The sequence below is a fragment of the Diplocloster agilis genome (assembly GCF_019042275.1).
GTDB lineage: Bacteria > Bacillota > Clostridia > Lachnospirales > Lachnospiraceae > Diplocloster > Diplocloster agilis.
In genome coordinates, this window is sequence record NZ_JAHQCW010000003.1 from 173,014 (window position 1) to 225,393 (window position 52,380).

The 52,380-nt window shown below is 40.6% G+C and carries 49 protein-coding genes (1 of these 49 only partly in view); 21 read left to right on the forward strand and 28 right to left on the reverse strand.

The window, feature by feature from the left end:
• The 3 genes from KTH89_RS03245 to KTH89_RS03255 all read left to right on the forward strand — a co-directional run.
• A protein-coding gene (locus KTH89_RS03245; protein WP_238720602.1) for a lipopolysaccharide biosynthesis protein crosses the window boundary here: on the forward strand, positions 1–314 show its 3' end. It extends 1,144 nt beyond the left edge of the window; the window shows 314 of its 1,458 coding nt (coding positions 1,145–1,458); its start codon lies off the left edge, out of view; its stop codon occupies positions 312–314.
• Positions 315–384: 70 nt separating this feature from the next.
• Entirely contained in the window at positions 385–1,671 is a 1,287-nt protein-coding gene (locus KTH89_RS03250; protein ID WP_238720603.1) for an O-antigen ligase family protein, read from the forward strand.
• A complete protein-coding gene (locus KTH89_RS03255) occupies positions 1,655–2,665 on the forward strand; it encodes an acyltransferase family protein (RefSeq protein ID WP_238720604.1) in 1,011 nt (336 codons plus the stop codon). Before KTH89_RS03250 ends, KTH89_RS03255 begins: the two co-directional genes overlap by 17 nt.
• Positions 2,666–2,673: 8 nt before the next feature.
• Here the strand turns inward: KTH89_RS03255 and KTH89_RS03260 are convergent, their stop codons facing one another.
• From KTH89_RS03260 to KTH89_RS03320, 13 genes are all read right to left on the reverse strand, one after another.
• The gene (locus KTH89_RS03260; protein ID WP_238720605.1) at positions 2,674–3,723 is read right to left on the reverse strand and encodes a glycosyltransferase family 2 protein; all 1,050 of its coding nucleotides are present in this window, start codon (positions 3,721–3,723) and stop codon (positions 2,674–2,676) included.
• Entirely contained in the window at positions 3,710–4,429 is a 720-nt protein-coding gene (locus KTH89_RS03265; protein WP_238720606.1) for an acylneuraminate cytidylyltransferase family protein, read from the reverse strand. The genes KTH89_RS03260 and KTH89_RS03265 overlap by 14 nt, the downstream gene beginning before the upstream one ends.
• 13 nt (positions 4,430–4,442) lie before the next feature.
• Complete coding sequence (gene neuC / locus KTH89_RS03270) at positions 4,443–5,609, reverse strand: UDP-N-acetylglucosamine 2-epimerase (protein ID WP_238720607.1); 1,167 nt, start codon at positions 5,607–5,609, stop codon at positions 4,443–4,445.
• Entirely contained in the window at positions 5,606–6,604 is a 999-nt protein-coding gene (gene neuB / locus KTH89_RS03275) for an N-acetylneuraminate synthase (RefSeq protein WP_238720608.1), read from the reverse strand. Before neuB ends, neuC begins: the two co-directional genes overlap by 4 nt.
• A complete protein-coding gene (locus KTH89_RS03280; protein WP_238720609.1) occupies positions 6,604–7,893 on the reverse strand; it encodes an ATP-grasp domain-containing protein in 1,290 nt (429 codons plus the stop codon). The genes neuB and KTH89_RS03280 overlap by 1 nt, the downstream gene beginning before the upstream one ends.
• A gap of 4 nt (positions 7,894–7,897) precedes the next feature.
• Entirely contained in the window at positions 7,898–8,956 is a 1,059-nt protein-coding gene (locus KTH89_RS03285; RefSeq protein ID WP_158342982.1) for a sugar phosphate nucleotidyltransferase, read from the reverse strand.
• A 1-nt stretch (position 8,957) separates the two neighbouring features.
• Entirely contained in the window at positions 8,958–10,124 is a 1,167-nt protein-coding gene (locus KTH89_RS03290) for a LegC family aminotransferase (RefSeq protein WP_238720610.1), read from the reverse strand.
• A gap of 15 nt (positions 10,125–10,139) precedes the next feature.
• Complete coding sequence (locus tag KTH89_RS03295) at positions 10,140–11,120, reverse strand: NAD-dependent 4,6-dehydratase LegB (RefSeq protein ID WP_238720611.1); 981 nt, start codon at positions 11,118–11,120, stop codon at positions 10,140–10,142.
• A gap of 29 nt (positions 11,121–11,149) precedes the next feature.
• On the reverse strand, positions 11,150–11,863 hold the full coding sequence (locus KTH89_RS03300) for a motility associated factor glycosyltransferase family protein (protein ID WP_238720612.1): 714 nt from the start codon (positions 11,861–11,863) through the stop codon (positions 11,150–11,152).
• A gap of 85 nt (positions 11,864–11,948) precedes the next feature.
• Positions 11,949–12,920, reverse strand: a complete 972-nt coding sequence (locus KTH89_RS03305) for a hypothetical protein (protein WP_238720613.1) — start codon at positions 12,918–12,920, stop codon at positions 11,949–11,951.
• 17 nt (positions 12,921–12,937) lie between these two features.
• Complete coding sequence (locus tag KTH89_RS03310; RefSeq protein WP_238720614.1) at positions 12,938–14,371, reverse strand: flippase; 1,434 nt, start codon at positions 14,369–14,371, stop codon at positions 12,938–12,940.
• A 1,200-nt stretch (positions 14,372–15,571) separates the two neighbouring features.
• Positions 15,572–16,786: a glycosyltransferase family 4 protein gene (locus KTH89_RS03315; protein WP_158342989.1), complete on the reverse strand. Its 1,215-nt coding sequence runs from the start codon at positions 16,784–16,786 to the stop codon at positions 15,572–15,574.
• A 10-nt stretch (positions 16,787–16,796) separates the two neighbouring features.
• Positions 16,797–17,597, reverse strand: a complete 801-nt coding sequence (locus KTH89_RS03320; protein ID WP_238720615.1) for a WecB/TagA/CpsF family glycosyltransferase — start codon at positions 17,595–17,597, stop codon at positions 16,797–16,799.
• 438 nt (positions 17,598–18,035) lie between these two features.
• Here KTH89_RS03320 and KTH89_RS03325 point away from each other — a divergent pair, with 438 nt between their 5' ends.
• The 3 genes from KTH89_RS03325 (at position 18,036) to KTH89_RS03335 (ending at position 20,409) form a co-directional block, all read left to right on the forward strand.
• Positions 18,036–18,443, forward strand: coding sequence for a nucleotidyltransferase domain-containing protein (locus tag KTH89_RS03325; protein WP_238720616.1), 408 nt, complete (start codon positions 18,036–18,038; stop codon positions 18,441–18,443).
• The gene (locus tag KTH89_RS03330) at positions 18,427–18,840 is read left to right on the forward strand and encodes a HEPN domain-containing protein (RefSeq protein ID WP_238720617.1); all 414 of its coding nucleotides are present in this window, start codon (positions 18,427–18,429) and stop codon (positions 18,838–18,840) included. The genes KTH89_RS03325 and KTH89_RS03330 overlap by 17 nt, the downstream gene beginning before the upstream one ends.
• A gap of 231 nt (positions 18,841–19,071) precedes the next feature.
• A complete protein-coding gene (locus tag KTH89_RS03335; RefSeq protein ID WP_238720618.1) occupies positions 19,072–20,409 on the forward strand; it encodes an RNA-binding domain-containing protein in 1,338 nt (445 codons plus the stop codon).
• 268 nt (positions 20,410–20,677) lie between these two features.
• On the opposite strand, the gene KTH89_RS03340 is transcribed toward KTH89_RS03335, so the two are convergent.
• From KTH89_RS03340 to KTH89_RS03380, 10 genes are read right to left on the reverse strand one after another with little or no spacing between them, the layout of a single operon-like run.
• Complete coding sequence (locus KTH89_RS03340) at positions 20,678–21,598, reverse strand: hypothetical protein (RefSeq protein ID WP_238720619.1); 921 nt, start codon at positions 21,596–21,598, stop codon at positions 20,678–20,680.
• A gap of 52 nt (positions 21,599–21,650) precedes the next feature.
• Positions 21,651–23,192: an oligosaccharide flippase family protein gene (locus tag KTH89_RS03345; RefSeq protein ID WP_238720620.1), complete on the reverse strand. Its 1,542-nt coding sequence runs from the start codon at positions 23,190–23,192 to the stop codon at positions 21,651–21,653.
• A 22-nt stretch (positions 23,193–23,214) separates the two neighbouring features.
• Positions 23,215–24,408, reverse strand: a complete 1,194-nt coding sequence (locus KTH89_RS25175; RefSeq protein ID WP_408639954.1) for an O-antigen ligase family protein — start codon at positions 24,406–24,408, stop codon at positions 23,215–23,217.
• Between the two features lie 2 nt (positions 24,409–24,410).
• On the reverse strand, positions 24,411–25,205 hold the full coding sequence (locus tag KTH89_RS03350; RefSeq protein WP_238720621.1) for a glycosyltransferase family 2 protein: 795 nt from the start codon (positions 25,203–25,205) through the stop codon (positions 24,411–24,413).
• Positions 25,206–25,265: 60 nt separating this feature from the next.
• Complete coding sequence (locus KTH89_RS03355; RefSeq protein ID WP_238720622.1) at positions 25,266–26,168, reverse strand: alpha-1,2-fucosyltransferase; 903 nt, start codon at positions 26,166–26,168, stop codon at positions 25,266–25,268.
• Position 26,169: 1 nt separating this feature from the next.
• Entirely contained in the window at positions 26,170–27,423 is a 1,254-nt protein-coding gene (locus tag KTH89_RS03360; RefSeq protein WP_238720623.1) for a glycosyltransferase family 4 protein, read from the reverse strand.
• On the reverse strand, positions 27,417–28,730 hold the full coding sequence (locus KTH89_RS03365) for a nucleoside/nucleotide kinase family protein (RefSeq protein WP_238720624.1): 1,314 nt from the start codon (positions 28,728–28,730) through the stop codon (positions 27,417–27,419). The genes KTH89_RS03360 and KTH89_RS03365 overlap by 7 nt, the downstream gene beginning before the upstream one ends.
• Before the next feature lie 26 nt (positions 28,731–28,756).
• Positions 28,757–29,674 (reverse strand): protein kinase family protein, encoded by a 918-nt coding sequence (locus tag KTH89_RS03370; protein ID WP_238720625.1) that lies wholly within the window; start codon positions 29,672–29,674, stop codon positions 28,757–28,759.
• Between the two features lie 58 nt (positions 29,675–29,732).
• Positions 29,733–30,917, reverse strand: a complete 1,185-nt coding sequence (locus tag KTH89_RS03375; protein ID WP_238720626.1) for a glycosyltransferase family 4 protein — start codon at positions 30,915–30,917, stop codon at positions 29,733–29,735.
• Between the two features lie 12 nt (positions 30,918–30,929).
• Positions 30,930–31,811: a WecB/TagA/CpsF family glycosyltransferase gene (locus tag KTH89_RS03380; protein ID WP_330656649.1), complete on the reverse strand. Its 882-nt coding sequence runs from the start codon at positions 31,809–31,811 to the stop codon at positions 30,930–30,932.
• A 273-nt stretch (positions 31,812–32,084) separates the two neighbouring features.
• On the opposite strand from KTH89_RS03380, the gene KTH89_RS03385 reads away from it, so the two are divergent.
• A complete protein-coding gene (locus KTH89_RS03385) occupies positions 32,085–32,645 on the forward strand; it encodes a VanZ family protein (protein ID WP_238720627.1) in 561 nt (186 codons plus the stop codon).
• A 14-nt stretch (positions 32,646–32,659) separates the two neighbouring features.
• Here KTH89_RS03385 and KTH89_RS03390 read toward each other — a convergent pair whose 3' ends face one another.
• Positions 32,660–33,595: a tyrosine-type recombinase/integrase gene (locus KTH89_RS03390; protein ID WP_238720628.1), complete on the reverse strand. Its 936-nt coding sequence runs from the start codon at positions 33,593–33,595 to the stop codon at positions 32,660–32,662.
• 300 nt (positions 33,596–33,895) lie between these two features.
• On the opposite strand from KTH89_RS03390, the gene glmM reads away from it, so the two are divergent.
• The 5 genes from glmM to KTH89_RS03415 all read left to right on the forward strand — a co-directional run bounded on the left by glmM (position 33,896) and on the right by KTH89_RS03415 (position 39,404).
• Positions 33,896–35,248 (forward strand): phosphoglucosamine mutase, encoded by a 1,353-nt coding sequence (glmM, locus tag KTH89_RS03395; protein ID WP_238720629.1) that lies wholly within the window; start codon positions 33,896–33,898, stop codon positions 35,246–35,248.
• On the forward strand, positions 35,238–35,735 hold the full coding sequence (locus tag KTH89_RS03400; protein ID WP_238720630.1) for a VanZ family protein: 498 nt from the start codon (positions 35,238–35,240) through the stop codon (positions 35,733–35,735). Before glmM ends, KTH89_RS03400 begins: the two co-directional genes overlap by 11 nt.
• Positions 35,736–35,757: 22 nt before the next feature.
• Entirely contained in the window at positions 35,758–36,348 is a 591-nt protein-coding gene (locus tag KTH89_RS03405) for an AAA family ATPase (RefSeq protein WP_330656650.1), read from the forward strand.
• A 246-nt stretch (positions 36,349–36,594) separates the two neighbouring features.
• A complete protein-coding gene (gene trkA / locus KTH89_RS03410; RefSeq protein WP_158343012.1) occupies positions 36,595–37,953 on the forward strand; it encodes a Trk system potassium transporter TrkA in 1,359 nt (452 codons plus the stop codon).
• An 11-nt stretch (positions 37,954–37,964) separates the two neighbouring features.
• Positions 37,965–39,404 (forward strand): TrkH family potassium uptake protein, encoded by a 1,440-nt coding sequence (locus tag KTH89_RS03415; RefSeq protein ID WP_158343013.1) that lies wholly within the window; start codon positions 37,965–37,967, stop codon positions 39,402–39,404.
• Between the two features lie 6 nt (positions 39,405–39,410).
• Here the strand turns inward: KTH89_RS03415 and KTH89_RS03420 are convergent, their stop codons facing one another.
• From KTH89_RS03420 to KTH89_RS03430, 3 genes are all read right to left on the reverse strand, one after another.
• Positions 39,411–40,073 carry a thioredoxin family protein gene (locus tag KTH89_RS03420; protein WP_238720631.1) on the reverse strand — a complete coding sequence of 221 codons (663 nt, stop codon included), beginning with the start codon at positions 40,071–40,073 and terminating at the stop codon, positions 39,411–39,413.
• A 13-nt stretch (positions 40,074–40,086) separates the two neighbouring features.
• Entirely contained in the window at positions 40,087–40,650 is a 564-nt protein-coding gene (ahpC, locus tag KTH89_RS03425) for an alkyl hydroperoxide reductase subunit C (protein WP_158343015.1), read from the reverse strand.
• Between the two features lie 99 nt (positions 40,651–40,749).
• Positions 40,750–41,637, reverse strand: coding sequence for a helix-turn-helix transcriptional regulator (locus KTH89_RS03430; protein WP_238720632.1), 888 nt, complete (start codon positions 41,635–41,637; stop codon positions 40,750–40,752).
• Positions 41,638–41,981: 344 nt separating this feature from the next.
• On the opposite strand from KTH89_RS03430, the gene gmd reads away from it, so the two are divergent.
• The 8 genes from gmd (at position 41,982) to KTH89_RS03470 (ending at position 50,205) form a co-directional block, all read left to right on the forward strand.
• A complete protein-coding gene (gene gmd / locus KTH89_RS03435) occupies positions 41,982–43,055 on the forward strand; it encodes a GDP-mannose 4,6-dehydratase (RefSeq protein WP_238720633.1) in 1,074 nt (357 codons plus the stop codon).
• On the forward strand, positions 43,052–43,996 hold the full coding sequence (gene fcl, locus KTH89_RS03440; RefSeq protein WP_158343018.1) for a GDP-L-fucose synthase: 945 nt from the start codon (positions 43,052–43,054) through the stop codon (positions 43,994–43,996). The genes gmd and fcl overlap by 4 nt, the downstream gene beginning before the upstream one ends.
• A gap of 47 nt (positions 43,997–44,043) precedes the next feature.
• Positions 44,044–45,720 carry a phospho-sugar mutase gene (locus tag KTH89_RS03445; protein WP_238720634.1) on the forward strand — a complete coding sequence of 559 codons (1,677 nt, stop codon included), beginning with the start codon at positions 44,044–44,046 and terminating at the stop codon, positions 45,718–45,720.
• Between the two features lie 44 nt (positions 45,721–45,764).
• Positions 45,765–47,117 (forward strand): sugar phosphate nucleotidyltransferase, encoded by a 1,353-nt coding sequence (locus KTH89_RS03450; protein ID WP_158343020.1) that lies wholly within the window; start codon positions 45,765–45,767, stop codon positions 47,115–47,117.
• A gap of 170 nt (positions 47,118–47,287) precedes the next feature.
• Positions 47,288–48,052, forward strand: coding sequence for a DeoR/GlpR family DNA-binding transcription regulator (locus tag KTH89_RS03455; RefSeq protein ID WP_158343021.1), 765 nt, complete (start codon positions 47,288–47,290; stop codon positions 48,050–48,052).
• A 90-nt stretch (positions 48,053–48,142) separates the two neighbouring features.
• Positions 48,143–48,562 carry a DUF3795 domain-containing protein gene (locus KTH89_RS25085; RefSeq protein ID WP_238720635.1) on the forward strand — a complete coding sequence of 140 codons (420 nt, stop codon included), beginning with the start codon at positions 48,143–48,145 and terminating at the stop codon, positions 48,560–48,562.
• Positions 48,563–48,593: 31 nt separating this feature from the next.
• Positions 48,594–49,034: a GNAT family N-acetyltransferase gene (locus KTH89_RS03465; RefSeq protein WP_238720636.1), complete on the forward strand. Its 441-nt coding sequence runs from the start codon at positions 48,594–48,596 to the stop codon at positions 49,032–49,034.
• A complete protein-coding gene (locus KTH89_RS03470; RefSeq protein ID WP_238720637.1) occupies positions 49,024–50,205 on the forward strand; it encodes an SDR family NAD(P)-dependent oxidoreductase in 1,182 nt (393 codons plus the stop codon). Before KTH89_RS03465 ends, KTH89_RS03470 begins: the two co-directional genes overlap by 11 nt.
• A 96-nt stretch (positions 50,206–50,301) precedes the next feature.
• Here the strand turns inward: KTH89_RS03470 and KTH89_RS03475 are convergent, their stop codons facing one another.
• Entirely contained in the window at positions 50,302–51,192 is an 891-nt protein-coding gene (locus tag KTH89_RS03475) for a MerR family transcriptional regulator (RefSeq protein ID WP_330654771.1), read from the reverse strand.
• 228 nt (positions 51,193–51,420) lie between these two features.
• Between KTH89_RS03475 and KTH89_RS03480 the strand changes: the two genes are divergently transcribed.
• On the forward strand, positions 51,421–52,380 hold a 960-nt coding region (locus KTH89_RS03480), incomplete at its 3' end, for a helix-turn-helix domain-containing protein (RefSeq protein WP_238720638.1).

The following is a 52,380-nucleotide window of genomic DNA, read 5'->3' on the forward strand; positions in this document are numbered from 1 at the left end:
ATTACTTTATTAATCTTTATGGGTATTACGCTGCAGGATACACTACATTAGCCTGCTATATTCTTTATTCAACCGGTCATTTTCTATTTCAAAAATTCATATTTCGCAAATATGGAAATACCGGAAATAATTTGTTCGATATAAAGTTTATAATACTGTTTTCCGTACTGCTATTGCTCCTTATGGTGGGCATTACATTCCTCTATTCCTATACTTGGCCAAGATACATTATTCTCCTTACTCTTGGTATTATCCTTGTGGTTAAGCGGTCAGCAATCATGCGTTTGCTGTCTGCGATGAAGGGAAGCGAGTGATCGGTTTTAAAATAGTTTTATTGAGTGTAGGATTTGAATGATTATTGTTGAAAGTTTTAGGAGGAGAATAATGAATAGCCATGTTCGCTCTCGTTTTGTAGTTTCCGTTCGAAAAATAGATTTCTTTTATTTGATTGGTTGGTTTATATTTTTTGCACCTCCCATTTTTTATCGTATATCAGGTATGGTAACCTCATTGCTGAGATACGGGGGTTGTGCATACATAATTTTACTTCTTTTATTAAATCGTAAACGTAGTATATATAAGATAAAGCCATTATTTATGAAATGTTTTTTTGCTTTCTTCTTATGGGCTACGGCAATGGTAGTTATAAAAAGTCCAAATCAGATTGCAACATTTTTTTATGAGCAGCTTATGCCCGTTATAGGAGTATTCTTGCTGATCAATAGCAGTGTGAATGATCGGCATACCAATATAGAAAAGAAGTTGGAAGGTCTGGTGTCTTTATATTGGCTAAGCATAATTTATATAGTTGCAAATTTTATGACGATTATATTATATCCGAATGGAATATTTCGAAGCAGTGTAGGTTCCTCTGTAGAGCGAGCGAATTGGCTGCTTGGGTCAAAAAATAATCAAAGCACATATATTATACTTTCCGTACTTATTATTCTTTTGTTTATGAAAAAGAAAATAATGAATCGTTTCTTGCAGGAACTTCTGATAATTGTTGGTACGGTATCTATTTTTAGCACAGGCGAAAATAGGGTGGAATTTATGAGCGGTTCTTCCAGCGGTATGATTGCAATTTCTTTTTTGGTTGTTATATCAATATTTTTGTTACTAAATAAAGACATCCCGTTTACGAATTTGAAATTCAAATGGATATATCTCATGATATTGACTGTCTATTTTCTTATTATCACGGGAACTACTATGCCTTCTATAAAAGCATTTATAGAAAATGTGTTGCATAAAAGTATGACATACAATAGCAGAACCTTAATATGGCAGCAAGCATTGCATTATATTGCCAGACGGCCTTTTACCGGATATGGCGAGATACAAATTTGGTTATCCGTTCGTTTATCAAGTTGGTTGAATGGTACAACTAATATTTATAATTTAATTTTGAAGCAATTGTTTGATTTTGGTATGATTGGTTTGCTCTTATTCTCAGCTTCCTATATTACTCTGCCGAAATATGACGACCATAAATATCATCTTGTAATTATTGGAATTATTGCTTTCTTCATTTTAGGGCTGATGAATGAAATTGATTGGAACTATCTTGTGGTTTTTCCTTTTTTAATTAATAAGGTGTTCTGCAGCCATAATAGCTATAAACCGCCAACAAGCGCAGAGGAGGCAATTGGAAATGGTTACCGGGAGTAGGAATAAATCGATTGACTTTTACAAAGGAATGTTAATGTTTGGTGTGATCTGGGGACACACGATCACTGCTTTGCGTGCTGGAATGGGAGAAAGCGTGTGGTTATTGACCTTTTTTCGAACATATGATATGCCATTTTTTATGCTGCTAAGTGGATTCTTTCTTGCCCGCAGTATGGAAAAGAGAAAGTGGACACAAGAATTTATACATAAGTTTCGTCATCTTGTTATCCCCGTAATTTTGTGGGAACTCCTGATCAATATTTGGGGACCTCTATTTGATTCGGTTCGTAATTTGTTTTCGTTATGGTTTTTGTGGTCCGCAATTGGATGTTCCTTTATCATGATTATCCTTTGCGGAATTGTTAAAAGCAAACGTTGGCAAATTATAATATCCATCTTCCTTATTATCACATTTCACATGACAGATATAATACCATTCAATATGGGATATATGTTTCCTTTTTTTGTGATTGGTTATTATACTAAGGATTTGTCCAGATTGATAAAGGGCAGAACCCGTAGTGTTTTATGGATAGGCGCTATGGTATGTTTCGTTATATTGCAATGTTTCTGGTCCGGTCAGTTTAACGTATGGAATGCGGGGACATCTTTGTTTAGCGGAATTGATAATATAGAATTCATTATCTTAATGCGGGGGTTAATTGGCATTACCGGTTGTATAACAATGAAGGTGGTATTTGATGCCGGTTATCTGTATCTTGATACAAAAAGTAAAGCGCTTACTGAATTTTGGGTCAAGGTTGGGCAAAATACTATGCCATTATATATTCTGCAGTCTGTTATCATTGAGAACTTTCTTGGGAAATTTGTTTCGTTGCTGTGTATGAATATAGGATCTAATCCTTTGGTTGTAAATATAAAATTGTTAGGTATATTTTTGGCTCCTTGCGTGGCTTTAGTTGCAATTGTATTAGAATTATACATAATAGCTTTAATAAGGAGGATTCCTCGGATTAGTGAGTGGCTATTGTAGCTTATTGCTTAAAAGGTATACAAGTTAGGGGTCTTGTGTTTATCCAGAGATTGAATAAAATGTTGAATAATACGCTTATAAATTAAATACCCAAATACCGAACAATCAAATAAGCCTTGTTCCCATCGCTTTTCATGACTAAACCTTACAATATAATATTGATTTTTTCGATAATTAGGATACATTTTAAGAAAGAGGCGCCTTAACTTTAACATTTCCCAATAACCTCGCCATCCGGCATTTTGAACAAGCCATTCTATTCCACCCCGATAGCTACATCGTATAATGTAAAATTCTGTTTCTTCTTTATAATCTGTCATAGTCTCCATGGATGACCATTTATGTAACTCATCCATAATAGTATTGCGGTCTTCACAGGACTTTAAATTTGTCGTTCGAGTGGTCGAGCCAGATGAATCCTGACAATAGTAATATAATCCTTTCCGTATCGTTTGATAAGAGGCTAGGAGTGTATTAACCTTAAGCACAAACAAATGGTCTTCATAATATATACCTTCCGGGAAGTATATGTCATTGTCTTTTATAAACGAGGAGCGAAAGAGCTTCGTACAAACCGTAGAATTACTTTTTGCAATAACTTCTTTTTTTCCGCTAATATCCAAGGTTCCATTTGCGGAAATATCTTTCATACGATCTATGGGTAATAATTGTGATTGTTTAACAGTGATAAAATCGCATTCTACAACATCGGCTTTTTCTCCATTAAAAATAGCCTTTTTGTATAAAAGTTCATACATATTTGGCTCAACAAAGTCGTCCGAGTCGACGAAGGCGATGTACTCTCCCTGGGACATGTGTATTCCTATATTACGTGCTCCCCCCTGATGAAGATTCTTGGGTGAATAATAACTGCGAATCCGATTACGGTAGCGTTTTGTAAGATCGGTAATCGTTTTTCCGATATCTGTCGTGCTGCAATCATCGATAAGAATGATTTCTATTTCTTCTAAAGTCTGATTGACTATAGAAGTTACACATCGAATCAGTAGATTTGGATCTGTGTTGTAGATAGGAACAATTATACTAACTTTTATCATCCGTATTCCTCTCAAGGGCGTTTATAAGTAAAGATGCCAATTCAAAATCCAGTAAATGGTCAATATCAACGGATGAAACTTCATCCATGATATAAGGTATTGTTCGCTGAGGCTGAAAAGTTTTCTGATCTAAAAATATTTCTGTTTTGATAAAATAAAGGGCCCCATTGGGCATATATACTTTATTAAAATTCTGACGCATTTGTTCTGTTGAATCCGGTTCTTTAATATAGGGTTCTATAAATCCTTCTTCGTTAATAAGTCTAAGCCATTGAGGGGGATGGGGTGCTTCCTTTACTGAAATCACCGCTTCTGCCTGTTTCTCACAGGATTGATACAGCTCAATTGCGTCATCGATATGTTTTTCTGTTCGAAGTGGAGATGTACACTGCAGAAGTAGTACAAAGTCAGGAAGACAAAACTGATTCTCCTGATAATGACGAAGCGCATGCAGCGTAACATCTATACTTGTTGCTTGATCGGATGCCAATGGACTCGGCCTTTGTATGCATTTTGCTTTGAAACTTGCTGCAACACTCAGAATCTCTTTGTCATCGGACGAAACGTATACTTCATTTATATACTTGGATTTTTTAGCTGCCTCTATTGTCCACCCGATTAACGGTTTTCCGCATAGATTTTTGACATTTTTTCGTGGAAGTCCTTTAGATCCCCCACGCGCAGGTATAAGACATAAAATATTCACGCGTTCCTCCAATTCAGAAGTCTATATCATAGAATTCCTTTTTTAGATTGATCTTATCCGCCAGTAGCTTCTCCTCTAAAATTTTAAGGATTTTATTCGTGGTATTCCCATCGCCGTACGGATTTTTGACAGATTCCAAGGTTTTTCTAAAATCGGATGACCGGGCAAAATTTATAGCACGTATAATTTCTTCGGCGTTTGGTTCACAGTTTATTATGCTTTTTGCCATTATTCGCCCTCGCTGGCGGTCTCCTATATTAATCGTAGGCACTTTAAAAGATGGAACTTCTACTAGTCCACTGGATGAATTACCAATAACCATATTACTGTATTTTATCGCGCTTAAGTATCTAAGCATTCCCAATGAATCAAATATTTTTACATTTTTATGGTTTAGAGAATAATCTTCAAACAGCTGATTAATAATCCGGCCGCCGGCATCCGCATTAGCTTTTGTTATAATAAATTTTATATTCGGAAAACTCTCTATTGCTTTTAATATGGACTGGACCTGTACTCCGGCCTGGAATCCCTCCAGTGTTACCGGATGAAAGGTAATAAGCGCATACTCCGGGCCAAGCGAAAAATGCAGAGAATCTTCAAGCTCCGCCTTCGACAACAACGGTGTATGCAGCGCATTTTCGATACCCACAGCTCCAACATTAAAAACCCTGGAAGGATTTTCCCCTAATTGTATAATGCGATGCCTGTGTTCCTCGGTACTTGCAAGATGAAGAAAACTCATCTTTGTGATAGCATGTCTGATAGCCTCATCTACAGCGCCTTGTGTAGTCTCGCCCCCATATAGATGTATAATAGGTATTCGGGCGTTCATAGCCGCACAACAGACTGCAAGAGTTTCATATCGATCTCCCAATACCATTAGATAATCGGGTACTACATCAGCAAAATAGTCCGCAAAGCTTATCATAGCAAGTCCCATATTTTTTGATATGGCAGAAGAAGTGTCCGAGCTTAACAGGATCTCTATTTTTCTGTCTATCCGTATTCCATCGTTCTCGATTTCTTTATAAGTAAGACCAAATTCTGCTGAAAGGTGGGCTCCCGTAACAACTACTCTGACATTAAATTTAGTACAGGCACTTAATGTACGTATAATAGGCCGTAACAGTCCATATTCGGCTCTTGTGGCCGTCAGTATTACAATCGTCTTCTTCATAGTTCAATCAATTCATCCTCATAAAAATTCCTTTTTGCATATTTTCCGATTATTTCATACCACTGCATAGGGGAAATTCCGTTTCCAGGTCTTTTAACCGTAATATTTTCTTCCGTAAAAGGAGTGCCTTCCTTGATAAATTTTGAGGCTACAATACTTTTACGTGCCACATCACGGTTTTTTAATTCGGATTTTGAGATATCCTTTATCCCATTCCCCAACGCCATCTCCACATTCCTGATACTGACGACCATCTGTGTCAATTCTTCCGGTGAAAGGCTGGCCTTGTGATCAGGCCCTTCCATATTTTTATCAAGTGTGAAGTGTTTTTCGATTATCTCAGCCCCCAACGCAACTGCGGCCACAGGGATCTCGATCCCGGAGGTATGATCCGAATAGCCGATCTTTAAGTGAAAGCGTTCTTTTAGCGTAACCATTGCGTTTAGATTCACATCCTGATAGGGTGCGGGATATTCAGTCGTACAGTGGAGAAGTGCAATTTCTCCTGCGCCATAATTTTTCAGTAAGTTCAGAGCCGCTTCTATTTCCTCGATATTACACATTCCAGTCGACATAATAATGGGCTTATGGGTCTTAGCGATTCGAATCAAGTAAGGAAGATTTGTAATTTCTCCTGATGGGATTTTCCACAGTGGGATACCCAGCTGATCTAGAAAATCTATACTTTCAAGATCGAAAGGAGTTGATAAGAACCCGATACCGGATCTTTTGCAATAATCTTTTAGTAATATGTAATCGTCAAACTTTAGGTGAATTTTTTTGCACATTTCAAGCTGGCTTTCTGCTTCATTCGTCGTGGATTTCTGGTAAGCTGCCTTGGCAGCATACTTGGATATTACTAATTCCGGTTTTGCCGTCTGAAATTTAACGATATCCGCGCCTGCTTTTCTGGCCGCATCAATCATCTGAAATGCGAGACCCAGATTACCATTGTGATTAACACCTGCTTCCGCTATTATTAAAACTCTCTTCATTAATCATTCTCCTCAAGAAGACATTCGATCATATGTGTGTCAAATGTAGGTATATGAAATATACTTGCGATTTTTAACCTTTCGCCGTAAGAGTCATCAATCAAAATACTATTGCTGTCCATAATAAATGCCGCTTTCTCCTCAGTCGCATCTAGCTGCATAACTTGGTCAAAAAGAGTTTCTAATCTGTATTTACGGAGTTCTGCAAAGATATCTCCTTTATGCTTTGTAAGTAAAACTAAATGTTTCCCGTTATTGATACATTGAAAGACAAAAGCCATAATCTGAGTGTTTATACGTGAATCTATAACAATCGTGTCATCATAATCAAAATAGACCGTATCATAAGATAGTGACAGATGGTATTTATTATATAATGCACGGTCCAATTCAATGTCATATGGATTTATCAAAACATCATGAATAGAATTTCCATTAAATAGATGTAAAGTTAGTAATGGAAGATTTACACCTGTATTTCTGGTAATAGAGGAAGTTCCGGCGATCCTGGATGCTATTTCCAATAAGGTCAAAGCCCCATTTCGATCTCGTTTCAGTTGAAAAAACCATCCTCCCCGTTGATTTAACTGCTTATTAATCTTTTCAGCAATTATCCCGAATTCCGGCTCATCATAAAACACAGCATTGACGCTTATGCCATTTTTGATCCTTTTTCTTGTGCGGCCGCGGGCATATACCAGTTTTCCCTCTGAATTTGTGAAACAATCAATTGTGTATTCTTCACCTGGTAAATATTCTAAAATTAATAGATCTAAATTTTTGGTTAAAAGGTATCTCAATTCTTGGCTGGATTTGACTACTGCTGTTCCAACAGATCCCTGTCCCACATCGGGTTTAACAAATACCGGATACTCCGCTATTTCATCAATTTCTTCATAGCACGAAGGTGTTTTTAACGTATCTGCAAAATATTCATACGTTCTACTTTTGGAACGTGTAATAGCAGCAGTTTTATAATCCGGCGCTATTACTACAGGCTTCAAATATTGCCTGTATTTTGCAAAAGCATACACCACTCCATCCATCGCCGGATAGATAAAATCAATTCGTTTATTTAGGATACATTGATTAAATGCCACAATATCTTCCTTAGAACTATCATCCGTGATAAAAGGCAGATCGTTTATCAGATCTTTGTAAACAAACTGGCCATGATCATAATTGCTGGATCCGCCGATTAATTGGAAATGAATAGACTTATTTACAGCCCGATAGATTTCCAGACCAATTTCGGTTCCACATGGATAAACTAAGACTCTTTTTTTCATATCACTATTCACCTTCTGCATCCATATCAAAAGTTTTCTGCATCTTATCCAACTCACTAAGCTGCCCCATGTCTAACCATGCTTTCTCTCCAATAGGGTATACGCCTACATTTTTACCTTCCCGCATGAGCTGCTCAATAATATCAGGAAATCCCAGTTCGGTCCCAGCCTCGATATGATCCAATACTTCCGGTTCAACAAAATAGCATCCGGTATTGGTAAAAAAAGATAAGGACGGCTTCTCCTGAAGAGATATGATCTGTCCTTCCTTCCCTATATTTACCACGCCATAAGGAATTGAGAAATTCTTAAGAGAGCAAACCATTGTGACAAGATTTTGTTTTTCTTTATGCAATTTATAGATTTTGGACATATCTGCATCAATCAAAATATCACAATTACTGAGAATAAAAGAAGAATGGATCTGCCCTTTCAACAAGCTAAGACCGCCACCCGTCCCAAGCGGTATATCCTCATCTATAAAACAGAGATTATATTCCTTTTGTATTTCATTAAAATAAGCTTTAATCATGTTTCGCTTATGATTCACTATCAAATAAAAATTATTGCATCCTTGCTTACAAAATTGTTGGATAATACGCTCAGCAATCGGTATATCTCCAATAGGTATTAATGGTTTTGGAAGTATTTTGGTATATGGATACAGACGGGTTCCCAATCCGCCGGCCATTATTACTACCGGAAGATCCAAAGGCTCCTGACAATGTGAGATCTCCTCATCATTCCAAAAAAGTACATTCAAAATATGCATATTGTCATCCAATATAGGCAGTGCCTCAATCTTTTGCTGCACCATATATTTTTTGGCTTTGCTTTTTTCCGCGGCAAACAAATATTTTGGCTTATAGTTTGCAGCCTCTTTTACGAAAGCCTTCAGACTGCCTTGGGCTAGTATCCATCTTCTAATATCACCATCCGTCAAGGATGCAACTAATTGATTTCCTTTTTGTACAAAAAGAATCTTTTTCGCATTCTTATCTAATTTTTCCATAGCGAATAAAATCGTATTATTTTCTTCTATAAGCAGATCTTTTATATCCATATTATTCATCCCGATTTATCTGTTTTAGTACATTAGTTACATATTCAATATCCGATTTTGTCAAACTAGTACTGCAAGGGATATTAATGACTTTTTGCCAGAAAACTTTAGCCTTCTCTATTTTATAAACCTCTTTATTATTATAAGGTTTTTGTTCATGAATCAGTCCCCAGACCGGCCTTGTCTGTATCCCTTTTGAAGCGAGATAAGCAATTAAGGAATCTCTGTCTAAACAAAGGCCGGCAGTATCCAAAGCATAAAACCAGTGATTGCTGCGGATATTATCGCGATAGGTCAGCAGATGAATCCCGTCCTGTGCCAGGCTGTTCTGATATTGCTTGAAATTCTCGGTCTTTATTTGGATAAAGTGTTCCAGCTGTTCTAGCTGCGCAACCCCCAGCGCCGCCTGTAAGTTGGTCATACGGTAATTGTAGCCAATCTCATCATGTGTGTAGTACAACTCATCGCTTTTAGCCTGAGTCGTCAAGTGTCTGGCATGCTGTAGATATTTTAAGTTATCTGATACCAGCATCCCCCCGCCGCCGGTGGTTATGATTTTATTTCCATTGAAAGAATATACCCCTAGATCACCAATGGTTCCTGCATACTTACCTTTAAATTTCCCGGATGAATAATAAGTTCCTAGCGCTTCTGTTGCATCTTCCAGTACGAGCAAATTGTACATCGCAGCGACAGCCATAATCGATTCCATATCAGCCATATTTCCAAATACATGTACAACAATTATTGCTTTAATATGTCTCCCTGAATTTTTTGAAATCAGTTGGCCATTTCTAAAATCACATTCCTCTTCGCAAAATAATTTTAGCTTAACAGGATCCATACATAACGAATCATCACAGTCCATAAATATTGGTTCTGCGTTGACATACATTACAGGATTGACTGCTGCTATAAACGTTAGAGTGGGAACAAGGACTGCATCTTCTGATGTGACTCCCATAACCATAAGTCCGGTATGAATGCCGGCAGTCCCGCTTTGACAAGCGACAGCTCCGGCTGAGTGCAGGTATTCTGAGACCACCTGTTCAAATTTGGTTATGTAGGCTCCTCCGGTAGATACCCAGCCGGCTTGAACAGCGTCTGTAACATACTTTAATTCATTACCGATAAAATTTGGTATCGAGAGCGGTATAAAAGGATTCATTTTATATCCCCCATATTATAAGTTATACATTTCTATTTTATATTTATCTAAATTTCGGCGAAGAAACGCAATGGTCTCTTCTAAACCTTGTTCGAACGTGTACTCCGGTTTCCAGCCCGTCAATTCTTTTATCTTTGTATTTGATCCAAGCAGCCTGTTTACCTCGCTTTTTTGTGGCCGTAATCTCTGTTCATCACAACATATGCGGGCTTTTGGATTAATTTGTTTAATAAGTTCCGCGGCAAGTTCACCGATAGAAATTTCCCGCTGAGTTGCGATGTTTATTTCCTCCCCGATTGTGTTCATTGACTCATAAATGGAAATAAATCCATTCGCAGTGTCTTTTACATAATTAAAATCACGGGTCGGCGACAACGATCCCAGTTTTATCTCCTCCTGGCCTGCCAGCAGTTGTGTGATAATCGTCGGTATCACCGCCCTGGCCGACTGTCTTGGTCCATATGTGTTAAAGGGCCTTACTATAGATACCGGAAGATCGAAGGCGCGGTAAAAAGATTCTGCCAGCCGGTCTGCTCCTATCTTTGTAGCAGAATATGGTGATTGTCCCTGATAAGGGTGATGTTCATCAATAGGCACATATTTCGCTGTACCATAAACTTCTGATGTGGAAGTTACTAAAACACGTTCTGTTCCTAACTCTCTGGACGCCTGAAGTATGTTTAAAGTTCCCTTTATATTAGTATCTACATACGTATCCGGAGAATAGTAACTGAAGGGTATAGCAATGAGGGCAGCCAGATGAAAAACTGCATCACACCCTTGCAGAGATTCCTTTACACCGTGTGGATCACGGATATCCCCCTGGAAAACTTCAACATGTTTCATAATGTCTTTCGAAACGTTATCCAACCATCCCCAGGAATTAAAGGAATTGTAATAAACAAATGCTTTGACTTCATATCCCTTTTTTACCAAGGTTTCGGTGAGATGACTTCCAATAAATCCGTCAGAACCGGTCACTAATACTTTTTTCATCGATAACTTCCTTTCATTTTTCACAATTCTCAGTAAGCTTTAAAATCATTATTCTTTTTTTCTATTTTATTTAAAATTAAATTTAAACTGTTTCTGGGGTAGGCATCAATCAAACTTCCGGGAGTAAGATTTATTATTTTACAATCCGTTCTTTGGGCGTATGCTTGCAAAGCATAGTGGTGATAATGTACAAATGATGACCAACGTAAATCTTCTCCGATCGAAGTCATTCTATCTTTTCCATGTTTGTAAAAGTGCTCGACTTTTAAATTAGCATAGGAATTGAAATCACAGCCAAGTAAAAAAATATTTTTATATCCCATATATAAAGCGCATTGTATCGCAAATGGAATTACATTTACGGACCCTGTCATGGATTTCGTCATGTTGCAGCGTACAAAATCACGATACTGTGCTAAAACCGGATAAGTACCAAAAATTCGATCTACTTTATTTAATGTGAGTAATTGTTTAGCTACATTTTGCCGTGTAATAAATTTTGTAGTACCGTGACTATCATATAAATCGAGAACATAAGGCAGACATTCCTCGTTCCCAAAACATGGATCTAAAAGGACATGATATGTAGAAGGAAACTCAGGGCAGCCTTTATGGAAAAAGTTAACGGTAAATGTGGGATAAACTTTAATAGCTTCTAAATCTTCAAAGGTTAGGGACGGCCCATTCCCAATTACAAAACAGAAATCATGATCTATAGTCTTTAATGTTACATTTTTTTTCAAACAGGACTTATCTGTAAATAAAGACCGCAGATACATGGATATATTGTAAATTTTGCAAATCTGTTCATCTATCTTGAATAACAAATTAACTCGACTCATTTTTATCCTTTCTCGTTACTTCCATGAATTTATCCAATGATTTGCTTTCTGTAATAGAATGGGCTATATATCCCCAGCCATAAGGGGGTTCTTGATTCTGTATCAATATTACTTTTATTTCTTCCTCAAGCTTTTCTATATACACAGATTTCAGTTGTTTATTTTTATACAGCAATCGTTGTTTTTCCGGTTTAAATTGGAAAACGTAAAGTAAATTACCTTGAAAGAGATAATTATTTGTCAAACAATTCCGGATTCGTTTGATATCCGTTACTTCTCCATAGCTATTTAATAACAAGAATATTTGATCATTTATTTGTGTGTTTTCAAAAACTTTTATATAGCCCGTTAATGTTTGACGTGTAGTATCCATTATCTGGTTGTATTTTCTGTATAATTGTTCTCTTTCTGCCTGCAAAAGATCTATTTTCTCAAAGACATCTCCGTTAGCATATAGAATACTGTTCTTTTTCTTACGTTTTTTTTCTACGTTAATAAATTTACGTACTTTAACCTGTATATCGTCTATTCCATACAACAAATGAATAGCCATTCTGTGGGTACCGTCTATCAAATATAAAGGATTCAGACATGCCGCCCCGCCCTTTTTACAATCATACCCATCGATATAAGAGGCGAGAAGGTTACGCCAGTGGTTGTTTTCCTCAAAAGAATATTGATTCATATCAATCAAGGTGGATCCTGTATTATAATCTTCTAAAAGCTTTGTTATTTTTAATGCCCAACAATCCGTATTGATTCCTCGCTGATCGTCAGATTTATTTAAAAATTGTTCTAAATCCATAATACGTGAAACAATTAAGTATTGTATCGCACTTATTTCTCCGTTATATGGCATCATCAAATCGGCAATAGCTACTAGAAATTCTTCTCTCACTAATTTATTTGCCACTATCTCTTTTAGCCTATATATAAAGGAATGTAGTTTTCCCATCATATCCTTATGATCCCCTATCACTTTTTTCTGATTTTAAATTGCATTAAATCTATTAACAGTTCATCTTTCAACAATAAAAGTATTATAATGTAACTCAATGCACTGAATGCTATGATAAAAAGCGAATGTACAAAGGTAGGCGATAAACTTTGAGATAGCAGTAGTGATATCACAAGCATTACAGATGAACTAATAATTTTTTTATAGCTTTTTTGAATTATTCTATGAATATTTAATTCTTTTCTGGCAAGAAAAAGTGCTACGCCAACCAATAAGTATTCGGATATAACTGAGGATATAATCGCACCCATGGAGGCAAATTTGGGTATCAGCAGCAGATTGCAAAATATATTTATAAAAGTTCCAAATGCAATAGAAAGTGTGTAATAATTTTGCCTGTTGGTAGGAATAAAAAATTGTACTCCAATCACATTTTTCATTCCCATAGCAATTGCTATAGGACTAAACAGCTGGAGTAAAAGAATAACCTTTTCAAACTGATCCCCAAAAAACCAAGGGACGATATTAGAAGCAGTACCAATAAGTCCAAAACAAAGAGGTATGGAAAGAAAAAACGTTATATCAAAAGATTTATATAACAATTCATGTATTTTCAGTGTATCATTTTGACCAAATAATTTGGCGATTCGTGGAGCCAATACATTTCCAGCTGCAATTATAACCGTGATAGCAACGAATATTATTTTACTGGCCTGCTCATAATATCCATTTTCTACAGAAGATTTTGTGATACTTCCCAGCATTGTTTTATCAAAATAATTATACGCAATAAGTGCAATTTGAGGAAAAAATAAAGTAACAGAAGGCAAAATATGCTTTTTAATTTCAACTTTTTTCCATACAGGTTTTTTTATATATTTATGTATACTGAAAAACAGGCTCATATTTCCTAAGAATGAGGCCGCTGTAATACTGAAGACATATAAATTCAGATCAGCTTGTGTTTTAACGAATAAAAAGATAAATAAAATTCCAAGTAACTTAACGATCAAATTTCTGATGACTATGATTGGGAATTCCTCCATACCTCTAAAAAACCAGGTAATGTCAAATATTAATCCCAAAATACCCATAGACTGAATAATAAATAAGGTCTTATATTGAGCCGGCATAATGACGATAAGCCAAATATAAGCAACAAAAGCAATTGCTATAGTTATGAATCTAAAAATCAGTAAATCCCAAAAAAGTTTACTGCGTTGTTCCAGATTATCCTGAAATACAGCCACCTGCCTTTGACCATATAGCTCAGTTCCCAGTACTGCTATTGTTAAAAAATATGCGCATATGGATTGCGTATAACTATAGTCACCGATGCCGGCCGGTCCAATCACCCTTGAGATATATGGCGTTGTAATCAGGGGAATCAGGATAGTCAAGATTCGATAGCTTAATTCACAAATGTAATTGAGTCTTAGATTTTTTTGCATTACTTTATATGTCATCACCTTTTATTTTATGTGGCACAGTTGGCGTCTTTTCATCTAAAGGATTTTTTATATGAACCTTGATTGTACTAAGTGTAATAGTGTAAAATCCAATAAGAATATTAATATATATCATGACATTATCTGTTAAATAAATAACGAACAGATAAATGATAGCTAGATAGAGAGTCATGTAGTTTTTGTTTCCAAATTTTTTAAATATTTTATAATATAATAATAAATATATTAACAATCCGAGGAGCCCTATCTCCATATAACACATAAGCCAATCGCTGTGTAGGTTAGTAATAGGATAACGTATAATAGCAAGCTTATTCATTACAGAACCTAAGCCATCGCCAAAATAAAACAGTGAAAATTCGCTCGTAACCTTAAAAATGTTATATAATTTTAATCGTCCCATATCCATTATATTGAATCTGGCATACAAATTTGTTAGTGTATTTGAATAGATAGACCAGACATAAAAAATCACAATAATGGCCGCTGCAACGAAAGACAATTTAATTATTTTTTGATAATTTTTATTAAATTTTGTAATAATCATATACAATACTAAAACTAGCGCTAAACCCGCGAAACTTATTCTTTTATTTGTTAATAAAATAAAAGGAACAGTAAATAGCAGTAATTTATATTTTTTATTTACCAGAAAGTAGATCGAATACAAGGAAAATAAAAATGCTTGAGAAGATTCCAATAGGTCCATGCGAAAACCAGATTTCAAAAAAATAGTGCACATTCTGATAATATAGATAACGGCGTGAACACAAAATTGTGCAGTGATAAGTCTGTACGTGTTTCCTGTACTCATGACCAAAATTAAAGCAGTAGCAAAAGGTAACAATATGAAAATGCAATATCGAAACGTATAGCTGTTTAAGCTATGATGTGTAATCGATGTTATTACTCCCAGAATTACATAAAATAAGGGCGGCAATATTAAATAAAAATAAGTCCGATCTGTTTTTGATATACTTAAAACTGTCTTATTCTTTATAATGAAATAAATCACTGTTGCCATCGCAATTAGGATATATCTCAAAATGCCGCTAAAATAAGTTGCGCTTATAGATATAAAAATTAAAATTAACAATTCTGATTTACATAATTTTATAGTCTTATTCATTGTTTATTCTTTCTATCTGTATAGTATGTAATTACAAACAATTCATAATTTCTTCAGTCAATTTTTTCGGCCAATAGTTTTAAATAGATTGCCTTTAGTAGTTCATAATTTTTGTGGCTGCTATATTTTTGGTAATATTCCTTCCATGCATTTTGACTCATGAGTTCTGAATCCATTACTTCAAAATCTGCAATGGCAGATTTCAATGAAGCTACTTCTTTATAATCAAATTTTAATCCGGTTTTACCATGCTCAATAAGATAGTCTGAATTTCCAAGATTGCTTCCAATAACAGGAGTCCCTTGGGAAAAACTTTCGATGATAACCATAGGTAAATTTTCATAACATTGTGTTGGAAAAATCAAAGCTTTTGCTTTAGCTAATAGTTCACCAACCTTTTCATGATTTTGTTCACCTAAAAAAAAGATATCCTGTTTCTCAAAATTTGTTTTATCTGCAAGATACTGCGAATATAATTCTCCGCTGCCAACTAATACAAGAGACTTCCCATCCATTTCCTGGAAAGCATTGACCAGGAGGGGGATTCCCTTTAAATTTTCAATTCTTCCAATATATAAATAGAAATCTCTATCTGTCGCTTTTATAGTTTCCTCAATCTTTTTATATCCAAACGTGAAATTGGGTTTTATAAAAACATGATTCGGATTAATCAATAATCTTCTTTGTGTATAATTCAATGATAACAATTTATCTTTGTTAAATTCTGTCAGGCATATATAACTTAATTTCCTATATGTACCAAGTAAGCGATGGATCTTAAGGTTGAGTACGCAAAAAAAAGTTTGTAATTTGCTATTCCGATAACAATTATGTATAAGAGCTGCTTTTAATCCTTTAGAAAGACATTCCTCACAGATTTGTCCATTCCGATAAAAAGTCGCCGCCGGACACAAAAGTCGAAAATTATGTATTGTCTGCACCACCGGAATTTTACAGGAAAATGCTGCGTAATATACGGAAGGACTTATTAAAGCCAAAGTATTATGGACATGAACTATGTCTATCTGTTTTTTCTTTATGATCTGTTTAATTTCGTGATATGTTTTTAAGGAAAAAATGGAACCGAATGGTAAACATATTTTTTGAAACAATCCCATCGTTTTTAACTCAGAATTATCTCTGGTATATGAAAAAACATCATGACCATTTTGCTCTAATAATCGTTTTTCATTTTCAACAACAGTGTCTTCTCCGCCTGTCACCTGATATTTATTATGTACAATAAGTATCCTGGGTTTACTTTCCACATTACTCTCCCTATTTTCCTTTTATGATTGCGTTCCATATGAATTTCGTATTTGTTTTTAAATAACGGTTAAATAGCCTGACCGGCTCCTGCATTAATCGGTAAAACCACTCCAGATTGTTTTTTTGCATCCACTTGGGAGCACGCTGAATATTTCCCGCAAAGTAATCAAAGCCAGCGCCTACCCCTATCATCACCCCATTGATTTTTCCCTGATGTTGACTCATCCAATATTCCTGTTTGGGGGCACCTAGTCCAATCCAGACAAAATCACTATTTGTTCGGTTTATTTCGGCTATGCATTTGGAATCATCCTCTGGTTGAATGGAATGAAAGGACGGGCTATACATACCAGTAATTTCGATACCTTCATATGTACGTTTTAAATTTGTATTTAGCTTATCTAAAGTTTCGACGGTCGATCCATAGAAATAATGTCGGTAACCAAATTGGGGAGAAATTTTAAATATTTCATGCATCAAATCGGGACCTGTTATCCGGCATATATTGGTACAGCCACGCTTTTGTCCTACGGCAGATAATGGTCCACCATCAGGCAGAGCCATCAATGCATTGTTCTGGATTCTACAATATTCATCATTTTCATATGACGTAACTGTAGTATGTACATTTGACACACATATATAATCTCCTGTTAAACGATTCCCTTTTTCTGCGTTTATGTTCTCAGTTAAATATTGAATGAGCCAATTCATATTAACGGCAGCAATATTAACGCCAAGAATGTTGCATACAGGTATTTCATTTTTGTTTACCTGACGAACGTAGGAATTTATGTAATCAGATGCCATATAAAATCCCAACCTCCAAATAATTGCTACTATTTACATATAAAATCACACAATAGTATCATTTAGAAACTTTTACGATATTTAGGGGATATACAAATCAAGAAATATGTGGTATAAATAATACATAGATACCTTAATCTATTAATCTTTGCGTAATGCCTTCTCGCTAATTCCCCTGGAGAAGGCATTTTACTTTCTATAGAAACAATCATTGCAATAAGTCAGCCCATTCATTTACTTATGTGGTACAACCATACGTGAATAGATATATCAATCCAATCAAAACATCCTCCCCAATTATGTATAGGAAAACGTAAGGAGATGTAATGAAAGCATATAAAAACACTGAAAAATCCATAAGATGTATGGTAGACAAATTTTATTTTTGCTATAATACTATAGAAGAATATAGGAAAACAAAAAAGGAGCTGATCATCATTGTCAACCAAAGGGGAGGATGCAACGCAAGAAAGTGTTACGATAGATAAACTGCCTCTGCCGGACAGATACAAAAGAGGGCTCCACGCGGCATTGCGGGTGATATATTCGATGAATATAGAAGGATTTCTCTACGTTATCCTATACGGCAGCTGTGTAACCGGTAAGATAAAAACTTCTAGCGATATTGATCTGCTTATTGTTACGGAAAAAAAACTGGTTGATCGGCAGCTCAGATCCCTCATCCGTGAAAACGTAGACCAAACGGTAGAAGTACTGAATGTATCCGTCGATATTGTATTCTATACAGAACAGACTTTGCAGACAGATCAATCAATTTTTACGAATAATATAAGGAAATACGGAAAAATCATCAGAAAGGATGAAAAGCATGGATTCATATTATGATACAGCGCAGAATGATTACCTCTATTTGGAGGGAGTGAAAGAAATTCTGAATAATCTGCGTAGTTATAATCCTATTGCGGTTACTGCCCAGAATATTGCGGAGCGATATCTGAAGCATATAATACAGAATTATATGTTGGATAAGGATTATACGCAGACCTTACGGTCTCATAAGCTTATGACTCTATACCAGGCTATCCATAGCAGGTTTGAAGATTTTATTTTAGATGATAATATGCTTCGGATTTTGACAGACTATTATTTTGATGCACGTTATCCCGGCGCTGATTATATCATGGTAACGAGAGAAGATGCTCTTGAGGCTATTCAGGGTGTGGAAACGATCAAATATGCGGTGGATTCATTCATTGAAAAGATGCAGGAAAAGGAATGCTAACAGGATGATTGCATTTCATCACTACTGCATGCTCATTAATTCTGTATGTAATGTCTTCTCACTTTTTTCTCGGGAGAGGGCATTTTTAATTGCAGCAGCTATAATTTCTATAGCTCTTGACTATTCTTGTTTTTTGAGTTAATGTGAAAGAGAAAGAATGAAAAAGAAAGAACGAGAAAGAATAAGCAAGAAAGCTCATACGATAATTAAGACAGGAAAGGAGCATGCACCATGAAATCATATGAAAATATCGATATAGAATTTAAAGAAATTTACGTAGATGACATCAAAAAAGAAGTGATCGCGTTTGCCAACACCTTCGGCGGGACTATCTACATTGGCATACGGAAAGACGGAACGGTTGTAGGAATAGATGATCCAGACTATGTAATGTTACAGGTAGCTAATGCATTGCGTGACAATATCAGACCGGATATCATGCCATTTGTACAAATCAAAACAATAGAAGAGGAGCAAAAACCCATCATCGAGATATCCGTACAGACCGGAACCGGCAGGCCCTATTATCTGCAGAGCAAGGGCTTGAAACCGGCCGGCGTATATGTGCGCAGGGGGAGTGCATCCCAGCCTTTAAGCGATGAGGGAATACGCGAAATGATCGTACAGACCAGCGGCAAGTCTTTCGAAAGAGGACGCAGTCTTGTCCAGGAATTAACTTTCTCCTCGTTTGAACATGAAATGAAGGAGAGAAATCTGGAAACCGGTCTTTCTCAAATGCGGACGCTGCGAATGATTGGAGAGGACGGGCTGTATACGAATCTGGCCTTATTATTGTCGGACCAATGTGAACATACGATAAAAGTGGCCGTTTTCCAGGGAACCGACAAAGCTGTTTTTCGTGACCGAAAAGAATTTTCGGGATCTTTACTCCAGCAGTTGGAAGAGGTCTACCAATTAATTGATTTATATAACAAGACAAAAGCAACTTTTTCCGGTCTGAACAGAATCGACACGCGGGATTACCCGGAGGAGGCGGTCAGAGAAGCCTTACTGAACTGCATTGTACACAGAGACTACTCTTTTAGCGGCAGTTCGCTCATTCATATATACGATGACCGTATAGAATTTGTATCGTTAGGCGGTCTGGTACCAGGGCTTTCGATGGAAGCGATTTTCATGGGAGTTTCCCAGTCCAGGAATCCGGATCTGGCAGCGGTTTTCTATCGTATGCGGTTAATAGAAAGCTACGGAACCGGGATCGGTAAAATACAGCGCCTATATGATGATATGAAAGAGAAACCTAAATTTGAAACGGCTCCGGGAGCCTTTCGGGTGATCTTGCCTAATCAAAATGAGGCAGGTGTATTAACCGTTCAGGTAGAGAATAAAGCAGAACCCCGGGAAATATTGCTACCATCCACCTGTGAACAGATTCTTCTTGAGTATGTAAGGGATAGAGGATACGTTACGCGTAAGTCCGCAGAAGAATTATTGGGCTCGAAATCGACGAAAGCATTCCGGATTCTGAAACAGCTGGTGGAACAAGGGCAATTGAAAGTGGAAGGTAGAGGAAAGAATTCAAGGTACGTAGCTAACAAAGAAGTGTAAAGGATCTTATAGGAGTGTGTATGGAGCACAGAGTTGCACCCGCATTTTTTAAAAACAAGTATATGTGAAATCATGAATAAACATCAGAATCATCAATCAGAAGGGGATGGGATGGAAATGAGGCCCTATTGGTATTCGGCAATTATGGCCGTAATTTCTGAATCCTTTCCCCTAGGGCTGATTTAATTTCCCACATAATATGCCTGTAGAAGCCAAAATACTACAGTACAAGAGTTTACTTTTTATCATTCAAATGTCACTCTTAAGATTACTTCGCTATATAGCCGGAATATATTTTTTTGAGAATTCTATTTAATTGTTTCAGGATAGTATCTATGATATCCTTCGTATAATAGAAAAACCATTTATTCTTATATAAATATTTTATTAACGTAGAATTTTTAATCACCTGATTCGAATATTTCACACTAAAATCTTTCATCCTGCGTATGGCTTCCCCGGATTCCATCTTCATGAGACACTTGACCGCGCTGCGGGAACAGCACAGACCATGTACGTTAGAATCCATTTTTATAGAAATCACATGATCCAAATTTTTTATAAATTGACTTTGTTCAACATCATTTGGTAATTGTCCGGGATAAAAATATATAATATAAGAAGAGCTGCCTTTTATGTATTCAATGAGGTTAAAATATTTACTTTTATTACTATCATTTTTAAACTTATCGATATAAAACCAAGTTTTAGTGTCTATAACATTTAAATCAAAATATCCTGAAAAGCAATAAATTAATTTTGCGCCTAAAATACAGCCGGCTAATGCAGCGGCATATGCGCCAGCGGAAGATCCTACAGTATATAACTCATAACCCTCAGTCTGTTCTTTTAAAAAATCTATTACCGCATCCATGCTGGGTAATTGTTTGCTGATACCAGTAATATAGAACTGCTTGGCAATATCCCTTATGTAGATGTTTTTATCCGCTTTTATTTTCAAATCAGACTTATAAAATTCGAATTTATTTTCAGTATCAATAAACGCTTTTTTAAATGCGTCTATTGTATTAGGGTAATAGATACCACTGGATGAAAAATAGATAACCGCTACCGGTAAAGGATAATCACTTTTATTCTCATTAAACTCAATGAGATAATTATTATGATTATAAACCTCTTCAAAATATTTGCCTGAAACGATACTTAAATTTGATTTTTCTATTTTCATTGTCAACCTGCCAATTACTAAAATTTTGTGAAGCATTGGATAGCTAGTGAAATTATTTATGTTTTAAATAACGTAGTATGATTTTTTTTAAAAGATCGATTATATTTTGCGGTCCAAGTATTATAAAGGAAAAGAAACAAAGGGTAATACATCCCGTAACTGCCGCAAATGAAAATAATGAGAACCAGGATTGTATCATAAAAAACTTTTTAACATATGAGACCAAACTAATAATAATGACTGAACATAATACAGATTTAACAACCGTAGGATAAAAGGTAAACCATTTTAGTTTAAGATTTTTACAGGCGTATAATGGTAAAAAAAGGCCAACGGACAGTATTTGTATAAATGAACTTATCAAAGGCAATGAAATCAATCCGGGATGGAAAAAGTAATGTACCAGATAAACAACAATAATATTCAGAATGCCCATGGACAATGTGAATAGAGCCGGTATCTTTACTTTATTCATAACAATATTTAAGTTGACCAGTGTCCATGTGCAAGTTATTATAAAATGCGGCAAAATAGTGACCAGCGATAAAATTGATAAGTAATGAGGATCTTCACCAGGCGTCCATAATGCAAAAAAATTGGAGGCTAAAGCGGTAAATACGGAAATAATGGTACATCCTAATATCCCTACTAATTTTTGTGAATTTATTATTTCTTTAATTAATCCTTTTTTATCATTTAGTGCATATTTATAGGTGATAACCGGGTAAAAAACTCCGATCAACATCGTAATAACACCATTTATAAATTGAGGAACCGTATTTGCAATGGAATATGTTCCGGAAACCCCTGCGCCATAGTAGATATTAGCCAGGATAATCGACATACCAACTAATAAATTATTGCCCAAAGTATTAATCGCGTTCCAGACACTTGATGTAAATAAAGTTTTTGTGTGTTTCCAGGAAAAGTATTTTTTAGAAACTTTAATTTCCGGTAAGAGCATATTGGTATATTTTATTTGAATGAATATGTTTAATATAGCAATAACAAGAGCGACTACCCCCACATAAATAATAGATGGGATAAAATATTTATATAATAAGAAAAAAAGGATTAATTTCAATCCAGCTAAAATAAGCTCTCTCAAAGATCTTAAGTCAATACGGTTTTTAGCAAAGGTGGCAATACCAAATACCGTTGCAAGAATATTAATAATGGCGGATGAAAAGACTAAAATAAATAAGCATTTTATGGCCGCTTCCGAATTTATCGGGATATCCATAAAAACATCTATAAAGAAGATAAAGATAAACATTGGCACTAATAAAAATATACTTATAATGATATCTGATATTAAAACAGATGAATAGTATTTATTAGCTTCGGATTTATCCCCTTTCACCAGGGAAACTGTGACAAATCTGCTGGCCATAGAGTTCATGGCGTTTGTCAGAATTGACATATAACTTACGATCGTATTTGCTACCGGATAAAAGCTATAAGTTTCTCTTCCTAAAGCATTAATTAAAAATGGAGTTAACAGAAAAGAAATGATAATGTTAGCAGAATACGAAACAATATTGGATAACATATTCAAGCTCATCTGTTTTTTACTGATATTATTATAATTCACTTGTTGTCTTTTCCTTTCTTTACTAATCCTGTGATGATTTGAAATTTTTCAAGTGTGCGCATAAAACCAGAAAAAAATAAAAAGACCAACAGCTTGCCATTCCGTAAGAATAAAATAAAAAGGTGACCAAAAATAAAGTGAATAGTACAGTTGAAATATTATTAAGTTTCTGATCATTTATTTTAATGAGATTATGGCAATATGTCACTAATAAAAATAGAAATACACAGAGTGAAATGATCCCACCCTCAATTAATATATGTAATATTTGATTGTGTTCACTGACTAGAACTCCATTAGTATATTTTGTAACGATCCTGCCTACTCCATATCCCCAAATGGGCGCTTTTAGTATATTTCTTATTGTAATATTCCAAATGTAAGTCCGACCGGAAAAGGTTATAGTTTTATGAAGGATTTTCTCAATAAAAAAAGCTACAAAAGAGCTATTTAACAAAAAATTTGTTACGATGACAGAAAAATAAGTCACAATGCTTATTGCCATAACAATATAAGGATTCATTTTTAATTTATGTAGGAGAGAAAACCGGTCAAGATAATAAAAGATAAGCAGGGACAGGAGTACAACAACTGAAGTCATATCCCGGTCACCAAACATAAACATCCCACAGAAAATATATAGGACTAGTAATACATTAGCCAGTCTTAAATATAATCTTTTCCGATATATTTTAGCCATTAAATAAGCTAAAAAATAAGCTAGTAAAATAAGCAAATAGTAACTATAGGTCTGCCCCAGAAAATAAATATGATCCGACCACCCAAATCCATTTGTAATGGTATGAAATCCCTGCGAATTCACTATTATAGTAATTACGTTTATAGACAGATAAATGAAACAAAGAGTACAAATGGCATCCAACATATAGTAAAATTCTTCTTTTGGACATTGCTCTATTATAAATATAGAAACTACCACGACTAAACACGAGCCCCAGTAAGATATCAGACTTCCACCGTTCCTATAGGTAGAGATACTTTGAACAATTATAAATAAAAGCACGATCCAGGAAGTTAAAGTAAGCTTTTTTTTCCCTTTTATAAGGGGGACTCCTATACTTAATAAAAGATATGTAAATACCAAAGTTAAATATAAAACTCTTGTGCCCTGTATCAATGGTTCATTATATAAATAAATATTTATGACCGGGAAAAATAAAAATAAATATTTAATTTTCTTTTTTGAAATTATCATTCCTATTCCCCTGTGTATGATATATTTTTCGATCTGATTAAGCGTTTTCCACCGAACAATGCATATAAATTAGAACAGAGCTCCGGGATATGAAATATTTTCAGGAATATATGAAAAACGTTCCATTTCCCTCGTTCCCTGTTGTAACTTACTTTATCCTCTGATTTTTGCCCGAAATGTTTCCGAAAGCCTGACAGAACAATATCCGTAATGTAGATATCACTGTAATGAGCAAACCTTTTCCACAATAAAAAATCTCCGGCATATTTATATTTTTTTATATCCGGGCCGTTTGCGGTTTCCCATAACGATCTTTTCCAAAAAGTAGATTCCTGCTGTAATCCGCAGCCGCCTTTGCCAGGATATCCCATCTTCATGAAAATGCGAAACGGTATAGGCAAAATGGTGCTTGCAGAATACATTACTCCATTTTCCGTGTATATGACAGGAAAACCGGTAAGCCAGTGTATATCTTGATTTGACATAAGATTTAAAACCATATGGACAGTGTAGGGGCGGTACATATCATCTGCGTTCAGCCATGCAAATATATCGCCGGTAGCCATAGCAAATCCTTTACATATGGCATCATACATTCCATTGTCCGGTTCCGAAATCCACCGCATATTATAAGTACCGGCATATTTCAAAATAATCTCCCGCGTGGAATCGGTGGAACCGCCATCAACGATAATATGCTCGAAATTCGTATTCGTTTGTTGCTTAATTGATAAAATACAATCTTCTATATATTTATCACAATTATAAACAGGTGTAATAATAGATAGCTTTGGCATTTTTAAATGCTCCTTTATTGTAAGAACATAGTTGTGCAGACCGGATAATTATTCCTGAAATTAATGCCGGATAACATTCCTTATAAAGTGAATAGCCGTAAAAAAATCGGACTTGAGACTTCTGCGTCCTCCTTTGATTTTAATCCATTCGGTTAAATAACAATCCTCATTATTGCGGAAACATAAATAACTGGGATATCGTATGGGGCAATAAGTAGTCCCGGATTTTGGATCGATAAAGGATGACATCGTTGAAAAGGTACTGTTACAGACGATATGGGCATCACACATTGAGATCAGACACATATCCTCAATCAAACTACCGCGTACGTCTACCGATTCATATTTTTCCATAAACTTAGCCACGGCTTTCGTTCTCGTATCATAAAAGCAAAGAAATATAGGATTTTTAAAATCCTTTTGCGCTGTGCGGGCTGCGTTAATCCAATAGGAGGATTGTAACGCTAATCCATGTGACGTATAATCTTTACCCACCCTAAAGTGTACGGAGACGACAGGACGGCCAAAATAATTCTTATGTATCAAATCTAATTTTTTTTGGGCTTCATTTATAGTATCCGTTTGAAACTTAAACCATTTTATGACATCCTTGCGCTTATGACTGAAATATCTAAAAGATTCAAATAATCCATCCATAACTACATTGTCATGTATGGCGAATGCTTCATCAAAATAAAATTTTTCTCTATTACCGATGCGGTATTTGTTCTCGTCATAAACTTCCATATCTGCAGGGATGCTTTGGAGAAATTCCTTCTTGGGTAAGAGGAACAGGGTAGTAATATCATTTCCATATTTTGAATCCCTGTCATTTATATACTGTTCCTCCATCGGCTGCCTGTAATATTGGAACGCGAAATTTTTATCCTCCGCAATTGATTTTACAGCGGCATACTGCATCATTTGATTACCAAGCTGATTTTTCAAATTAGCGATCAGCATCTTATGCATCCTTTCCAAAATCAGTCATAATTCGTTCATAAACCTGAGATATTGCGTCAACCGTATGTTTCCAAGAATATAATGTTTCGATACGGTTCCTGGCCGATCTTCCTTGCATCTCAATCAGATTTCTGTTGTTATAATATGTTAAAACAGCATTCATCATATCTTTCTTCATCGTTTGGTAATCGCTTATCTCAATACGAGTCCCTGTGGCATCGCTAACAATCTCACCCGCTCCATGATGTTTCAGAGTGATAACCGGTAGTCCATGGGACATAGCTTCCAATATTACATTGCCGGAAGTATCCCGCAGGCTGGTAAAAATGAAAACATCCGCATGATCATAGTGATCATTGACATCCTGATAAGTTAAAGCACCTATAAAATGAATTTTTTCTTCCATTCCATATATTTTTACAAGCTTCTCACAGGCCCGGCGGTCCTCCCCATCACCGATAATTTCCAGATCAAAATCTCTGAAATCGGACTGTCCAAGTGCATCAAGAAGCAGCTTCAGGCCCTTGCGGGGCCATATACCTCCAACCCAAAGAAGTTTTATAGCGTCTGCCTCCGATAAATTATAATTCTTAATATGGTTTCTTTCCGGGTTATATGCCGTCTCTAACAATCTTATGTAATTTCTGGATGAAGGCATTATTTTTTCTGTAGACGGATCAGCAATTAATATTGCCGCCGCACTTTTTATAGCATTGTGTATATCGTGGGAGAAGTTTATGTAAAGAAAATTAATAATATTTCTTAGTTCTTCCTTTCCAATATTTCTTTTGTTGAAATAAGCTTCTTTAAAAACAGGGGAGTAAAACTGCCCGCCTCCGACAGGTCCCCAAACAAAGGGGACATTTAGTTTATATAATTTGCCGGGTGTCCGGAATTCGTTAAACGTAATATGATGTATAATATCTATTTTTTCTTCAAGTACAATTTTGCGGGCGACAGCCGGTATATCTTTCTGCCATTTTTTATAATAGATAAATACCCCGTAGGGTAACTGCTTTAGTTTGAGTGTGCTTTTGGAACAGTCATAATAATAAAAGTGTAGATGACGAACAGGGTGATTGGTTAAATAATTTTCAATAGTAGTCTTATTGTTTGACCTGGTAAGGACGAATACCTCATATTTTTCACACAAATGGAGTGCCCAATTCCAGCCTACCCCTGGTTCCGATCCCTTATTCGGTTCACAGGCGTATGCCGAAAGCAATATTCTAAGTCTTTTATCAGGCATTACCATCTTCTTCTTCCTCTCATCGTTTCATTGCATGCTGCAAGCATCTGGTTCACACAATCGCTCATACTATTTACTGTCGTATCAATAAATAAAGCTCTGTCATTATCATGGAACAGCTCTTCTAACTTTTTCTTTTGTTCATCGATTTCTTCTATCTTAATTTCATGCTTTCGGTCAAAAAGTATTTGGCTATCACCGGTAAGTATAAAAATGAGATCCGGCTTTTTCATAAAACGGCTAAAAAATTTAAGGAATCCGGTCGGCAGATTGATATTATATCTTAATTTGTCAATGTAATAATCGTAATAGTACCTTTCCACAAGAACCAGTGAACTTTGTATTTTAGCTTTCGTAATGATAAGATTACCAATCATATAATCCATGAAATAATATCCAAATTTCAAGAAAGACAGTAGTTTACCAGCTTTAAAGGTTTTGCCGTGTGGCTTACTGACATCAATGGGAGTATTCCCTTTGCCGATCCGTGAGAGATCGTTTAGTACTCTCACCCGTGAATGATAATGCCTTACACGTCGGAAGGCAGGCTGATATTTAGGAATGAGTTCATTGGCAATGGTAGTCTTACCGGCGCCGTCAACTCCCATCAAAACCAGGAACATACCTGTAGGATGAATGATACGTTCTATCTTTCTTAATAAATCGAAAAAAACATAATGAACATTTGATTTTAGATTCCATGACTTATGCAGCAGTTCGTTCCGTAAAAGCTCCATAGACAGTTTGTTATAATTTTTCTGATCTATGGCTTTCAGAATAGATTCCATAGACTCTACACTTAAGAATCTCTGCATAGAACGTTTTACCAGTTCCTTTTCATGGAGAGTCATCTCAAGCCATAAAGAATTCAGTTGTAACTTGCTTCTCTCTGAAAATCCTTTCTTCAAGATTTTCTTAATTAAAATATAAGAAAATTCGATAATGCTTGAGGGTATATAAAAATTGTTATACTTTTTTCGGCCGGTAATTAATTCATCGATTGGAATTAAAATTCGGCCGTTTCGTTCATAGTGAATACAAAAATCCACTTGCAAAAATTCATCATCATTTGATATAACACAATCCGCTGCATAATACTCATGCCTCCAAAATTGTATAATGCGCCATCCGGTACCCTGCAGCAATGAATCTAACAAGTGAATCGCTGTATCAATTCGGTCTATTTTGATGGCAATATCGATATCTGAATCGATCTTTTCGGGCAATTGTTGATATGAGTGCAGTATTACAAATTTTATATCCATAGAGCAAAAAGTATTTACAATATGGTGGAAAACATCTTTTGAATTCATTTTTTTCTCCATCTAACAGGTATCATCTATATGGACCCTAACACCTCGTACATCGTATTAAAAAATAACTCCGTAAGTTTTTGTGAATTTTGGTTTCTAAGCCACGGATCAAACTCGGTACTCTTTTTTATCGCATTATGAATAGCTTCATTGGCCGATTTGTGATGTAATTTTCTTTCAATCATATAGGTATAATGTATCAGATCATATCCTCTAAACCGAATGCCACAGTGTTCCCAGTCAAATACTACATATTGTCCTTTATCCTTTTTAATATTCCATGGCGCAAAATCACCATGTGAGAATTCGTATTCGATATCGTCTGATTTTAACGGCGTACCTGCTATTTCCTTATAGATTCCATAAATCTCATCTGTCATAAAAGGTTTAACTTTATCGCCTGTAATTTCTTTTGTTACCAGAATATTGAAAGGAAACGGGTCTGATAATGTCCTGCTATCAATTAACTTTGGGATGTCGAATTTCAAATATTTACGAGTTTCATTTAAATAATTGATTTCGTTTATCATTTCTTCGTTTGTATATTCATTTCCCGCCTTGATATATGTGGCTGATGTTTGATTAGAACTAAAGCATTGAAATACTAATTTTTGTTTTTCATTGTAGGTACCCGCAATCATGTTCCAAGCTGAAGAGTCAGTTTTATAAAATATATCCTTAATTGCTGGATGTAAGCTAGCCTTTACAAAATAGCCGAGCTTATATAACGCTAGTGCGGATAAGGGGAGATATTCGAGATACCACATTAATAATCTAAGCTTTTTTGAATAGGTTGAAATATTATTGCTTAATCTTTTTTTTCCATCGTTAACCGCGATAAGATATCGAATTCTGTTTTTATCACACAGAGCCAGGTGGGTGGCATCCTTTTTAGCAACAGGTTCTATTTCTACTGCCTGTTTTATTATTACTGAATCTTTCAAATCAAGCTCCTTACTAAGAACAGTCCATTCTTATGGTAGCATGGCCTCTTCTAAGAATTTATATCAACTGATCATATATATTTAACAATTGTTCGTAATTACTTTCCGGAGAAAATTGATTTTGGTATGTGCGGTAGGCAGCTTCCCCGTAAGAATCCCTATCCAGTTTTTCAAAATGCTCAATGGCATTTATTAACGCTTGGCATGAATTATATGTGAAGGTGAGTCCATTTTTACCATTTTCAATTAAACCACCAATATTACCGATGCCACCAGCAATTACCGGTACATGACTGGCAAACGCCTCTGCAATAATCATGCCAAAAGTTTCATACCACTGGGAAGGTACAATAACGGCGCAGGCCCTGTTATAAGCATTGTCTATTTCTCCATGTTCGAGAAAACCTGTAAATTTTATATTGCTTGCGTTGAGTCTTCTTGCCAGCAGCCGATATTTTTCGAATTCGGTTCCGGTACCTACTATTAACAGATTCCGATCCGGAAGCTGTGAAAATGCTTCTATAAGAAGATCAAGTCCTTTGATCTTTTCAATTCTACCAACAAAGAGATAGTAATCCCCTCTTAAGAACTGACCGGTATTGGCAAATGTAAAGTTCGGTTTAATAAAAACTTTATCCGGATCAATTATTTTTTTCTTTCCAGGCTGGTTTAGCAGCAATAGTTTATCCTTATTAAAATCGGTCAGACATATAAAATTGATTTTTCTATAAGTTCCGAAAATACGGTGTAATTTGGTCGTTAATACACAAATAAATGTCTGAAGTCTGCTTTCTCTATAACAGCCATATTTAATCGCGCATCCCAGGCCATGTTCCACACATTCTTCACATATATGCCCATCACGGTAAAACGTAGCTCCGGGACATAAAAGGCGGAAATTATGCATGGTCTGTACGACTGGCACATGACAACGAAAAGCGGCATAATAGACAGAAGGGCTGATTAGATTCATCGTATTATGGACATGCAGGATATCGATATTCTGTTCCTGGATAATGTATTTGACCTCTTTATAAGTTCTAAAATTAAATATCATAGAGAATGGAAGACATAGTTTCTTTAAGCTTTTTGCACTATCTATTTCAGAATTATCTCTGGTGTACAACCATACCATATGCCCATGATTTTCCAGCAGTTTCTTTTCATTTTTAACTACAATATCTTCCCCCCCGGGAATCTGATAATAATTATGTACAATAAGAATTCTCAACTTAGTTTCCATAATGTAATTTCCTTATTTACCCTTTACAATAGCTTCCCAGATAAACTTTTTATTAGAGTGGAAATACCTGTAAAATAGCCGGAACGGATCCTGGATCAGCCGGTATAGCCATTCCAGATTCATTTTTTGCATCCATTGCGGCGCCCGCATGATGTTGCCGGCATAATAATCAAAGCCAGCTCCCACTCCGATCATGAGCCCGGTAATCTTTCCCTGATGTTCCGCCATAAACACTTCCTGCTTAGGAGCCCCAAGACCGATCCAAATAAAATCGACCTCTAATGAATTGATTTTGTTAATAATGAATCGGTCTTCTTCATTCGTTAAAGGGCGAAAGGGAGGACTATACATACCCGCTATAGTTATACCGGGGTAACTCTCCAATAACTTGTCCGCTAATTTCTTTAAAGTATTAGCTGTTGAACCATAGAAAAAATGCCGGTAGCCTTTTTGAGCAGATATTTTAAATATTTGCCCCATAAGATCAGGCCCTGTTGTGCGGCTCATATTTTTATATCCCCGCATATGCCCGACAGTACTCAGCGGACCTCCATCCGGTATAGCCATCAAGCCGCCATTTTGTACGGCGCAATACTCCTCATCCTCAAATGAGGTTACGGTAGTATGTACATTGGAGATACAGATATAGTCGCCGGACAAATCATGGCATTGCTCCGGTTTAATATGTTTGTCTAAATAATTCATTAACCATTCCATATTAATAGCGGCAATATTTACTCCCATAATATTGCAGACAGGTATCTCCAACTTATTTACTTGTCTAAGAAAGGTTTTATTATCTATATACATAGTAAAATTTAAGCTTTCTCCGGATAAATCGCGCACTTCCGGTAACAAAATATATTTCGACTGAACGTATTTGGCATTGCACAAAATGATCTCGTTTTATACCAGTATAAAAATGCAAAAAGTACATGCTGATAGCATGACCTCCCAAATAATTGCTATTATTTGAAACTCATAACCCCCCAAAAATCTTAAGAAATCCCCCCAAAAAATAAGAAAATAATAAGCCTTCCCCCGTTGCCCTAGCTCCCCAGAAATGCTAAAATACCCAATAACCAATCAAATAACCCAAAAAGAGCATTTCAAATACCAAATACAAAATAACAAAACAAATACCCCCCTCAGAAAGGAACCCCCCCCTTGCTCACAGACACCCTAACCCTGGTAATCAAAGACGTTCTGAACGCCTTCCGATACTTCCCCCAAGGCCTCCTGATCGGCCTTCTGGTCGCCATATTCCTCCTTTTTCTCAACGCCCGCCGGAAAAAAGCGCAAAAAAACAGGATACCCATCCTAAAGAGTATCCTATACACGATTTATGTTATTGTAGTCCTATACCTGACCCTTTTCTCCAGAGAAGCCGGGTCCAGAGACGCAGTCAACCTGACGGTATTCGGAACCATATCCGCCACGCCCAGAGCTTATTCCTACGTCATCGAGAACATCCTGTTATTTGTCCCCTGGGGGCTTCTCCTTCCGCTGCTCCTTCGCCGCTGCCGGAATCTGTTTTGGTGCACCCTGACAGGCCTGGCGGCCAGCCTGTTCATAGAAACCGCCCAGCTGCTGACACACAGAGGTTTCTTTCAGCTGGATGATTTGATTACGAATACATTAGGAACATGCGTGGGATGGTTTCTTTATTTTATCATTTCCGCCATCTGTCGTCATATACGGCCGTCCGGTAAGCAGAGACATCCCTAAACGATAAACGAAAACTAAAACAAAAAATTCCGTTCATTATACCGCATCATCACCTCCTTCTTCCTGGCATAAGACACCTCCGTATAAATCTGAGTGCTCACGATACTGTTATGTCCCAGCAGCTCCTGGACATCCCGGATCGTCGCCCCGTTGTTCAGAAGCTGGGTGGCGAAGGAATGCCGCAGATAATGCGGAGTGGCCATCGGATTAATCATGGACTTTCTCTTATATTTCTCGAATATGTTCTCCACGCTGTAGATAGACAAGCGGTCCCCGTATTTATTCACAAACAGGGCGTTGCAGCTGGGACGGAAACAGTCCCGGAATTTCAGCCAGCCCATCAGTTTCTTGGCCACGGCAGGAGAGGAGAGGAAGAGCATCCGCTCCTTGCGCCCCTTGCCGTGAATCAGAAGGGTTTCCTCCTCCCGGTTATAATCATCCACATTCATCTGGCTGATTTCTCCGATCCTTAAGCCCAGGCAGAAGAGCAGTTCTAAAATGACCGAATCCCGCAGACAGATTTTTTTATGATATTCACTTTCCAACGCCTCATATTCATCCTGCGTCGCCTCGATCAGATCGCGGACCTCCCGCATGGAGAGCGTTTTTGGCAGAGCCTTTGGCAGAATGAACTTCCTGGAATTAAAACGGAAAAAGGTCTCGCAGGAGATATTCTCCTGATTCAGGAATTCACAGTATTGCCGGATCGATATAAATTTTCTATGTAAAGATTTTGCTTTCAGGTTTCGCTCCTGCTGCAGCATCTCAAAATACTGCAGCAGGGTTTGTTGATCCAATACCGGAGCATTTTCCCTCGCAAGCCATGCAAATAAACCATTTAAATCACAGCGGTAAGCTTTTAAAGTGGCTTCTGACAGATTCCGGACCACGGTAAGGTGCGTCAGAAATCTTTCCAGGTAATCCTGTTGGGATTGATAATGAAAATTCATTTTATAACCTCCTTGTCTTTTGTCGCAGTTTTATAATGTCAATGGATCACATAAATAAAAGTATAGTAATATATAGATATAAAAGCAATAAGAGAATGTCGAAAAATGTCGAATACGATAGCCCGCCGCAGTTAGAAGGCATACATGATGGTGACATTAGGTGACATTATCGCAAAAACATAGTAATTTGCTCCCTCAAATGATATAATAGGGCAAAAATTATAAAAGAAAAGCATCGCGTTCAATTTAGGTTCCATCCGATCGTATCTAAAAAGAAAGCAGCATAAAAGGAGGACCCCTATGGGAAAATATTTTGGCACCGACGGCTTCCGTGGAGAAGCGAATGTGTCCCTGACCGTAGAACATGCCTACAAAGTAGGCCGCTACCTGGGCTGGTATTACTCCCGGCAGTCGGAAAAACCATGTAAAGTAGTGATTGGAAAAGACACCCGGCGCTCCAGCTATATGTTTGAATATTCACTGGTTGCGGGTCTTACCGCCTCAGGCACCGACGCATATCTGCTTCACGTAACCACAACCCCCAGCATTTCCTATGTGGCCCGCACGGAAGATTTTGACTGCGGGATCATGATATCCGCCAGCCACAATCCCTACTTTGATAATGGCATCAAACTTTTAAACAGCCAGGGTGAAAAGATGGAAGAGGAAACGATACAAAAGATCGAAGCCTATCTGGACGGGGAACCGGCGGAGCTGCCCTACGCCGTCGGCGCCGGGATCGGCCGTACGGTAGACTATGTCATCGGGCGGAACCGGTATATCGGATATCTGATCTCCCTCGCCACCAGATCCTACCGGAACATGCGGATCGGTCTGGACTGCGCCAACGGAAGCGCCTGGATGATAGCAAGAAGCGTATTTGAAGCCCTGGGCGCTAAGACCTATGTAATCCATGCGGAGCCGGATGGCATCAACATTAACGAAAAATGCGGATCCACCCATATCGAAGAGCTGCAGGAATTCGTGATAAAGAACCAATTGGACGCCGGTTTTGCCTTTGACGGAGACGCAGACCGCTGTATCGCTGTGGATGATCAGGGAAATGTGGTGGACGGGGATCTGATCCTCTATGTCTGCGCGGTTTATATGAAGGAAAACGGTATGCTGGAAAATAATACGGTGGCTACCACCATTGTATCGAATCTGGGGCTTTATAAAGCGTTTGAGGAAGCGGGTATCGAATTTGTGAAAACCCAGGTGGGAGATAAATACGTCTATGAAAGTATGGCAAAAAATGATTACTGCATCGGCGGGGAGCAGACCGGGCATGTGATATTCAGCCGCTATGCGGCGACGGGAGACGGGATACTCACGGCGCTTAAGATTATGGAAGTCATACTGGAGAAAAAGATGCCGCTCAGCAAATTAATCAGTCCGGTGACGATTTATCCCCAGGAACAGCAGAACATCCGGGTCAGAAATAAGGAGGATGTGAATAAGGACTCCGATATCCGGGAACTGATCCGGTCGGTGGAAGAAGAATTGGGAGACACGGGGCGGATTCTGGTCAGGGAGAGCGGGACAGAACCTGTGATCCGTGTCATGGTAGAAGCGAAAACCCAGGAAGCATGCAGGCATTATGTGGAGCTGGTGGCACAGCACATCAGAGAGAAGGGATATTGTGCGCAATAGGTTTCTGCGATGGGTTCCGGCGGCCCTGGTTATGATTCTTATTTTTTCATTTTCGGCTGCGGACGGGGAGGAGTCCGGCTCCACCAGCGGGGTGATTGTAGAACGGATATTAAAACTGGTGGAAGGGGACCGTCCAATGCCTCCCCAAAAGCGGGAAGCGCTGTTTGAAAGGCTTCAGTTTGCAGTGCGAAAGGGAGCGCATATGACGGAGTATGCGGTTCTGGCCCTTGCTTTTTTGCTGCCGTTCTCCCAATATTGGCGGCCGGTTTGGCCGCTGGCCTGGCGGGGAGAGCTTGCGTGTTTTTTGTATGCCTGTACGGACGAACTGCATCAGCGGTTTATCCCGGGGCGCAGCGGACGTTTTCAGGATGTGCTGATCGACAGCGCGGGAGCCCTGGTTGGAATTTTGGTGGGAATCGGCATTTTGAGCTATATTCGGAAGAAACATGGAAATATTGAGGATAGAGTGAATAGGACAGCACCATAAAGAGAAAGGAAGCGAATGCCTTATGATGAAGAAAATGATCCTCGTAACCTCGCCCCCGGCCTGCGGAAAAACGTTTATTTCCAAAAAACTGGCTGAGAATTTAAAACATGTTGTATATTTAGACAAAGACACTCTGATCGTACTGTCGAATCAGATATTTGCGGTGGCGAATGAAGAGAAAAACAGGAGCTCCGATTTTTTCGAGAAAAATATCCGGGATTATGAATATGAGGCTATTATTAATATCGGGCTGGAAGCGCTGGCTTACGATGATATCGTTCTCATCAATGCCCCCTTTACAAAAGAAATCCGGGATAAAGAATACATCGATGAGTTCGGGCGCAAGCTTGCGAAGCGCAATGCGAAGCTAGTCATCGTATGGGTGGTGACGGATCCTGAGGTATGCCATCAGCGGATGATCAAACGGAATTCCGACCGGGACACCTGGAAGCTGGAACACTGGGATGAATATATCGCCGGCGTGGATTTTGACATACCGGTGGAACTGGATAATCCCACGGTGAAGGATGATCTGCTCTTGTTTTATAACTCGTCAGAGGAAGAGTTTGAGGAATCCATGGAAAGAATCGTCACTATACTGGAAGAAGAATAGCGGCGCGAAAAGGCAGGACTATATGGAACAGCGCCGTATTGGCCCGTCCATAATGGCCTGCCTTCAATAATAGCGTAACAATTATCATAAAATGTCAAATACTCTGTCAGTTATGTCTATACATAATGAGAAAGCGGAGCTATAATAGTAATAAGCAATTGGATAAAAGATGTAGAACACCTCTGATGTGGGAATTTATTCCGCATCATTTTAGCGTAACGGGTATACATCTGACAGGAGGATATCATGGAAATTATCATCGTAGGCGGTGGAAAAGTAGGGGTGACGCTGGTAGAACAGCTCAGCCGGGAAGGGCATAACATTACCCTGATTGATATGGACGGGGATAAGCTGCAGCGGATTGCCAATACCTTTGACGTGATGGGAGTGACGGGAAATGGCGCCAGCTACAGTACCCAGATGGAAGCCGGAGTGGAAACGGCGGATCTGCTGATCGCTGTGACAGGATCGGATGAATTGAACCTGCTGTGCTGCCTGTTCGCTAAGAAAGCCGGGAACTGCCAGACCATCGCCCGGGTGCGCAACCCGGTTTATAATAAGGAAGTGCGTTACATACAGGAAGAACTGGGGCTGTCTATGGTGATCAACCCCGAATTCGCGGCGTCCATGGAGATCGCCCGTATTTTAAAGTTCCCGTCAGCCATACGGATCGACACGTTCGCCAAGGGGAAGGTGGAGCTGTTAAAGTTCAAAATTTATCCGGAGTACCATCTGGATCAGATGCGGATCACCGATATCAGAGGGAAATTCCGCTGTGATATATTAATCTGCGCGGTGGAAAGAGGGGAAGATGTGATGATCCCGTCGGGTAATTTTATCCTCCGGGAAGGCGATATCGTGTCCATCGTGGCGCCGCCGAGGCAGTCCGCCGATTTCTTTCACAGGATCGGGATCGCCAATAACCGGATTAAGAATGCGCTGATCGTAGGCGGCGGGAAAATATCCTATTACCTGTCGAAGCAGCTGGAAGCTATGGGGATATCCGTGAAAATCATAGAGATGGACAGGGGCCGCTGCGAAGAGTTAAGCGAGCTGCTGCCAAAGGCAACGATCATATACGGGGACGGAACGGATCAGAGTATTCTGTTAGAAGAGGGAATCCGCCAGGCGGATGCGTTTGTAGCGCTTACGAATCTGGATGAAGAGAATATATTGCTGGCTTTGTACGCCAAGAGCCAGTCCAAAGCCAAATTGATCACGAAGGTGAACCGGATTTCCTTTGATCAGATAATCGACCAGCTGGATATCGACAGTATTATTTATCCGAAATACATTACGGCCAGCTATATTATCCAGTATGTGCGCGCCATGCAGAATTCCATCGGCAGTAACGTGGAAACCCTGTACCGGATCATCGAAAACCGGGCGGAGGCGCTGGAATTCTGTGTGCATGAGAACTCCCCGGTAGTGGGGATACCGTTAGAAAAATTGGATCTGAAAGAGAACTTGCTGATCTGCTGTATCAACCGGGATCAACGGGTCATCATCCCGAAAGGGCAGGACACAATCGAAGTGGGGGATACGGTGATCGTGGTCACCACCAACACCGGGCTGAATGATTTAAAGGACATATTAAAACACTGAAGAGGTTCGCTATGAATTATAAAATGATAAGCTATATTCTGGGAATGGTTCTGAAAATAGAGGCTGTTTTTATGACCCTTCCCTGTCTGGTAGCGGTGATCTATCGGGAAAAGAGCGGATACGCCTTTTTGGTGGTCATGCTCCTGTGTCTGCTGCTGGGGCAGATTATGACGGCTAAGAAACCTTCGAATAAGATTTTTTATACAAGGGAAGGTTTCGTGACGGTGGCCTTGTGCTGGATTATGATGAGTATACTCGGCGCCCTGCCTTTTCTGATCAGCGGGGAAATCAAAGGCGTGATAGACGCGCTGTTTGAAACCGTATCCGGCTTTACGACGACCGGGGCCAGCATCCTGTCGGATGTGGAATCCATGTCCCGCTGTATTCTGTTTTGGAGAAGCTTTACACACTGGATCGGCGGCATGGGAGTGCTGGTCTTTGTACTGGCGGTGCTGCCCTTCGGCGGTGGAAATGACATCCATCTGATGCGGGCGGAAAGTCCCGGCCCTTCCGTCGGCAAGTTTGTGCCCAAGGTGCGTTCTACGGCAATGATTCTTTACGGAATATATATTGTGATTACGATTGTCGAGGTTTTATTCCTGCTGGCGGGGAAAATGCCGCTGTTTGAAGCTCTTTGCAGTACCTTCGGGACCGCCGGTACCGGAGGCTTTGGTGTGAAAAATGACAGCTTTTCCTCCTATTCTCCCTACCTCCAATATGTCGTAACCGTATTTATGATACTGTTCGGGATCAATTTTAATGTGTACTTTCTTCTGCTGATCCGCAAGTTTGCACAGGCGTTTAAATTCGAAGAAATAAAATATTACCTGGGCATCATCCTGGTGGCGGTCCTGATCGTGACCTTGGATATTCATAAGCTGTTCCCGGACTGGGAGAGCTCTTTTCGGCACGCGTCGTTCCAGGTGGCCTCCATTATCACGACCACCGGATTTTCCACCGTGGATTTTGACCTGTGGCCGCAAATGTCCAAGACGATTCTGGTTATGCTGATGTTCGTCGGAGCCTGTGCGGGCAGTACCGGCGGTGGTATTAAGGTGTCGCGGTTTGTAATTCTGCTGAAAACGGTAAAAAAAGAGCTGAATACTTTAATCCATTCCAGAAATATTAAAAAAATACAGATCAACGGGCGAAGCGTGGAACACGAAGTGGTCCGGTCGGTCAATGTGTTTTTGATCGCCTATGTTATGGTGTTTTCTTTTTCCGTATTGCTGATCAGTGTGGATGAGTTTAACCTGACATCCAATTTCACAGCGGTGGCCGCAACCCTGAACAATATCGGACCCGGCCTGGAGATGGTTGGCCCGTCCCAGAATTTTGGGATGTTTTCCGGGTTCTCCAAGCTGGTCCTGATCTTTGATATGCTGGCCGGCCGGCTGGAACTGTTTCCGCTTTTAATCCTATTCAAACCGGCGACCTGGAGGAAGAATTAGGGAAATCTACACCTGTTCCAGCAATTCGACGATTTCTTCCATACTTCTGCTGCCGAAGAGCGTCCGGCTGCCGTTGAGGATGAGACAGGGAACGCTCATGACCCGGTATTTGTTTTTTATATCAGGGAAATGATGAATGTCAATCATTTCCGCCGTGATAGAAGGGTTCTCAAGCGCAATGCGCTGACAGGCCATCACCACGTCCGGGCAGAAGGCGCAGGATAGAGTAACCGCGATTTCTATATTCACCGGACCCGCTATTTTGCGGATTCGGTGTAACAGAGGTTCATCGAGCGGCTGGCCGGGGCCTGCGGTATTATAAAGCGCGATGATAAGGGAATTGAATTGGTGCCCGCCCGGCATCCCGCGGAATTTGATACCGGTGAATTCTCCGGTGTGGTTAAAAAGGGCGATACAGGGATAGTACGACACAAAGGCCTGCTTTTCTAAAGCAGGCTCTTCGTCTTTGTTGAGCAAACGCAGGGAAATTTTGCCGGACAGCCCTTCAAGATCAAAAAACAGCTGCCGGATCTCCTTGGAAAGGGGACCGTTTTCTTCCAAAAAGGCCGCCAGGGTCACCGGCCTGCGCAGCTTGGCAAAGATCCCAAGCAGGGATCTTCGCATTTCTTCGTCTACAAAACCTTCCGGATAGTTGGAATTTTTCTTCATAAGTTCCGTCCGGTCAGATCGTGCCGACCAGATCTAGGCCGGGCTTTAAGGTCTTTGCGCCGGGATGCCATTTGGCCGGGCACACCTGGTCCCCGTGTTCCGCCACGAACTGAGCAGCATAAATTTTCCGGATCAGTTCTTCCGCATTCCGTCCGATTCCGCCGGCGTTGATCTCATACAGGACGACATCGCCTTCCGGATTGATCAGAAAAGTGCCGCGCTCCGCCATACCGCTTTCTTCAATATACACGTCCAGGTCTCTGGTCAGTATTCCGGTGGGATCGGCTAACATAGGATACTGGATTTTCTGAATCGTCTTCGAAGCGTCGTGCCAGGCCTTGTGCACGAAGTGGGAATCCGTGGAGATAGAATAAATCTCGCAGTTCAGCTCTCTGAATTTGCTGTAATGATCGGCCAGATCCTCCAGCTCGGTGGGACACACAAAGGTGAAATCTGCCGGATAGAAAAACAGGACATTCCATTTTCCCAGTAAATCTTCTTTTTTTACTTCTATAAATTTTCCTTCATGATAAGCCTGCAGCTGAAAATCACAAATAGTTCTGCCTATTAAAGACATGGTAATTCCTCCATTCAAAATGAAATATTTTGCGCATAGTATCTGCGGTCTTTGTGATTTTCATACGTTGCCGCGCAGCTGGGCCGCACGCTTTGTATTTTACCATTTCTTCCGATACTCGGACGCCGAATAACCTTCGGATTTCCGGAACATTTTAGAAAAATAGTTGCTGTCGGGTATTCCGCAAAGTCCCGCGATCTCATCGATGGGCTTGTCCGTAAAACGAAGCAGTTCTTTCGCGTGGGTCACTCTTCTGGTGCGGAGATAATCGCCGATGGTGACACCATAATATTTCTTAAACTCCCGGGCAAGATAAAACTTACTGATATAAAATTCTTCCGCCAGGGAATCCAGAGATATTTTTTCCGCAAAATGTACATCCAGATAATCCCGGACCTGTTCCAGTTTTTCTGTACTTTCCTGACTGCTGGCGCTGTCATTGCGGGTAATGCAAAGGGTCAGAAGATCCGTCAGCAGTTTCGAAATCAGGAATTCCGAGCGCAGATCATTGATTTTCTGAAGCTGGATAACCGTCTGTAAAGTAGTGATAAAATCTGTCTGCAGTTCCGTGTGAAACACGGCGTGGGGCAGGATGCTCTCATAAAAGCCATAGTAACAGGAAGCCTGTCTGCCGTTAAAATGTACCCACATCAGTTCCCAGGGATCGGCCTCGCTGCTGCAATGGGAATAAGGCCGGTTGCAGTCTATGAAAATACAGTCGTTGGCGTGCAGCGTGTGCTGCCGCCCGCAGTAAGTGAACTGGCCGCTGCCGGACAGAACGGTGAAAAAAAGATAAGAATTCAGATGCTCCCTGCGGCTGGTGTGGCTTTTCAAACTTTTCAGATACCCCACCTCCTGGACGTAGAAGAGATTTTCGCGGGCGAATTCACTGGGCGTGTTCAAAACCCGATGCGACTTGATAATATCGGAAGTCGCGTAGGAGTCAAACATCGTTTTTCGAACAGGTATTTTTTCGTCTGTGCTCATGGTATTCCTCATTTCTATCTTCATTCATGAAAGATTTGCAAGTTAAAAATTTCCAAAGGGCCGCATTCCGGCGCAGAGCAGATGACCGCCGGTTTATGAAAACAACGCCTGACCGGAATAAGCGCAACGGTAGTATCTTGCCTAAATGGTAAAATATTGCCTAATCAATAGCGAAAGCAATATTTTACCTATATAAGTCAATTTTTCACGTATACATTTATATTATACTACTATATACTCACAAAGAAAAGTAAAAGGCAAGAAAATGATATCGCAAGATAAGAATATTATTTTGCTAAAAAGAAAAATTAGAATGATTTTGCAATCAAGGAGGATTTCAATCAATGAAAAACACAGCGTTAATCACGGGAATTACGGGACAGGATGGATCCTATCTGGCGGAACTGCTGCTGGAAAAAGGATACGAGGTGCATGGAATCATCAGAAGACACAGCAGTATCAGTACGGAGCGGATCGACCACCTGATCGATGATCCTGAAATAAACGGCAAAACTTTTTTCCTTCATTACGGGGATCTGACCGACACCAGCAGTCTGAACCGTCTGCTGGAAAAAATCCGGCCCACTGAGATTTATAATCTGGCGGCCCAGTCCCATGTGGCCGTATCCTTCGAAGTGCCGGAATACACCGCGGAGGTTACCGGAATCGGTACGCTCCGAATCCTGGATGCGATAAAGGAAAGCGACCTGAAATGCAAATTTTACCAGGCGTCCACCTCAGAACTGTTCGGCGGCCTGCCGGAGACGGCGCCCCAGAGCGAGAAGACCCCCTTTTATCCGAAGAGCCCTTATGGAGCGGCGAAGTTATATTCCTACTGGATTACGGTCAACTACCGGGAGTCCTATGACCTGTTTGCCTGCAATGGAATTTTGTTCAATCACGAATCACCAAGAAGGGGAGAGAACTTCGTGACCCGGAAGATCACCCTGGCCGTGGCCTCGATCATGGCCGGAAAACAGGAAAAATTATCGCTGGGCAATATGGACGCCAAACGGGACTGGGGATACGCCGGCGACTATGTGGAAGGAATGTGGAGAATCCTACAGCAGGAGAAGCCGGGGGATTATGTGCTGGCGACCAATGAAACCCATACCGTAAGGGAATTTGTGGAACTGTCCTTCGCGGAGGTTGGCATCGATATCGAATGGGTGGGAAGCGGTGTTGAAGAAAAGGGATTTGATAAGAAGACCGGCAGGCTTCTGGTGGATGTGGATCCCCGGTTCTTCCGGCCGGCCGAGGTGGAATTCCTCTGGGGAGACTGCACCAAAGCGGAGACAGAGCTCGGGTGGCAGCGCCAGGTCAGCTTCCCGAAGCTGGTGTCGATGATGGTGGATGAGGATATGAAAACCATTGCCGGAATGAGCGCGAAGGAATTCAGAGAGGCCGGTGAACAATGATGGATAAGAACAGCAAAATCTATGTGGCCGGGCACCATGGTATGGTGGGTTCTGCGATCGTACGCAGGCTGCAGGGCCAGGGATATCAAAACCTGGTCTTAAGAACCTCAAAAGAGCTGGATCTGAGACGGCAGGACGAGGTAGAGCGTTTCTTTGTGGAGGAAAAGCCGGACTATGTATTTCTGGCTGCGGCCAAGGTGGGCGGCATTATGGCAAATCAGAGTTATCCCGCCGACTTCATGTACGACAATATGATCATGGAAATGAATGTGATCCACAGCGCCTATGAAAATAGAGTAAAAAAACTGATGTTTCTGGGAAGCTCCTGCATCTATCCCAGGCTTGCGCCTCAGCCTATGCCCGAAAGCTGCCTGCTGACCAGTTCCCTGGAGCAGACCAATGAAGCATACGCGCTGGCGAAAATATCCGGATTAAAATATTGCGAATACTTAAACCGGCAGTGCGGTACGGATTATATTTCCGTTATGCCCACCAATCTGTACGGTCCCAATGATAATTACCACCCGGAGCACTCGCATGTGCTCCCGGCCCTGATCCGGCGTTTCCATGAAGCCAGGGAGGAAGGAAAGGAAGAAGTGGTGATCTGGGGAAGCGGAAAACCGCTGCGGGAATTCCTGTACGTGGATGATCTGGCCGATGCCTGCGTTTACCTGATGAATGCGTATTCAGGCAATGAAACGGTCAACCTGGGAACCGGAAAAGAAGTGACGATTGCACAGCTGGCCGAACTGGTGAAAGATGTGGTAGGATATAAAGGAAAGATCACGTATGATCCGTCAAAGCCCGACGGAACGCCCAGAAAGCTTCTGGATGTCAGCAAGCTGACCGCTCTTGGCTGGACCTATCAGACCGAACTGGAAGAAGGAATCCGTCTGGCCTATGAAGATTTTAAAAATAGTGAGGTCAGGGCGGAGCGGTAAAAAGACTGCCGCTAAGTGCTCATAGCGAATAGAAAAGGTAACGGAAAATGAGAGATTACAAAAAAATATATGAAGAGTGGCTGCAAGCCCCCTACATTGACGATTATACGAAAACAGAACTGAAAAACTTGACGGAGGAGGAGATACAGGACCGTTTTTATAAGGACCTGGCCTTTGGAACCGGCGGCCTGCGCGGAAAAATGGGAGCGGGAACAAACCGGATGAACCGCTATACGGTCCGCAAAGCCACCTGCGGCGCGGCGAACGCGTTAAAAGCCCGCTATGCAGGCTCTAAGACGCCGCTTCGTGCCGTGATCGCCTACGATTCCAGAAACCATTCCGAGGAGTTCGCGGCGGAAGCGGCCGGCGTGCTGGCTGCCTGCGGAATCCATGTGACGCTGTTTAACACCCTGATGCCGACTCCGGTATTGTCCTTCGCTGTCCCCTATCTGAACAGCCAAATGGGGATCGTAATCACCGCCAGCCATAATCCGAAGGAATACAACGGTTACAAAGTCTATGACGAAAAAGGCTGCCAGCTGGTTCCGGACAAAGCGGAATATGTGATCCGATTTGTGGAAGAGGTGCGGGATTTGCAGAAAATCCCGGTTGCTGATTACCGGACGGCGCTGCAGGAAGGACAGATCGAACTGGCGGGTGAAGAGATATTAGAAGCCTTCCTGGAGGCTGTGTTAAAACAATCCGGGCTAAAAGACAAAGAAGCGAAGGCTTCCCTGCGGATCGTTTACACCCCGCTCCACGGAACCGGAAACCGGCCTGTCCGAAAAGTTTTAAAAAAAGCGGGCTTTACACAGGTTTCTGTGGTTGCTGCACAGGAAGAACCGGATGGTGATTTTTCTACCGTACGCTCTCCGAATCCGGAGGAGAGGGACGCGCTGGATCTGGCTCTCGAACAGGCTAAGCGGGAAAAGGCGGATCTGGTGCTTGGAACCGATCCTGACTGCGACAGAGTCGGAGTGGGGGTGCTTCATCAGGGAGAATACCGCCTGCTCACGGGAAACCAGATCGGCGCGCTTCTGGTAGCCTGGGTCTGTGAAAAGAAAGCCTCTTCCCTGTCGTCACGCAGCACCCTGGTCAAAACCATCGTAACCAATGATCTGGGAGCCCGCATTGCTGCGGACTATGGCCTCCAGGTAGTCAATACGCTGACCGGATTCAAGTATATCGGAGACAAGATCTCGGAATATGAGCGCACGGGAGAGAAAAAGTTTGTCATTGGCTATGAGGAGAGTTATGGTTACCTGGCGGGGACCCATGCCAGGGACAAGGACGCGGTGGTTTCCGCCCTGATGATCAGTGAGATGGCCGCCGCCGGCAAAGCAAAAGGCAGAACCCTGATTGATGAATTAGAGCTGTTATATAAGAAATATGGATATTATCTGGACGCCCTGTCCTCCTATACGTTAGAAGGCGCCAAAGGGGTGGAACAGATCCAAAACAGCATGGATAAGCTTAGAAAAGAAGGGGTGCGCGCCATACCGGGTACCACTAAAATGACAGATTATCTGCAGGAAACAGAAGGACTGCCCAAATCCGATGTTTTAAAATTTTTCTGGCCCGATGGTTCCTGGATGGCCGCCAGACCTTCCGGAACGGAACCTAAAATAAAATTTTATTATTCCATCTGCGGCAGCGGCCGGGACGAAGCGGAAAAAAGTCTTGGGACCATACAGCGGCAGGTACGGGAATTGTTAGAGCTGTAACATAAATGTAAAAGAGTATCCAGGACAGAAAGGAAAGACATTCCATGAATATTATCTTATTATCCGGAGGTTCCGGAAAAAGACTGTGGCCCTTATCCAATGACCACCGGTCCAAACAATTTCTGAAGTTATTAAAAAAAGACGACGGAAGCTATGAATCCATGGTTCAGCGGGTTTACCGCCAGATCAAGGAGGCCGGTATCAAGGCGGACATCGTCATAGCCACCAACGATTCCCAGGTAGACTTTATCAAGACCCAGCTGGGTGAGAAAGTGAATATCGTAGTGGAACCCGAGCGCAGGGATACCTTTCCGGCTATCGCGCTCTCCAGCGCTTATTTAGCATTGGAGAAGAAGGCGGACCCGGAGGAACCGGTACTTGTCCTTCCTGTAGACCCGTACGCGGAATTGGAATATTTCCATGTCATCCAAAGAATGGAAGAGGCCGTACAGCAAAACGCCGCGGACATTGTCCTGATGGGGATCAAGCCCACCTACCCTTCCGCCAAATACGGATACATCATACCCAAAGACGCCGCTGCCAAAGATGAGGAAACCCGGTCTCTCTACCATGTAGAGCGGTTCACGGAAAAACCTTCGGAAGAGGAGGCCGGCCGGTTAATTGCCGAAGGCGCTTTCTGGAACGGGGGAGTCTTCGCGTACAAACTGGGCTATCTTATGGATCTCATTGACAAATACCAGGCAGGCACTACCTTCGAGGGAATCCGTCAGAATTACGGACGTCTGAAAAAGATCAGCTTCGACTATGAGGTGGTGGAAAAGGCCAAGTCCGTAGCTATGGTGCCTTACCAGGAAAAATGGAAGGATCTGGGCACCTGGAATACCCTGACCGAAGAGATGGAGGAAGCCGCGATCGGCCCGGTAACGATCGGGGAGGGCGCTGTAAACACCCACGTCATCAACGAACTGGATATCCCGATGGTAGTGCTTGGGACAACGGACCTTGTGGTGGCGGCCAGCCCTGACGGTATCCTGGTCTCGAATAAACACAAAAGTTCTTACTTAAAGCCCTATGTAGACGGCCTCAATGACCGGCCCATGTATGAAGAACGCCGTTGGGGAGAATACAAAGTCCTGGACTATATGACCCACGAAGACGGGATCAAATCCCTGACCAAGCATTTGGCGATCAAGGAAGGCCAGGCGATCAGTTACCAGCGCCATCTGATGCGCGACGAAATCTGGACCGTCATCGACGGCACCGGAGACCTGGTCATCGACGGTCATGTCCGAAACGTCCGGCGCGGGGATGTAGCTTACATCACGAAGGGGCAGAAACATGCCATGCGGGCTGTCACGGATCTCGAATTCATAGAAGTGCAAATTGGAAAAACGCTTGTAGAGGAAGACATCGAGCGCCTGGAATGGACCTGGTGAGGAAGATTAGATTCCTGTTTACAAATGTAAATTGCCGCAGCGAACCTGTAAGAAGGGGACGCTGCGGCTTTTTAAATTGCCGTTTGCGCGTCCCGCCGTTGGCATGGTATACTTATTCTGATTAAAATGAAAACGGTTATTGCAGGAGAATAGATCAAAGGAGAGTTTTGATGTTTGTAGAGGAGAGGCAGAACACGATTGTTTCCCTGGTAAATGAAAAGGGGAAGGTCAGGGTTAAAGATTTAAGTGAGCTGTTCCAGGTGACGGAGGACTGCATCAGAAAGGATCTGGCCGCCCTGGAAAAGGCTGGAATGCTCAAGAGGGCTTATGGAGGAGCGGTGCGGAATCGAATCACACCTCATGAGCTGAATGTGGTACAGCGTAAGGATAAGAATATAGAAGCCAAGCGCAGGATCGCTGAGAAGGCGCTGCGGTTGATCCGGAACGATGATATGATTTATATGGATGTGTCCACGGCGAATACGGAACTAGCGAAGCTGTTGGTCAGCTCCGGGCTAAAGGTGACGGTGGTGACGAATATGATTGACGTGATGCTCACGCTGGCGGTGCCGGATACAAAGATTCACACGGTGTTTATTGGCGGTACCTTTGGCCCGGGAAAAGACGGGTTTATGGGCTGCATGTCTATGGAAGAGATTTCTCATTTTAAATTTAACAAGGCGTTTTTGGGAGCGGTTGGCGTGGATCTGTTTGACAATAGCGTCTATACTTACGCGGCGGAAGACGGGATGACGAAGCAGAGCGCGATCGCGGTCAGCAAAATGATTTATTTGATGTTGGAAACCAGAAAATTCAATACGGACGGCACTTTTAAATATGCCAGGGCGGATGATTTTAACGGTTTTATTGTAGAAGAGAAGCCCGGGGATGACGTTCTGGACGCCCTGAAAGATTATAGCCTGGAAATTATATGAATCAGGCGGAGCGTTTTAAGTGAAAATAAGAATCTGTAGGAACAGGCGGTAAATATTTATGCGCCTTTTCTAAGAAAGAGGTACCGTATATTGAGAATGCCGGATGAACCGATCGAATCTGCAATGTTTGCTCCGTGCGGGATGAATTGTATGGTCTGTTATAAACATTGTTATCACAAAAAGCCCTGTGACGGCTGCTTAAAAAGCGACAGAGGGAAGCCGGAACATTGCCGAAAATGTAAAATCAAGGACTGTGTACGGCAAAAGGGGTTCATTTATTGTTTTGATTGCGCCGAATATCCCTGCAAACAGATCAGATATCTGGAAAAAAGCTATCGCACAAGATACGGTGCAAGCCTTATGGATAACAGCTTGCTCGTGAAAGAAAAAGGGCTGGAGGCATTTATGGAAGAACAAAAGGAGAGCTATACCTGCCCGGAGTGCGGAGGTATTATTTCAATTCATGACCTGGAGTGCAGTGAATGCCAAAGAAAGGCGGACAGGAAGTGACAGGAAGTACGAAGAATAAACGGAGGTTCCAATGATTCGGGAGTATAGAGAAAATGATTTGGAAGCCATACTGAATATGTGGCTAAACGTAAATATTACAGTCCATGATTTTATTTCCCCTGATTACTGGGTCAATTGTTATGACTCGGTGAAGAAAATGCTCCCGGAATCCACTATATACGTGTACGTGGAGGAAGATGTGATACAGGGGTTTGTGGGCCTGCAGGGCAACTATGTCGCAGGGCTTTTTGTGGACAAGCCGTACCGGTCAAAAGGGATCGGCAAAGCGCTGCTGGACCATGCAAAAGAGCGGAAGGATACCCTGACCCTTCATGTATACAAAGAGAATGCACGTGCGGTAAAATTCTATAAGAGGGAAGGCTTTTTCCCCTTAAGCGAACGAACCGATGAAAATACAGGCTGCACGGAGATCAGGATGGAATGGGGAAAGGGGATGAATCATGATAGATGAAAGATTGCAGGATTGCCGATACGCGCTGAAAGGACGAAAGGTGCTGATCACAGGCGCCGGAGGCGGTATTGGTTATGAGGCTGCCAAAGCGTTTCTCTGTATGGACGCTGCGGTAATTATAGCCGACATTAGCAGGGAAAAGGGCAGTCAGGCGGTACAGTCTCTTGGCGCTCTGTATCCAAACTCCCGAATGGAGTTTTATGAGATTGATTTGGCCGATGAGCTGCAGATCAGGAGAATGCATAGCTATCTCATACAAAAGTATGGATTTATCGATGTGGTGATGCACAATGCCGCGGTTATCTATATCGGAAATGTGGAGGAGATATCAAGCGCAGACTGGGACAAAAGCTACCGCGTGAATTTCAGGGCCCCTCTCCTTCTGACACAGCTCTTCCTTCCCCAAATGCGCAGCAGAAATGCCGGAACTATCGTATTCGTGCCGTCATCGGGCGCCGCTCCTTATATGGGCGCATACGAAGTCTTCAAAACCGCTCAGGTAGAATTGTGCAATACCCTGTCCGGCGAACTGGAGGGCACGGATGTTTTCACCTATTCCATCGGGCCGGGATTGGTAAAAACAGACACTGCCATGCATGGGATTGAGATGGTAGCGCAAAAGATGGGGCTGACCACGGAAGAATTCTATGCAATGAATGACAGTCATATGCTAAGCGCCCGGGAGGCTGGCTGCGGTTTTGCCGTATCCGTTTTGCACGCGGAAAAATATAACGGACAGGAGATCGGATCGATCCAGGCGCTGATGGACTGCGGCCTGCTCTCAGTTACAGATTCGGGAAATTCCGATAAAGCCGGGAAAGCACAAACGGATCCGGCCATGATCCGCAAAATAATACAGATATATAAAGAGCAATACAACGGCTGGATGGAACGGAATATATTTGAGCGCCAATGGGTGTTGCGCGATTTCAAAAAGACGGTGGGAATATCGGCCGGCCAGTTTCAAAGCGATATGTTGCAGCAGGAAAAAGAATTAACGGCGGAATCGGAAAATGGATTCACGGTCTACAGGGACCACTTCGAAAAATTAAAACGTTATTATCAGCGTCAGTATAAACTCTTACAGGGATATGAAAAAAATCCTGATAAACGAAAAGAGCATTCCGATGCCATCCTGTCGTGGATTCGCATGTTGGACGAAATCCTGTAATAGAATAAAGCAAAAGCATGCTCCAAGCTAATTAGGAAGGGGCGTTGTGCCGGACGGCTTGCCCGGCAGAACGCCCCTGCTATGATCTTCGGGATTTTACTTTCCGTCAAGATAACATTTCAACGCCCGTCCCATAAAGTTTGACGCGCCTTCCCCATATTTTTTATCGGTCACTTCAATATACACGGGAACCGATAGATAATTCTCAGCCATCATAGGCCAATAGTTTTCTCCCATATCGATGCCTTTGTTGCATTCATTCGTAAATGCAACCAGCTCCCGGACGATGTCCTGAACCTCAGGGGAGGAGACGTCCTTAGCCAGATCTGCCGTAAGCCTTCTTGTAATCTCATCCGTTTTCTCGATAAGACTGCCGGCCTCGGTTGGAGAAACGGCTGGTCCGCCGGACAGAAAATCCTGAAAACTTTTTTCCATGGCGCTTGTGAAAGCTTCTATACTGCCGTACTGTTTTACCGCCATATCCGCGATTTCTTTCTCCCGGGATTTCAGATCTGAAAACATTGCGTCGAAAGCGTCCATATTACCCATCCGTTTCACAATCTCGTCCGTGTGCGTTTCTTTAAACTCATTTAAAATACGAAAATATTCACTCATATCAAAATCTTTAAAATCCATACATTTTTCTCCTTTTATCAATTTGTCCAATAGTCCCAACAGGGAATTCAGACGATCACGTTTCAACTGTATCAATTCCCGCTGTTTTCTGAATGCGGTTTCCCTGTTAAACAAGGGATCATTCATAATGATTTGTATTTCTTTTAATGTGAAATCCAGTTCTTTGAAAAACAGAATCTGCTGAAGGGTTTCCAAAGCCTCATCATCGTACAGCCGGTATCCGGCGGCAGTGGTATCGGTGGGCTTTAAAAGACCGATCTCATCGTAAAACTGCAGAGTCCTCACACTGACTCCCGCAAGCTTGGATACTTGTTTTACCGTCATCATTTCAAAATCACCTTCTTTTTTCATTCAGAGAATGTCTTTCCGGCCGGCAGCGGAATGTTTTGTAACATCTCTAAAGAATACATTACACTATCACTATGCGTGAGGGTCAATACCTAAATAAAAAATTACCCTAAAATGTAATAGTTAATTCTTGTTTCACCCTTTAAATTCGTGTTTGACGATTTTACTCTTACACGATTTGTGGTATGGTTTGATTGGTTAGTGGATTCCTCCATTGTAGGAGGATTCGTTATGTCTAAGAAAAGAATATATGATCAAAAACACCTCACCACCAGTCAAAGAATCCATATTGAAAAAGGCCTGAACGATGGACTGTCTTTTGCTGCTATCGCCAGAAAACTTGAGAAGCACCCAAGTACTATTGCTAAAGAAGTAAAGAAATACCGCACCTTTCAAAAACATGCAGTTGATAAAAGTCATCCTCTGCGCTGTGCCAGATTTAAGGAGTGCTCCTTGCGTTTTCTTTGTGACAAACCTAATTGTGTGAAAGTCTGTAAATACTGTTATAACACCAGTTTACGCACTCCTGTTTGCACAACTCTTTGTCCGGAATACCTTGAGCCCCAATGTCCTTCTATTTCTAAAGCTCCTTTTGTTTGTAATAATTGTGCAAAAAGCAGAACCTGTAATAAAAATAAAGCATTCTACATTGCTCAGAATGCAGATAAGTCCTCACAGGAACTACTCGTATCTTGCAGGCAAGGCATTAATCAAAATGCTGCTGACATCGCTCTGCTTGATGACCTTATTTCTCCATTGCTCTCTCAGGGGCAGTCTCTCGCTCACATTTATGCCTTTCACGGGCATGAGATTCCTTGTTCCAGAAAGACGCTCTACAATTATATAGACCTGGGCGTTTTTACTGCCAAGAACATCGATCTGCGTCGCAAGGTACGTTACAAATGTAAGCCTAGAAAAACCGGTACAAGAGTAAGTCTGGCTGCAAAAGAATTCCGTATAGGACGAACTTACGAGGATTTTCAAAAGTTCATACAAGAGAATCCTGATATTCCAGTGATCGAACTTGATACGGTAGAAGGCGGACGGGATAACAGCACTCAGGCTTTCCTTACCCTCTTTTTCCGTAACTGCTCTCTTATGCTTATTTTTGTACTACAAGAGAAATCTCAGGACCAGGTCATAAAGGTTTTCGATTATTTGACAGAGAAGCTCGGTATTAAGGTATTTCAG

Excerpts from the sequence above, each read along its gene's own strand:
- ahpC (WP_158343015.1), bottom strand. The coding sequence starts at position 40,650 with ATGTCTTTAATAGGCAGAACTATTTGTGATTTTCAGCTGCAGGCTTAT.
- KTH89_RS03250 (WP_238720603.1), top strand. The coding sequence starts at position 385 with ATGAATAGCCATGTTCGCTCTCGTTTTGTAGTTTCCGTTCGAAAAATA.
- KTH89_RS03310 (WP_238720614.1), bottom strand. The coding sequence starts at position 14,371 with ATGCAAAAAAATCTAAGACTCAATTACATTTGTGAATTAAGCTATCGA.
- neuC (WP_238720607.1), bottom strand. The coding sequence starts at position 5,609 with ATGAAGAAGACGATTGTAATACTGACGGCCACAAGAGCCGAATATGGA.
- KTH89_RS03360 (WP_238720623.1), bottom strand. The coding sequence starts at position 27,423 with ATGGTAATGCCTGATAAAAGACTTAGAATATTGCTTTCGGCATACGCC.
- KTH89_RS03390 (WP_238720628.1), bottom strand. The coding sequence starts at position 33,595 with ATGAATTTTCATTATCAATCCCAACAGGATTACCTGGAAAGATTTCTG.
- KTH89_RS03420 (WP_238720631.1), bottom strand. The coding sequence starts at position 40,073 with ATGAAGAAAAATTCCAACTATCCGGAAGGTTTTGTAGACGAAGAAATG.
- KTH89_RS03320 (WP_238720615.1), bottom strand. The coding sequence starts at position 17,597 with ATGGCATCTGATTACATAAATTCCTACGTTCGTCAGGTAAACAAAAAT.
- KTH89_RS03290 (WP_238720610.1), bottom strand. The coding sequence starts at position 10,124 with ATGAATCCTTTTATACCGCTCTCGATACCAAATTTTATCGGTAATGAA.
- KTH89_RS03470 (WP_238720637.1), top strand. The coding sequence starts at position 49,024 with ATGATAGATGAAAGATTGCAGGATTGCCGATACGCGCTGAAAGGACGA.
- fcl (WP_158343018.1), top strand. The coding sequence starts at position 43,052 with ATGATGGATAAGAACAGCAAAATCTATGTGGCCGGGCACCATGGTATG.
- KTH89_RS03335 (WP_238720618.1), top strand. The coding sequence starts at position 19,072 with ATGAAATCATATGAAAATATCGATATAGAATTTAAAGAAATTTACGTA.
- KTH89_RS03455 (WP_158343021.1), top strand. The coding sequence starts at position 47,288 with ATGTTTGTAGAGGAGAGGCAGAACACGATTGTTTCCCTGGTAAATGAA.
- KTH89_RS03365 (WP_238720624.1), bottom strand. The coding sequence starts at position 28,730 with ATGAATTCAAAAGATGTTTTCCACCATATTGTAAATACTTTTTGCTCT.
- KTH89_RS03475 (WP_330654771.1), bottom strand. The coding sequence starts at position 51,192 with ATGAAAAAAGAAGGTGATTTTGAAATGATGACGGTAAAACAAGTATCC.
- KTH89_RS03430 (WP_238720632.1), bottom strand. The coding sequence starts at position 41,637 with ATGAGCACAGACGAAAAAATACCTGTTCGAAAAACGATGTTTGACTCC.
- KTH89_RS03405 (WP_330656650.1), top strand. The coding sequence starts at position 35,758 with ATGATGAAGAAAATGATCCTCGTAACCTCGCCCCCGGCCTGCGGAAAA.
- neuB (WP_238720608.1), bottom strand. The coding sequence starts at position 6,604 with ATGAAGAGAGTTTTAATAATAGCGGAAGCAGGTGTTAATCACAATGGT.
- KTH89_RS03255 (WP_238720604.1), top strand. The coding sequence starts at position 1,655 with ATGGTTACCGGGAGTAGGAATAAATCGATTGACTTTTACAAAGGAATG.
- KTH89_RS03355 (WP_238720622.1), bottom strand. The coding sequence starts at position 26,168 with ATGCTGATCGCTAATTTGAAAAATCAGCTTGGTAATCAAATGATGCAG.
- KTH89_RS03340 (WP_238720619.1), bottom strand. The coding sequence starts at position 21,598 with ATGAAAATAGAAAAATCAAATTTAAGTATCGTTTCAGGCAAATATTTT.
- KTH89_RS03280 (WP_238720609.1), bottom strand. The coding sequence starts at position 7,893 with ATGAAAAAAAGAGTCTTAGTTTATCCATGTGGAACCGAAATTGGTCTG.
- KTH89_RS03305 (WP_238720613.1), bottom strand. The coding sequence starts at position 12,920 with ATGATGGGAAAACTACATTCCTTTATATATAGGCTAAAAGAGATAGTG.
- glmM (WP_238720629.1), top strand. The coding sequence starts at position 33,896 with ATGGGAAAATATTTTGGCACCGACGGCTTCCGTGGAGAAGCGAATGTG.
- KTH89_RS03415 (WP_158343013.1), top strand. The coding sequence starts at position 37,965 with ATGAATTATAAAATGATAAGCTATATTCTGGGAATGGTTCTGAAAATA.
- gmd (WP_238720633.1), top strand. The coding sequence starts at position 41,982 with ATGAAAAACACAGCGTTAATCACGGGAATTACGGGACAGGATGGATCC.
- KTH89_RS03285 (WP_158342982.1), bottom strand. The coding sequence starts at position 8,956 with ATGGATATAAAAGATCTGCTTATAGAAGAAAATAATACGATTTTATTC.
- KTH89_RS03330 (WP_238720617.1), top strand. The coding sequence starts at position 18,427 with ATGGATTCATATTATGATACAGCGCAGAATGATTACCTCTATTTGGAG.
- KTH89_RS03465 (WP_238720636.1), top strand. The coding sequence starts at position 48,594 with ATGATTCGGGAGTATAGAGAAAATGATTTGGAAGCCATACTGAATATG.
- KTH89_RS03450 (WP_158343020.1), top strand. The coding sequence starts at position 45,765 with ATGAATATTATCTTATTATCCGGAGGTTCCGGAAAAAGACTGTGGCCC.
- KTH89_RS03350 (WP_238720621.1), bottom strand. The coding sequence starts at position 25,205 with ATGCCAAAGCTATCTATTATTACACCTGTTTATAATTGTGATAAATAT.
- trkA (WP_158343012.1), top strand. The coding sequence starts at position 36,595 with ATGGAAATTATCATCGTAGGCGGTGGAAAAGTAGGGGTGACGCTGGTA.
- KTH89_RS25175 (WP_408639954.1), bottom strand. The coding sequence starts at position 24,408 with ATGATAATTTCAAAAAAGAAAATTAAATATTTATTTTTATTTTTCCCG.
- KTH89_RS03295 (WP_238720611.1), bottom strand. The coding sequence starts at position 11,120 with ATGAAAAAAGTATTAGTGACCGGTTCTGACGGATTTATTGGAAGTCAT.
- KTH89_RS03445 (WP_238720634.1), top strand. The coding sequence starts at position 44,044 with ATGAGAGATTACAAAAAAATATATGAAGAGTGGCTGCAAGCCCCCTAC.
- KTH89_RS03375 (WP_238720626.1), bottom strand. The coding sequence starts at position 30,917 with ATGGAAACTAAGTTGAGAATTCTTATTGTACATAATTATTATCAGATT.
- KTH89_RS03260 (WP_238720605.1), bottom strand. The coding sequence starts at position 3,723 with ATGATAAAAGTTAGTATAATTGTTCCTATCTACAACACAGATCCAAAT.